This is a genomic window from Mucilaginibacter terrae, assembly GCF_031951985.1.
GTDB lineage: Bacteria > Bacteroidota > Bacteroidia > Sphingobacteriales > Sphingobacteriaceae > Mucilaginibacter > Mucilaginibacter terrae_A.
Map to the genome: position 1 here is coordinate 460758 of NZ_JAVLVU010000001.1, position 57671 is coordinate 518428.

General features: G+C 42.4%; 30 protein-coding genes (1 of these 30 only partly in view). 24 read left to right on the forward strand and 6 right to left on the reverse strand.

Annotated elements, in window-relative coordinates:
- Positions 1–891: 891 nt before the first annotated feature.
- Positions 892–1215 (reverse strand): nuclear transport factor 2 family protein, encoded by a 324-nt coding sequence (locus tag QE417_RS02070; protein ID WP_311947214.1) that lies wholly within the window; start codon positions 1213–1215, stop codon positions 892–894.
- A 20-nt stretch (positions 1216–1235) separates the two neighbouring features.
- Entirely contained in the window at positions 1236–2030 is a 795-nt protein-coding gene (locus tag QE417_RS02075) for an SDR family oxidoreductase (RefSeq protein ID WP_311947215.1), read from the reverse strand.
- A 123-nt stretch (positions 2031–2153) separates the two neighbouring features.
- Between QE417_RS02075 and QE417_RS02080 the strand changes: the two genes are divergently transcribed.
- The 15 genes from QE417_RS02080 (at position 2154) to QE417_RS02150 (ending at position 35217) form a co-directional block, all read left to right on the forward strand.
- On the forward strand, positions 2154–2567 hold the full coding sequence (locus QE417_RS02080; RefSeq protein ID WP_311947216.1) for a winged helix-turn-helix transcriptional regulator: 414 nt from the start codon (positions 2154–2156) through the stop codon (positions 2565–2567).
- A 382-nt stretch (positions 2568–2949) separates the two neighbouring features.
- Positions 2950–4251: a DEAD/DEAH box helicase gene (locus QE417_RS02085; protein WP_311947218.1), complete on the forward strand. Its 1302-nt coding sequence runs from the start codon at positions 2950–2952 to the stop codon at positions 4249–4251.
- A gap of 10 nt (positions 4252–4261) precedes the next feature.
- The gene (locus tag QE417_RS02090) at positions 4262–4501 is read left to right on the forward strand and encodes a DUF1456 family protein (protein ID WP_311947219.1); all 240 of its coding nucleotides are present in this window, start codon (positions 4262–4264) and stop codon (positions 4499–4501) included.
- Positions 4502–5197: 696 nt separating this feature from the next.
- Entirely contained in the window at positions 5198–8332 is a 3135-nt protein-coding gene (locus QE417_RS02095) for a SusC/RagA family TonB-linked outer membrane protein (protein ID WP_311947221.1), read from the forward strand.
- 28 nt (positions 8333–8360) lie between these two features.
- Positions 8361–9902: a RagB/SusD family nutrient uptake outer membrane protein gene (locus tag QE417_RS02100; protein WP_311947222.1), complete on the forward strand. Its 1542-nt coding sequence runs from the start codon at positions 8361–8363 to the stop codon at positions 9900–9902.
- 123 nt (positions 9903–10025) lie between these two features.
- Entirely contained in the window at positions 10026–13601 is a 3576-nt protein-coding gene (locus QE417_RS02105) for a VCBS repeat-containing protein (RefSeq protein WP_311947223.1), read from the forward strand.
- A gap of 8 nt (positions 13602–13609) precedes the next feature.
- On the forward strand, positions 13610–15814 hold the full coding sequence (locus tag QE417_RS02110; RefSeq protein ID WP_311947224.1) for a CRTAC1 family protein: 2205 nt from the start codon (positions 13610–13612) through the stop codon (positions 15812–15814).
- 29 nt (positions 15815–15843) lie between these two features.
- The gene (locus tag QE417_RS02115; RefSeq protein WP_311947225.1) at positions 15844–17160 is read left to right on the forward strand and encodes a vanadium-dependent haloperoxidase; all 1317 of its coding nucleotides are present in this window, start codon (positions 15844–15846) and stop codon (positions 17158–17160) included.
- Positions 17161–17341: 181 nt separating this feature from the next.
- On the forward strand, positions 17342–21517 hold the full coding sequence (locus tag QE417_RS02120; RefSeq protein ID WP_311947226.1) for a hybrid sensor histidine kinase/response regulator transcription factor: 4176 nt from the start codon (positions 17342–17344) through the stop codon (positions 21515–21517).
- Between the two features lie 167 nt (positions 21518–21684).
- The gene (locus QE417_RS02125) at positions 21685–23862 is read left to right on the forward strand and encodes a glycoside hydrolase family 3 C-terminal domain-containing protein (RefSeq protein ID WP_311947227.1); all 2178 of its coding nucleotides are present in this window, start codon (positions 21685–21687) and stop codon (positions 23860–23862) included.
- A gap of 92 nt (positions 23863–23954) precedes the next feature.
- Positions 23955–26312: a glycoside hydrolase family 31 protein gene (locus tag QE417_RS02130; protein WP_311947228.1), complete on the forward strand. Its 2358-nt coding sequence runs from the start codon at positions 23955–23957 to the stop codon at positions 26310–26312.
- 867 nt (positions 26313–27179) lie between these two features.
- The gene (locus QE417_RS02135; RefSeq protein ID WP_311947229.1) at positions 27180–27557 is read left to right on the forward strand and encodes a hypothetical protein; all 378 of its coding nucleotides are present in this window, start codon (positions 27180–27182) and stop codon (positions 27555–27557) included.
- A 116-nt stretch (positions 27558–27673) separates the two neighbouring features.
- Complete coding sequence (locus tag QE417_RS02140; protein ID WP_311947231.1) at positions 27674–32038, forward strand: CusA/CzcA family heavy metal efflux RND transporter; 4365 nt, start codon at positions 27674–27676, stop codon at positions 32036–32038.
- 9 nt (positions 32039–32047) lie between these two features.
- Entirely contained in the window at positions 32048–33181 is a 1134-nt protein-coding gene (locus QE417_RS02145; RefSeq protein WP_311947232.1) for an efflux RND transporter periplasmic adaptor subunit, read from the forward strand.
- A gap of 200 nt (positions 33182–33381) precedes the next feature.
- Complete coding sequence (locus QE417_RS02150) at positions 33382–35217, forward strand: sensor histidine kinase (protein ID WP_311947233.1); 1836 nt, start codon at positions 33382–33384, stop codon at positions 35215–35217.
- 1 nt (position 35218) lies between these two features.
- Here the strand turns inward: QE417_RS02150 and QE417_RS02155 are convergent, their stop codons facing one another.
- From QE417_RS02155 to QE417_RS02170, 4 genes are all read right to left on the reverse strand, one after another.
- Positions 35219–35746: a DUF892 family protein gene (locus QE417_RS02155; protein WP_311947235.1), complete on the reverse strand. Its 528-nt coding sequence runs from the start codon at positions 35744–35746 to the stop codon at positions 35219–35221.
- 74 nt (positions 35747–35820) lie between these two features.
- A complete protein-coding gene (locus QE417_RS02160; protein WP_311947236.1) occupies positions 35821–36180 on the reverse strand; it encodes a response regulator in 360 nt (119 codons plus the stop codon).
- 171 nt (positions 36181–36351) lie between these two features.
- The gene (locus QE417_RS02165) at positions 36352–36729 is read right to left on the reverse strand and encodes a response regulator (RefSeq protein ID WP_311947237.1); all 378 of its coding nucleotides are present in this window, start codon (positions 36727–36729) and stop codon (positions 36352–36354) included.
- Complete coding sequence (locus QE417_RS02170; protein ID WP_311947238.1) at positions 36729–38261, reverse strand: sensor histidine kinase; 1533 nt, start codon at positions 38259–38261, stop codon at positions 36729–36731. Before QE417_RS02170 ends, QE417_RS02165 begins: the two co-directional genes overlap by 1 nt.
- Before the next feature lie 343 nt (positions 38262–38604).
- Here QE417_RS02170 and QE417_RS02175 point away from each other — a divergent pair, with 343 nt between their 5' ends.
- The 9 genes from QE417_RS02175 to pelA all read left to right on the forward strand — a co-directional run.
- Positions 38605–40119 carry a GAF domain-containing protein gene (locus tag QE417_RS02175; protein WP_311947239.1) on the forward strand — a complete coding sequence of 505 codons (1515 nt, stop codon included), beginning with the start codon at positions 38605–38607 and terminating at the stop codon, positions 40117–40119.
- Positions 40116–44945 carry a chemotaxis protein CheB gene (locus QE417_RS02180; protein WP_311947240.1) on the forward strand — a complete coding sequence of 1610 codons (4830 nt, stop codon included), beginning with the start codon at positions 40116–40118 and terminating at the stop codon, positions 44943–44945. The genes QE417_RS02175 and QE417_RS02180 overlap by 4 nt, the downstream gene beginning before the upstream one ends.
- Before the next feature lie 241 nt (positions 44946–45186).
- Positions 45187–49572: a hybrid sensor histidine kinase/response regulator transcription factor gene (locus QE417_RS02185; protein ID WP_311947241.1), complete on the forward strand. Its 4386-nt coding sequence runs from the start codon at positions 45187–45189 to the stop codon at positions 49570–49572.
- Positions 49573–49767: 195 nt separating this feature from the next.
- Entirely contained in the window at positions 49768–53025 is a 3258-nt protein-coding gene (locus QE417_RS02190) for a SusC/RagA family TonB-linked outer membrane protein (protein WP_311947242.1), read from the forward strand.
- Positions 53026–53038: 13 nt separating this feature from the next.
- Positions 53039–54919 (forward strand): RagB/SusD family nutrient uptake outer membrane protein, encoded by a 1881-nt coding sequence (locus QE417_RS02195; protein WP_311947244.1) that lies wholly within the window; start codon positions 53039–53041, stop codon positions 54917–54919.
- Positions 54920–54983: 64 nt separating this feature from the next.
- A complete protein-coding gene (locus QE417_RS02200; RefSeq protein ID WP_311947245.1) occupies positions 54984–55757 on the forward strand; it encodes a rhamnogalacturonan acetylesterase in 774 nt (257 codons plus the stop codon).
- Positions 55758–55760: 3 nt separating this feature from the next.
- Positions 55761–56540 (forward strand): rhamnogalacturonan acetylesterase, encoded by a 780-nt coding sequence (locus QE417_RS02205; protein WP_311947246.1) that lies wholly within the window; start codon positions 55761–55763, stop codon positions 56538–56540.
- Between the two features lie 4 nt (positions 56541–56544).
- Positions 56545–57507, forward strand: a complete 963-nt coding sequence (locus QE417_RS02210) for a pectinesterase family protein (protein WP_311947248.1) — start codon at positions 56545–56547, stop codon at positions 57505–57507.
- A gap of 11 nt (positions 57508–57518) precedes the next feature.
- A protein-coding gene (gene pelA, locus QE417_RS02215) for a pectate lyase (RefSeq protein WP_311947249.1) crosses the window boundary here: on the forward strand, positions 57519–57671 show its beginning. 1005 nt of this gene lie beyond the right edge of the window; only the first 153 of its 1158 coding nucleotides appear in the window; it begins with the start codon at positions 57519–57521; its stop codon lies off the right edge, out of view.

Here is a 57671-nt window from a genome sequence, read left to right on the forward strand (position 1 = left end):
TTATAACACGCGATGTGCGGGTTTTACACTTAGAGGACGGAACGATGACATGAACCTCAAAATTCAGCTTGATAAGTTGACCTTTTAAGTTTGCGGCTGTTAATGAATTGTTGCGTTTTAATGTTCTCCCACATGATCAGTTTATCATCGAGCCGGTAAAATGCACGGATATCACCATCCTGCGAAATAACAAGCCCGAGGCTACCGGAGTTTTTCTAGCAATAGGCGATCATTGACCGGTGTCTTGTCCCGAATTGCGTGGGGTCTGTCGCGACAAGCGCCTTTGGCAATGCGGTGGCTGTCCGGGAAACGTAAATACAATTGGGCATGTTAAGTGAGGGTATGAAAGAGATATAACAGTAGTTGCTTTGGAGTGATGGTGTAGAGCGTTTAAGACGCATTAAATATGTTTCAGTGAATGTCAACCAGTAAGACGTAATATTTTTTCATTTTGAACCAGTTATTCAGCTTCTTGAATAGCGAATTCAAGTTACAATTCTTCACAAATACTTCACAGAGGATTCTTGACCAAATCGAAAAATAGTCTTAAATTAGCCTTTGTAAGTCAGAAATGTACTATTTGCCTCATAGTAAATTGGTTAGCCCAAAAGACTCATAATCTTTTGGTCCCTGGTTCGAGCCCAGGTGGGCGCACGAAACGGCTTTTACACTATTGTAAAGGCCGTTTTTTTAATTTTAATTAATTTTTGAAACTGGGTTTAAAGGAATTGAAGGTGGTTTTGGGTTCTATCCCGTTCGGGCAGACCCAAATGGTTAAAAATCGGAATATGTATTTAAGTGTTTGATATTTTGATTTTTAGTAATCAATCCTTGGTTCGATACTTTGGTAAAAAATATTTAAAGTCGATTGTAGCCAAGCAAGACTGGTATTTATCCCGTTACTTTTAACGAATCGATAAGGCCGCCCTTCAGCCCTAAATGAAACTTAAGTACTATTGGGCTTCCGGGAAAGGTGCCTGATACTTCGGCTGTCAATACGCCATTTAATCCCGATTCTTCATATTGAAGCGGCTTAATAACAGATCGGTATTTTTCATTTGCTTCTTCGATCCATTCCCGTATTTCTTCTTTGCCGGTGTGGGTTCTGCCTTCGTCATGAACAATGGCGCTTTCGGTGAAGCAGGTTACGTAAGTTTCGCTGTCGTAAGTATTTTGCGTTTCTACAAATTGCGCTACTAATTGTGGTAATTCCATAATCTTTGTTTAATTGGTTTTTAAATGGTTGGTACAGTTCCGCCGTCAATAACGTAATTTGTTCCTGTTAAGTAACTGGCTCTTGGTGATACTAAAAAGCCAACCAGTTCAGCTACTTCTTCAGGTTTGGCTGGCCTGCCATAAGGTATTCCGCCCAATGCATCCATTACGCTTTGCTGAGCTTCTTCTACGCTACTATTTGCATTTCTTGCGATCTCTCCCAAAAAGGCTATCGATGCTGATGTATTTATCCATCCAGGCGAAACAGCTAACACGCGGACACCTTTGGGTGTAACTTCATTCGATAAACTTTTACTGTAATTGATCAATGCCGCTTTTGAAGCTGCATACGGCAAGGTAGAATCGTACAACGGCAATATGCCCTGTATGGATGCGATGTGGATGATAACCCCACTTTTCCGTTCAATCATTTGGGGTAAAAAGCCCCTGTCAAGCCTAACAGGGGCCAGTAAATTAGCTTGTAGGGTTGATATCCAATCCTCATCATTCAATGCTGCAAAACCACCGGCGGGTGTTGATGAAGCACCAAGGTTGTTTACCAAAATATCAAGCCTTCCATAGGTTGACAGCACTTCACTGATCATTTTTTTGGCATCTTCCGCTTGGCTTAAATCGGCAGATATAAAATGCAGCTCAGGGTCTGGCTGATCAGGTTTGTTTCTTGCCGTGATGATCACCGTAGCGCCTGCCGCTTTTATGCGGTCGGCAATAGCTTTTCCGGCACCTTTTGTACCACCCGTTACCAGGGCTATCTTATTGGCTAATTCGTTACTGTAATTGATCTGATGTTCCATAAATATTTGTTTTGTACAAATCTCGGCAGTACTCAGATACTACACAATTACGGGCTTACGAATCAGATAGGGATAAATTTATCCGTATTGCTCAGGTAGGGAGGCTAATGTATATTTGTATATATGTACGTAAAAAAGATTATTCCCACACTAAACTGCGGCCTTGATCTGGTTGGTGAAGTCCTGTATGGCAAATGGAAGATCCGTATCCTTTGGTTTATTCACCAGGGCCATCTACGTCCAAGTGAATTGCAGAGGAAGATCCCGGACGTTACGAGGAGGGTGTTGAATGTTCAACTGAAAGAATTAGAAGACCATGAAATGGTGACCAAGACGATATATCCGGTGATGCCTCCGAAAGTAGAATATGAATTGACTGACTTTGGAAAAACGCTTATTCCATTGATACGTTCTATCGGCCTTTGGGGCGACAAACATCAGGGGCAGTTGCGCAGGGTGATTTTGAAGCATAATACATTAGCATCAGATGATAAAGATGGGGTTTATGAACAAACGGCGTCAATGCATGCGTCTTAGGCAAGCATCTCTCGAAACAAATCCTGAGAACTTTACCGTATCGTTCACGATTTGCCAATGACCAAAAAGGTTTCGTAATTTGGAACATTATGTTGGGAGTGGAGCGATATTAAACTTGCTGACTTCCTCAAATCAGCCATAAAATGGTTCGAGAAACACCCATTTTCGAGCACAAACGATAAAAGCCCCTTAGTTTAACTGAGAGACTTTTTTATACTTCATACCGCCCATGCAATTTTAAAATGCCGTTTATTGTTTTGTAATGTGTATAAGCTATTGGTATAGCTATCAAGTGATACTGGTGGAGTTTCAGCAATCAGCCAAAACTCATATCCGTCTCCCTGCATAATAACCGTATATTTGCCCTCAATCCAATTTGGTAATGATCAAAGAATCCCTGCTCAATCTTAAAATAACTGCATTGAACGCCATGCAGGAAGCCGCTATAAGCGCCGCTAAAAAAGGCGACGTTATTGTGTTGTCGCCAACAGGATCGGGCAAAACGCTGGGGTTTTTACTGCCATTGCTTGAGAGCCTCAAAACAGGTGTAACCAATGTACAGGCTTTAATACTGGTGCCATCGCGCGAGCTGGCTTTACAAATTGAGCAGGTTTTTCGTGCTATGGGCACGGGTTTTAAGGTAAATTGCTGCTACGGAGGGCATGATGTTAAAACGGAGTTGAACAACTTGTCGCACCCGCCGGCGGTGCTTATAGGTACACCGGGGCGTATAGCCCACCACCTGCGTCGCGAGAGTTTTAGCACCCGGGAGGTGCATACGCTTATACTCGATGAATTTGATAAGGCGCTTGAGTTTGGTTTTCAGGAAGATATGGCCTTTATTATTAAGCAGCTGCCTGCCATTAAAAAACGAATGTTAACCTCGGCCACTAAAATGGACGATATTCCCGCGTTTACTGGCATAGTAAAACCTGTTATACTCGATTACCTTACCAATAAGGCATCGGCTCCTGATATTAAACATATGGCCGTAATTGCCGGGAGCGAAGATAAACTGGAAGCTGTTTTTGCCCTGCTGTGTAAAATAGCTAACGAACCCACGTTGGTATTTTGCAATCATCGCGATGCCGTTGACCGCATTAGCGACCTGCTTTGGGACATGGGCTTGCCACACGGTATTTTTCATGGTGGTATGGAGCAAGACGACCGGGAGCGGGCATTGCTTAAGTTCAGGAATGGTAGCCACCGCTTGCTCATCACTACCGATTTAGCCTCTCGCGGTTTAGATATACCAGAGATAGCGCATATTGTACATTACCAGTTACCGCATAACGAAGAGGCCTTTACGCACCGCAACGGTCGAACGGCACGTATGCACGCCACCGGAACATCTTATTTAATGCTTTTGCCCGATGAAAAGCCACCGTACCTGAAAGATATACCCGAAACTGTAGACCTTAGTGCAGAGATAAGTTTACCTGAGCTATCACCATGGGCTACCGTTTACATTGCCGCCGGTAAAAAGGATAAGATAAACAAGGTGGATATTGTAGGGTTACTATTACAAAAAGGCGGACTGGCCAAAGAGGAACTCGGGTTGATAGAAGTGCTCGATAATTCATCGTATGCGGCTGTTAAACGTAGTAAAATAGAACGTACTGTTGAACTGGTGCGTGGTGAAAAAATAAAGAACAAGAAAATTAAGATAGAAATATCACGATAAAATATCTACCATGAGCAATAACGATATCATGAAGAAACTGCGGGTAGCCATGAAGTTTACCGATGATGACATTATAAAGGTTTTAGACCTGGTTAATTTTCGCATTACCAAAACCGAGATCACAGCTATTTTTCGGGCTGATGACCATCCTAATTTTAAAGCCTGCGGCGATCAGATACTGCGTAACTTTTTAAATGGTTTAATTATTTACAAACGCGGCCCAAGGCCAAAAGCCGAACCTAAAATATAAAGCAGATTAGCTTGCGATTATGATATTGTAAAACGCTGTATAACCAAGTGCCGAAATATTAAATCGCGTATCTACCTACAAATGTTTTACATTTTACTTACCCAAGGTGTTTTGCATAGAAATTTCAAGCAGGAAGTATGCTTGATTTGATGTAAAGCAATTAATGGGTACGCCTGCCCAATTCCGGCCATCTGCCAACAGGTAACCCAGGTATGTAATTCATATTACATACCATACAATAATCTCGTTGCGTTTATCCTCAAATATTTTTGCTAAAGGGTAACCTTTTATTGTCTTTTGAAGGCAGTACTCAAGAAGAAAAATTTCCGGTTCATAAAAATAACCCATGCTTAATATTATTTTAGGCTAAGGTTAAATATTGTCTTTTGAAGCTGCAAATAGTGCTATTTAACATTTGGATACCCAATTAGTAACATTTGTGATACTTATTCTAAGGCATATAAACATACTTTAGACCACAGTATTAGCGCTCATCTTACAAAGAATTAGCGCCTGAGTAAACCCCAATTATAACCACTTATTTAACCACTTAATTTATGAGCGTAATTCCTCATTAGTATGTCGTATTGTATAGTCAATACATATCTATCTAATCAACTTATTATTCAAACCAATTAATTAAAAAATTATATACCTAACCAATTTCTTATGCAGTATTATTTACTTGTAAAAAAAATGAAATTATACCTCCCGATCATCGGGTTAATTTCGCTTACAACTGCGGATGCATCAACTGCTGCTGCGGCAATACCTTTAACTTTAGAGAATCAGAAACTGGCAGTCCCAATTACGGGTGTGGTTACAGATGAAACAGGTAAGGTGCTTGTAGGGGTAACCGTAAAAGTTAAAGGCACAGGAGTAGGTCAAACTACTGATGAAAACGGTCGTTTTCGTATCAATGTACCATCGGCCAATAGTACTTTAGTTATAAGCTACGTAGGTTACGCCAGTCAGGAAGTAGCTCTTGGAGGCCGTACAGATATTAGTGTTCAATTAAAACAGGCTACATCAGGTTCATTAGGCGAGGTTGTAGTTGTGGGTTACGGGTCACAACGCAGGGCTACCGTAACAGGTGCTATATCATCGGTTAATGCCACAACCGTTACGGCATTACCTGTTGCTGGTATCGACCAGGCTTTGCAAGGCAGGGTTGCCGGTCTAAATGTTACCAACAATGGTTCGCCGGGTAGCGCTCCGTTGGTTACCATTCGAGGTATCAGTTCGGTAAGTTTTGCATCCGATCCGCTGTATGTAGTTGACGGATTTCCGTTAACCACAGGTTTGCAACAGTATGATGCTAAAGACATTGAACGCGTTGACGTTTTAAAGGATGCAAGTACCGCAGCTATTTACGGATCAAGGGCCACCAATGGTGTTATTATGGTAACTACCAAAAAAGGTGCGCGCACCGGAAAAGTTAGTGTTACGTTTGACTCTTACGCCGGCGTGCAAAGCCCTATAAAAAAATTAGATCTGTTAAATACCGACCAATACATTCAATACGCCAAAAATTTAGGCGTTTATGGAAGCATTGATCGTTTTAAACCAGCCAACTTTAATGCACCTATATATGCAGGTTCCAGCCAAACTTATGCACAAACCAATACCGACTGGCAAGATGAGTATTTTATTAAAAATGCTTTGTTAACAGGTAGTAACGTGGGCGTAAGCGGTGGTAATGATGTTTCAAGGTTTCACAGTTCTGCAGGTTACTTCAAACAAAATGGTATAGCACAGGCATTAAATTTCGAACGTTTAAATTACCGCATCAATTCAGATCATATCATCAGTAAGGTATTTACCTTTGGTCAAAACCTATATACTTCGGTAAGTCACCAACGGTATGATCCTACACTTAACGCCAACCGCACGGCCATCATTAACTTAATTAGGATGCAGCCCTATATACCGGTTTACGATCCTACCAAAGTAGGAGGCTTTCAAGGACCTATAAGCAGCTTTGACGGTTCTGACCCTGTAAATCCCATCGAAACAGCGTTGATTGGCAATAATCGTATCAATTCATTCAACTTATTAGGTTCAGCTTTTTTAGATGTTAATATACTTTCATCGTTAAAGTTCAGGTCAACATTTGGTGTTAATTATTTAAATAACTCCACCTATAACTATACCCCAATATTTTTTGATGGTGGTACCGGTGTATCAACCAGTGCATCTGTAGGTTACCGCAGGCAATCAACTGTAGTTAAGTTGTTTACCCAGCAATTAAACTACGATAAAACCTTTGATAAACATCACCTTAGTGCAACCGCTGTTTTCGAAACACAGTCGTTAAACTATAATAACCAGGTTGAAACCGGTAACCAGTCCTCCAACTTAATTAAAACCTTAACCGGTGCTACCAATATTGGAGCCGATAACAGTGTAGAAACAAACTTTATAACCTCATATGTAGGTCGTGTAAACTACGATTATGCAGGTAAATACCTTTTCCAGGCATCTATACGCCGCGATGGGTTATCAATATGGGCTCCCGGAAAAAAATATGCCAATTTCCCTGCAGCGTCTATAGGTTGGAAAATAGATCAGGAAGATTTCTTAAAAGGCAGTACAACAGTATCTGAATTAAAGCTCAGAGCGAGCTACGGTGAGACAGGTATTAACCCGAACTCGTTAGGTAACTATCCTTACCTTGCACCGGTTCAGGCAAATGCGGCGGTATATCCGTTTGGTAATGCTTTAACACCAAATTCATCATATATTGATGGTATAACCAATCCTAACCTGCAATGGGAAAAAACCAAACAGTTAAACGTGGGTGTTGATTTTGGTATCTTAAATAATAAATTCACTTTAACCGCAGAGTTTTTCAGACGCCAGACAGATAATTTAATGATCGTTGTGCCAACTCCAAGCAGTATAGGCTTTTTGGGAGCAGGGATTTTAGATAATGCGGGCGGTATGCGCAATACCGGTGTTGAGTTGCAGTTGGGTTACCACAAAAATACCGGCGATTTTAAATATGATATTACCGGTTTGGTAAGTGCCATCCGTAATAAAGTACTGTTCCTAAACACTGCAAGTGCATCTATCCCTTCTGGCAACGACCCTGACTTGGGTGGTGGTGATGCCTTTACAAATACAAGGGCGGGCGAAAGCGTGCAATATTTTTACGGTTGGGTAACTGATGGAATATTCCAGAATGCTGCGCAAATAGCTTCAAGCCCAACCCAAGCCAATGCGGCTCCCGGCGATATCAAATTTAAAGATTTGAGCGGCCCTAACGGTGTTCCGGATGGTGTAATTGATAATTATGACCGTACCAGGCTGGGTAGTTTCTTGCCTAAATTTACGTATTCGCTTAACTATTCGGCCTCATATAAAAACTTTGATGCTTCAGTTTTCTTCCAGGGCGTAGAGGGCAATAAGATACTTAACACCCCGAGGATCATAATGGAGGGTATGTCGAGGTTGTTTAACGCGGGTACCACTGTTTTAAATGCGTGGACACCGAGCAATACCAACACTGATATGCCACGCGCCATTAACGGTGACCCTAACCGTAACGGACGTATATCATCACGTTGGATCGAAAACGGTTCGTACCTGCGCCTGAAAAACGTAATATTAGGTTACACGCTGCCTACCAGTGCTTTAACATCGGTAAGTGGCTCAACCATTAAGCGTTTAAGGATATTCGTTTCATCAACCAACCTGCTCACTTTTACCGGTTACAAAGGTTACGACCCAGAAATTGGTTCAAAAAATGGCACCCTCACCAATGGTGTTGATTTTGGACAATACCCTTCTGCACGTTCGTTCCAATTTGGTATACAAGCCGGATTTTAATTGTGAGGTAAGTTAAAACTATAAGATAATGAAAAGAAAACATATATATGTGGGGATACTGGCAGCCGGAATTGCCACAACAGTAATAACTGTTTCTTGTAATAAGGATCTCGATACAGCAAATCAAAATAAACCAACTACAAATACTTACTTTGGTACTGCAAGTGAAATTGAAGCAAGTACAAACGCAATTTATTCTGCCTGGAAAGGCTTTAACTTAGTTGCCCGCGAGTGGTTCTTTCTTCACGACTTGCGCAGCGATGATGTAGCCAGCGGCGGTCCGCAACTTGAAGCCCCCCGCAGACAAATATTACTTGGTGTAACCGATCCATCCAACCCGGTAATGAATTCGGTATGGAATTCGCTTTATGTGGTTATTAACCGATCCAACACCGTATTAAGTTACTCACCAAGAGCAACCGATAATGCCGCCACTGTAAGCAGATGTATGGCCGAAGCCAAATTTTTACGTGGCTGGGCTTACTATGAGTTGGCCAGCCAGTGGGGTAGTGTGCCTGTTTACACAAAAGTTGTTACAGTGGCTACAGATGCGCAGCCAAAATCGCCCCAGGCTGCGGTATTTGCACAGGCCGTTAAAGATTTGCAGGAGGCTGCAGCAGTGTTGCCGGGCAAATCTGCTACAACATTAGGACGTGCCACAAAAGGGGCTGCATATGCCATGTTAGGCAGAACATTATTGCAAACCGGAGATTATGCCGGTGCAAAAGCTGCACTTTTAAATATCCCAACCACCGGTGCTGATGGTTATGGGCTTACCGACAGGTATTTAGATAATTTTGAAGAAGAAACAGAATTTAACAAAGAATCTCTCCTCGAAATAATATTTCTTGACAAGGGTAACAACAACTTTAACTGGGGCAGTGGCACAGGCGATGGTGCTACGGCAGAATTAACCACCATCCGTAATCAGGAATATAATCCTGTGGCCTGGCGTAACCTTATCCCGTCAGACAGGGTATTGAACGAGTACGAAAACACGCTAACCGGCGCCGCTAAAAATGATCCACGTTATGGCTACAGTATTTATCAATCAGGAGATACTTACAATAAAGGCCAGTCGGTATTGGCAGATGGCGACCAGGGAGGCGAGAGTTCAAAACTGCGTGGCAACACGGTGAAGGCAAGCTGGCGTAAATTTATGATCCTGTACAAGGAAAGTAAAGATGCTGCCGGTTTTCACCCGGGTGGTAACAACCAACGCATCATTCGTTATGCCGAGGTGTTGTTGATGCTGGCCGAGTGCGAAATAGAGTTAGGCAACTTGTCTAATGCTGTTGGTTATTTAAACCAGATCAGGAGTAGGCCCAGCGTAGCCATGCCGATCTATCCAACCACTCAATTCCCGGTTACTACCAAAGCCGATCTGATCAAGGCTTTATTGCACGAAAAAACTGCAGAATTAGCCGGCGAAGAGATCCGCAATATTGACATATTGCGTTGGAGAAAGAAAGGTTACTTTACAACCGAGCCTCTTTCATGGTATACTGCCGCTAAAGAGTTTTTGCCTATTCCGCAATCGGAAATTGATAACAACCCGAAGTTACAATAAGCATACCGGGACATATTTATAATTTTACATTAAACGGGTGAAGTGCTGAACCACAGTGCTTTGCCCGTTGTAATTATAAAATTTAGTTTAAATTGCATAACCAGTTATCTAAACCAAATTCGCATGCAAAAACTTTACTTTACCTTATTAGCCGTAGCTTTTTTAGCAGCATGTAAACAACAGCACAAGCCCACATTGTTCGAGCAAATACCTGCTTCTCACTCAGGTATTCATTTTAATAACCTTATAACCGAAAACGATTCAATAAACCCGCTGGATAACGCCTACGTATATAACGGCGGTGGTGTTGGTATAGGCGATTTTAATAACGATGGCCTGCCCGATATTTATTTTACCGGCAACATGGTGGCCAATAAACTCTATATTAATAAAGGGGATTTTAAATTTGAAGATGTTACCGCCCAGGCCGGTGTGAATGGAAAAGGGAGATGGGGAAGAGGTGCGGCGGTTATAGATATTAATAATGATGGGTTGCTTGACCTGTATGTATGTAATTCGTTGGTGAACGATTCGCTTAAGAGGCAAAACCTGTTGTATATAAACCAGGGCATTGGTAAAAACGGTGTTCCGCAATTTAAGGAGCAAGCCAAAGAGTACGGCCTGAATATACGGGCACACTCCACCATGGCCAGCTTTTTTGATTATGATAACGACGGCAGGTTAGATATATACATTACCGTGAACGAACCCGATGCATCATATTATGCCAACAACTTCAGGCCGGTAGTAAAAAACGGCAGCAGCCCCAGTACCGGTAGGCTGTACAAAAACGTATGGAATGCGCAGCTCAAGCACCCCGTTTATGAAAATGTATCGGCCAAAGCAGGCATAATCATAGAAGGGTATGGTCATGCGGCAACCGTGGTTGATATTAACCGCGACGGCTGGAAAGACATTTATGTAACCAACGATTTTTTATCGTCGAACATTCTGTACATCAATAATCACGATGGCACCTTCACCGATAAAGTGAAGGAATACTTCAAGCATACATCGTTCAATGCCATGGGGCAGGACATTCAGGACATTAACAACGATGGCCTGGCCGATGTATTTGAACTGGATATGAGTCCTGAAGATAATTACCGCAAAAAAATGATGCTGATGCCCAACAGCTATCAAACATTCCAGTTAATGGATCATTACGGTTATCAGTATCAATACGTGCGCAACACGCTTCAACTAAACCAGGGGCCGAGGGTAAACAGCAACGACTCGATAGGCAGTCCGGCTTTTAGCGAGGTAGGTTTTATGAGCGGCGTAGCCGAAACCGATTGGAGTTGGGCACCACTGGTTACCGACTTTGATAATGATGGTTACCGCGATATTATGGTAACCAACGGTTATCCCAAAGATGTGACCGACCATGACTTTATTACTTTCAGGCAGAACCCTTATTCTACGGCTACCAAAAAACAATTAATAGAACAAATACCTTCTGTAAAAATTCACAACTACGCTTTTAAAAACAAGGGCGATCTTACTTTTACCAACGTTTCGGATGCTTGGGGAATGAATTTACCTTCATTCTCAAACGGAGCAGCCTATGCCGATCTGGATAACGACGGCGCTTTAGATATGATAGTGAATAACATTAATGATGAAGCACTTATCTATAGAAATACTTCAAGCATTGTAAATAAAAATGAATCACATTATCTGCAAGTAAAGTTTGAGGGCGATGGTGGCAACATTAACGGGGTAGGCGCATGGGCCGATATTTACTATAACAACGGCAAGCACCAGGTTTACGAAAATAATCCTTACCGGGGTTACCTGTCTTCCATACAAAATGTGGCGCACTTTGGCCTGGGTAAAGCCAACATACTGGATTCGGTTATAATATGCTGGCCAAACAATAAAAAGCAGGTGCTGCGCAATGTAAAGGCCAATCAGGTACTTAAAGTAAGCATCCGGAATGCTACTCAGCCGTATAACATGCAATTACCCCTCAAAGCATCGTCGGCATTGTTTACCGATGTAACTCGAAGTGCAGGCATTACCTACAAGCATCAAGAGGAAGACTTTGTAGACTTCAACATTCAAAAACTGTTACCGCACAAGTTTTCTGAATACAGCCCCGGCCTTGCCGTTGGTGATGTAGACGGCAACGGTTTAGATGATATAATTATAGGTGGCAATACACAAGCACCGGCACAAATGCTGTTACAGCAGGCCAGCGGCAAATTTGTACAAAAGAACTTATCATCAGATAATAAGCCCAGTGGTAAACCAGGAAAAGACGCCGGTTTACTGGTGTTTGACGCCAATGCCGATGGTATGCCCGACGTTTACATAGCCAGCGGAGGCTATGAGGCAGAAGCAGGTAGCTCATCTTACCAGGACAGGCTGTTTATCAATAACGGAAAAGGCGGCTTTACCTTAGCAACTAATGCCTTGCCGGTTAATTACACCAGTAAGCTTTGTGTTCGTTCGGTTGATTTTAATAAAGATGGCAAGCTGGACTTATTCGTGTCGGGCAGGGTAGAGCCCTGGGCTTACCCCAAGCCGGTTTCAAGCATACTTCTGAGAAATGATAGCCAAAACGGGAAAGCTAAATTTACCGATGTTACTTCAACTTTGGCACCCGCCTTAGCTAACATAGGCCTGGTTTGCGATGCCCTGTTTACCGATTATGATAACGATAACTGGCCCGACCTGATTTTGGCCGGAGAGTGGATGCCGGTAACATTTTTAAAAAACAATAAAGGCAAGTTTGAAAATACAACAGCCTCTACAGGCATAAATAAACAGGTAGGTTGGTGGAATACCATTGCCGCTGGCGATTTCAGGCACACCGGCCGTACCGATTACATTGTGGGCAACGCCGGTTTAAATTCTTTCTTTAAAGCCAGCAACCAATACCCGGTAGGCATTATTGCTAAAGATATGGATAAGCGCGGCCGACTGGATGCTTTTACATCCTTATACCTGCCCGCGCCTGATGGTAGCAAAAAAGAATATCCGGCCAACGTACGCGAAGATGCCGTAAAGCAGCTCATTAGCTTGCGTAAGCGCTTCACCAACTACAAATCATACGCACTGGCAACTATGGATGAGTTGCTTACGCCCGAGCAAAGTAAAGATGCACTGCGATTGAAAGCTAACACGCTGCAATCGGCTTTTTTACGAAACGACGGTAATGGCAAATTTACCATCATACCGCTGCCCAAACAGGCACAGGTATCGGTATTGAACGGTATAACGGTTGATGATTATGATGGCGATGGCAACCTTGACGTGGTAATAAACGGTAACGATTATGGCACCGATGTAGCCGTTGGGCGCTACGATGCACTTAATGGTTTAATGCTGAAAGGTGATGGTAAGGGTAATTTCAAGCCGGTATCTATCCTGCAAAGCGGTATCTACATTCCGGGTAATGGCAAAGCACTGGCAAAATTGCAGGGTAACAATGGCAAGTACCTGCTGGCCGCCAGTCAAAATAAAGATGCTTTGAAGCTATTTGCACTCAGAGAAAGTGTGCAGTTAATAAAACCACAGCCTTTAGAGTTAAGCGCACTTATAACCTATAAAAACGGCTCAACTGCAAAGCAGGAATTATATTACGGTTCTTCGTTTCTGTCGCAGTCGGCCAGGTTTGTAAGTGCGGGTAGTAACGTAGCCAGTATTACGTTTACCAAAGGCAACGGTACATCAAGGGTTGTTAAATTATAATGAACCGTATGATGAAAATTATAGTTTATTTATGCTTGTTAGGCCTGCTATATTCATGTAAGCCCAAACTCAATTCTAATGAGCAAATGGTTCAGCGCCTAAAGGAGCAAATGGCCTTTGCAAATACGCCCGAAAACGAATATGCACCAGCTGCGGTTTTAAAACACCTCGACTCGGTAATTAGCGCACCCCGTTTAGGCACCGATGTAGTGAGTTTGAACATAAAAAAAGCCATTACTTTACTGCAATTAGGCAAAGAACAGCAAGCCGTTAATTTAATGGATAGCCTGCTGAATAAAACCTTCATTGCCGATTACCTGGTGAAACAAGCAGCCATCAAAACGTTGGCATTGAGTTACCTGCGTTTAGGTGAGCGTACCAACTGCATCCATAACCATAGTGCCGAATCTTGTATATTTCCTATTGCTGGTAACGGTATACATACCGATAAAACAGGATCTGAAAAGGCAATAGAGCTTTATCAAAAACTGCTGAAGACCGATCCGTACGATTATGAATCGCGCTGGCTGCTTAATATTGCTTACATGACCACAGGTGGCTATCCGGGTAAGGTGCCGCAGCAGCTAATATTAAACATTGGCGCCGATACAGCACAAGCACAGCCTTTTAAAGAAGTTGCTATGGGCCTGGGCCTGGCTATTAAAAAAATAAGCGGGGGCAGTATTGTAGATGATTTTGATAACGACGGATACGATGACATCATTACCAGCAGTGCCTCTTTAGCCGAGCCAATGCACTACTTTCATAACAATAAGAACGGAAGTTTTACTGATTTAGGAAAACCATCGGGCTTAAGTGCCTTTACCGGCGGACTAAACATGATGCAAACCGATTATAATAACGATGGCTTTAAAGACATTTTTGTAGTTCGTGGTGGCTGGAAGGGCAAATTTGGTAAAGAACCCAATTCGCTGCTCAAAAATAACGGCAACGGTACCTTTACCGATGTTACCGAAGAAAGTGGCCTGTTATCCTTTCATCCAACTCAAACAGCCACCTGGGCCGATTTTAATAACGACGGCTGGCTGGATGTGTTTATAGGTAATGAGAGCGCCCCGGGTAGTGAAAACATAAGCGAACTCTACATCAACAATAAAAACGGAACCTTTACCGAGCAAGCCGCCGCTGCCGGCTGCGCCGTGAGTTTGTTTGTGAAGGGAGTTACATCGGGCGATTACGACAACGATGGCCTACCTGACCTGTACATCTCTACCATGAACGGAACCAATAAACTTTTTAAAAACCAAACCACTAAAAACGGGCAGGTTAAGTTTATTGATGCAACGGCACAAGCAGGCTTGCCGGACGTTGGACAAGCAACATTTGCCACCTGGTTTTTTGATTACGATAATGACGGTAACCTCGATCTGCTGGCTTGTGGTTACGGGAATGATACACCCATAGCCTCCATTGTCGGCGAAGAAGCGCTCGATCATTATCGTGGCAATAACGGTAAGGTGGTGCTATACCATAACAAAGGGAAGGGTAAGTTTGAAAACGTATCGGTACAAGCCGGGCTAACCAAAATTGCCTTTGCCATGGGTGCTAATTTTGGCGATATTGATAATGATGGTTTCCCTGATTTTTACCTGGGTACCGGCAACCCGCAATTTTCATCGTTGGTGCCAAATAAGCTATACCGCAATAATAAAGGACATAATTTTACAGATATAACCGCACCAGCCCGCGTTGGCAGTTTGCAAAAAGGCCATGGCGTATCATTTGCCGATTTAGACAACGATGGTTACCAGGATATTCATGTGAGCTTAGGCGGCGCATTTATTGGAGATGCCTACCAAAATGCCTTGTTCATCAATCCGGCATCGGCCCAAAATCAATGGATCGACATAGCTTTGGTAGGGGCAGAGAGTAACCGGGCGGCTGTAGGAGCAAAGCTCAAAGTTACTTTCACCACAAACGGACAACAGCGCAGCGTTTACCGCGAAGTTAATTCGGGCGGCAGCTTTGGTTCAAACCCGTTAGAGCAGCATATTGGTGTGGGTAAAGCTGCACAAATAGATGCCATAGAGGTGTTTTGGCCGGTAACCGGCAAAACGCAAAGCTTTAAAAATGTGAAGCCCGGCAGCCACATTGAAATTACCGAAGGTAAGGTCAGTTATGATACCTTCAATTTAAAGCGTTTTCATTTTACCGAAGTTAAGCCCCACAGCATGGCAGGCATGGATATGTAACCTTATCATTCAACTATTTATTTTACGTTATGCATAACCTTAAAACATCCATCTCAATACTGCTCACCTGCATTACAATTACAGCATGTAAGCAAAAAGAGCAATCAACCATTAACGAAACCGAGGTGCTACACCAGAATGAAGACCAACTTACGCAGTTAATTATATTTGATGTGTTTTCGCCGCCGGTGGCCAGCCGTATATACGCCTATGCATCATTAGCCTCATATGAGGCCATGCGTTTTAAAAATGATAAGTATGAATCAATTGCAGCCAAACTTCATGGTTTTAGTACATTGCCCCAGCCCGAGAAAAATAAATCGTATAATTATACACTTGCAGCAACAAAAGCCTTTTTTACCGTAACCCGTAAGGTCACATTCTCGGTAGATTCATTAAAAGGTTATGAAGATAAATTGTATGCCAGGTTTAAAGGCATGCTTGACGATTCGACATTTGCCCGTTCTGTTGCGTTTGGTGATACCGTAGGCAAAGCAATTTTGAAACGCGCCGCTAAGGATAATTATATGCAAACCAGGGCCAAGCCCAAGTTTATAGGTAGTAACGCCCCGGGCAAATGGCACCCCACACCACCCGATTATCTTGATGCTGTTGAATATTGCTGGGGAACCATGAAGACTTTTGCTTTAGATTCATCGGGGCAGTTTGCACCACCACCGCCGCCGGCCTATAGTAAAAGCAAGGAGAGTGAGTACTTTAAGCAAAATATGCAATTGTATGATCAAAGTAAAAAGCTTACCAAAGAGCAAAAGGATATAGCCCGTTATTGGGATGATAATCCGTTTGTTATGCAGCATACCGGGCACATGATGTTTGCTAATAAAAAAATCACCCCCGGCGGCCATTGGATAGGCATTACCGCAATTGCCTGTAAGCAAGCCAAAGCTGATGCTGTTAAAACAGCTCAGGCTTATGCATTAACTTCTGTAGCCATGTTTGATGCCTTTATTTGTTGCTGGCAGGAGAAATTTAAGTCGGCCACTATACGCCCGGTATCGGTTATTAATGATGAGATAGACCCGCAATGGTTGCCTATGCTGCAAACGCCGCCATTTCCCGAGTACCCGAGCGGGCATAGTACCATTACCCGTTCGGCAGCGGTAATGTTAACCAAGCTGTTTGGCGATAAGTTTGCGTTTCAAGATACCAGTGATTTGCGTTACATAGGTATGCAAAGGCACTTTGACTCGTTCGTACAGGCAGCTAACGAAGCATCTATAAGCCGTTATTACGGCGGTATTCATTATGTAAACAGTGTAAATGCGGGTGCCGATCAGGGTAAAAAAGTAAGTGATTTTATTATCCAAAAGTTAAAACTGGAATAAGCATTTTATACATACTCAGGTGTTGATCAGATTATTGTTATTGGGTTTATTATTGTATTTTTACTTCGCCAATAACAATAATCTATTATAAATCTGTTTATCTCCCGTTAAAACAAACTGCTGAAAATCCAGGCTGAGCCCGGTATTTTAATCTATAGTTAGTTTTTAGGGGCTAATGTATATGAAGAAATATCTGCTTTTGCTTATATCAGCGGTATTCATGTTCTCTGTAGGTGCTTTTGCGCAGGGAGATCAATACCAGTTTTCGCGTCTTAATGTAAATAATGGTTTATCGCACAACCGTGTAACCTGTATTTATAAGGATAGTAAAGGCTTTATGTGGTTTGGTACCAAATCGGGCTTAAATCGTTATGATGGCTATCGTTTTAAAGTTTTTAAGCATAACATCAACGATGCATCATCTATAAGCGACGATTATATTATCAGCATAACCACAGGCCCAGAAAATAAATTATGGGTTAAAACGCGCAATGGTTTCAATATTTATAATCCGCTTACCGACCGCTTTGAGCATCGCATCACAGCAACGCTAAAACAATATAACATACCTGATTCGCTTATTGTGAGCGTGAAGAACGATGGCCAGGGCAACTTTTGGTTTCTGCATGCTAATAACGGGGTTTATAAATATTTTACGGCTACCCGTAAACTGGTACACCTGCCGCATGAGATTAAAAGCTCTGTGAAAGCCCCTACCGCCCCCGGTCTCGATCTTTCTGTAGACAGCAAAGGCAATGCCTGGGCAATTTATCAAGACGGCACACTCGAACAGGTAAACCCAGCCAACAACAAAGTGTTAAAGCGGGTGACCGATATATGCAAGGCTTATCCTAACGAACTAATTGATTACCAGTTATCAATTGATAATGATGATGATTTGTGGGTATATGCACCTTTGCGCTCTAATGGGGTGTTTTATGTAAACCCTGCTAAAAATATATTTAAGCAACTGGGTAAAGATGTTGGCACTCCTATACTAAGCTCTAACATTGTTTTTAACGTAATTCAGGACGATGAGGGCCTGGTATGGGTAGCTACAGACCATGGCGGTGTAAACCTGGTTAACAAGAACAACTTTAAAGTAAAGGTGGTAACCAACCGCCCCGATGATAACCGTAGCCTGAGCCAGGATTGCATTACTTCGCTCTATCGGGATAATGCCAACATTATATGGCTTGGCACGTTCAAAAAAGGCATTAATTATTACCATAAAGACATTATAAAATTTCCGCTCTATTGCCGTAATGCTTTTGGAAAAAGTGGCTTAACATACGATGATATTAATAAGTTTATCGAGGATGATAAAGGAAATATTTGGATAGGCAGTAATGGAGGAGGGCTTATTTACTTCAACCGTGCAACCGGTAAGTTTACCACTTATTTACACAGTGACAGCGACCCTCAAAGCTTGAGTAATAATGTAATTGCAAGCTTATGTTTAGATCATGAGCAAAAATTATGGATAGGAACTTACTTTGGTGGGCTCGACTGGTTTGACGGCAAAAAATTCACCCACTACAAACACTCATTAACCGATACCAACAGCATTTCCGATAATAGTGTGTGGGAAATTATGGAAGATTCTAAAAACAGGTTGTGGGTAGGTACACTGGCGGGCGGTTTGAATCTTTTTGACAAGGAACGCAATCGATTTCATAGGTATTTGCCGGGTATGCCCAACTCTGTGCCGCACCAATATGTATCGGGGCTGCTGGAAGATGATAAAGGAAATATACTGGTTGGAACTTACCAGGGCTTAGCTGTGTTAAATAACCGTACCGGTCGTTTTACCTACTATAAACACAGCGAGGGCGACAAAAGCAGCCTGAGCAACGACAATATTTCCAACATAATGATGGATAGCCGGAAAATGATCTGGATAGCCACTAATGAAGGATTGAGCTTGTTTAACAGCAAGACAGGTAAATTCAAGAATTTTCGTAAAACCGATGGCCTGCCTGATAATTCGGTACTTACCGTTGTTGAAGACAATGCCCACAATTTATGGATGAGTACGCCAAACGGCATCTCTAATATGGTTTTTAAATCAAACAAAGGCCATTACACGTACGATTTTATTAATTACGATCAAACCGATGGCTTGCAGGGCAAAGAGTTTAATGAAGATGCCGGCCTTAAAACCCGCAATGGCGACATTATATTTGGAGGCGCCAACGGCTTCAACTTGTTTAATCCCCGCAATATTAAATCCACACGCGAAAAGCCGGTACTGGTTTTAACCAATCTACAGGTTTTTAATAAAAGTATTACCACGGGTGAGAAAGTAAATGGAGAGGCCATACTGCAAAATTCCATTACCGAAACCAAGGCCATTACCTTAAAGCATAATCAAAACGTAGTTTCGATCGAATTTGCTGCCATTAGCTTTTTCAACCCGGCAAAAATGAAGCATGCCTACATGTTGGAAGGGTTTGATAGGGGTTGGACCATTGCCGACAACCAAATTAGAAAAGCCAGCTACACTAACTTAGACCCTGGTTCGTACACCTTCAGGCTCAAAGTAGCCGGCGAAGATGGTATTTGGAGAAATGAACAGCTTGAGCTCCGCATCACAGTTTTACCACCAATATGGCGTACCACCTGGGCTTATTTATTGTACGCGCTATTGGTTTGCGGAGGGCTGTTGTATTTAAGATACAGGGGTATTAAAAAGCTGAAAGCTAATTTTGCCGTTCAACAGGAAAGGCAGGAATCGCAGCGCATGCGCGAACTCGACTTAATGAAAATTAAATTCTTCACCAATGTAAGTCACGAGTTCAGAACACCATTGTCGTTAATTTTAGCCCCGGTAAGTAAACTGATAGGTCAAACCAGCCAAGCTGATATACGTAAGCAACTCCTGATGATCGATAGGAATGCCAAGCGCCTGCTTAACCTGGTAAATCAGTTGCTCGATTTCAGGAAGATGGAAGAGCACGAACTAAAGCTCAATGCGCATCAGGCAAACATTATTAAATTTATTGAAGAAGCCGCCTACTCGTTTTCAGATATAGCCGAAAATAAGAACATCACATTAAGCTTTGTTACACGGGTGGAATTGCTCGTTACCTCGTTCGACCAGGACAAGGTAGAGCGCATCTTGTTCAACCTGTTATCTAACGCATTTAAGTTTACACCCGAGGGCGGCAAAGTGGAGGTGTATTTAGGCTTTAGCGAAAGCGCTATGCCTGGCAAGCAGTATCTGGAAATTAAGGTAATTGATAACGGCATAGGTATACCGCCCGAAAAGCTGGAAAGAATATTTGACAGGTTTTTTCAAAACGACACACCGGGCTCAATTGTGAACCAGGGCAGTGGGATAGGGCTGGCCCTAACGCGCGAATTTGTTAGCCTGCACAACGGTACCATTAAGGCCGAAAGTTCGGTAAATGGAGGTAGCTCGTTTACCGTATTGCTGCCCGTAAGTGCTGAGCATGTTCTGCATACCACAGATGTAAATATCCAAATACAGCAAACCGCAGAGCAGCAAACCAAAGATAGTTTACCAGTAAAAGCATCTGCAAAGGTTATTAATGCCAACGCCAAGAAACAAACCATATTACTTGTTGAGGATAATGATGATTTCAGGTTCTATTTAAAAGACAACCTAAAAGAACACTTCAACATACTGGAAGCGGTGAATGGTAAGGATGGCTGGCAAAAAGCACTATCGTTACATCCTAACCTTATTGTTACTGATATAAGCATGCCCGAAATGACCGGTACTGCTCTTTGCCATAAAATTAAGCAAGATAGCCGTGTGCAGCACATCCCGGTTATTTTATTAACGGCTTTAACCGGAAAAGATGATGAGATCAAAGGTTTGGAAACCGGTGCGAATGATTATTTGACCAAGCCGTTCGACTTTGAGATACTTTTGTATAAGATCAAGAACCTGCTTAACCAACAGGTAACACTTAAAAAAACCTATCAAAAGCAGGTAGATTTGAATACGGTGGCCAGCAATAACGAAGTGCAGGACGAAAAATTCATGAAAGACCTGCTCCGGATTATTGACGAGCACATTGCCGATACCGAATTTTCTGTAGAAGAATTGAGCTCACACATGGCTATGAGCCGGGTAACCCTGTACCGTAAGGTATTGCTCATTACCGAAAAAACGCCTGTTGAATTTATCAAATTTATCCGCATTAAACATAGTGCCCATTTGCTGCAAACCACGCATTTAAATATAGCGGAGATAGCCTACCGGGTTGGCTTTAATAATCCTAAATATTATGCAAAAACTTTCAAGCTGGAGTATAATTTGCTGCCAACCGAATACCGGTTAGTAATGCAACAAAAGAAACTGGAAGACCAGTTGATAAACCAGTAATTATTTTGTTAAAAGTGCCTTTAAAATGAGTTGCGAACAGGTGATTACCCGTTTTGTTTAACATATGAAACCCCAATACGAAACAATTGGGTGCCTTTTAGAGCATTTGCACGGCTTAATTTAGGGCAAAGTTTAGTGTTACTAACACGCCAATTAAACCTAACAAAATGATTTACCAAAATACTACCAAATGCCTGGTGGCTTGTGCCGTTCTGTTATTTACTTTTAACCAGGGCCGGGCTCAAACCAATGCAGCAAAGGCCCTCGATCAAAAAATTTCAGGCATTATAAAAAAAATGACCCTGGAGGAGAAAATTGAAATGTTGCATGGCAACGCGCTATTTTCTTCGGCAGGTGTTAAACGGTTAGGCATCCCTGAGCTTACTTGTGATGATGGTCCTTTAGGTGTCCGCGAGGAGGTATTGCGCTTTGATTGGAAATCGGCCAACTGGACAACCGACTCGGCCACTTTCCTGCCCAATGGATCGGCAATTGCAGCCACCTGGAACCCGGCTATGGCTCGCCACTACGGTGTAATATTAGGAGAAGAGGCCAATGCCCGTAAAAAGATAGTGATGTTGGCACCAGCTTTTAACATATGCCGCGTGCCGCTAAACGGACGTACCTACGAATACTATTCTGAAGACCCGTTTCTGAATGCACAATTAGCTATACAGGCAGTAAAAGGCATACAAAGCCAGCATGTGGCAGCTTGTATAAAGCATTATGCCGTAAACAACCAGGAAGTGAACCGTAATACCGTTAACGCCATAGTTGACGAGCGCACCTTGCACGAAATTTACTTGCCGGCCTTCAAAGCGGGCATACAACAGGGAAATGCTTATACCATTATGTCGGCTTATAATAAGGTGAACGGCAAATGGTGCTCTGAAAATGATTACCTACTTAATCAGGTGTTGAAAAAGGAGTGGGGCTTTAAAGGTGCTGTTATATCAGACTGGGCCGGTACACACAATACCGTTGCTGCCGCTAATGCCGGGCTTGATATTGAAATGGGTTCGAGCGGTCCGTACGACCAGTGGTATTTTGCCAAGCCGCTGCTGGCTGCAGTTAAGGCAGGTAAAGTTTCGCAAAAAACCATAGATGAAAAGGTACGCCGCATTTTGTGGGTAATGTACCATACCTCAATGAGCGCTAATCATCAGGCAGGCAGCATTAGTACGCCGGCCCATCACCGTGGAGCCTACAACATTGCTTCAGAATCTATCGTGCTTTTAAAGAACGACAAGACCTTACTTCCACTGAATATAAAAAGCATTAAAAGTATTGCCGTTATTGGCGATAATGCAACCCGTACCTTTGCCTTAGGTGGTTTTGGAGCAGGTGTAAAGGCCAAGTATGAAATAACCACTTTAGCCGGATTGAAAAATAGGTTAGGTAAAACCGCCGATATACGCTTTGCACAGGGCTATAAAGCCAACTGGCTGGCCAGTAAAACCCTTGAACAGAATGCCGGATACGATAAACCCGACCACGCTTTAATTGAAGAGGCTGTTGCATTGGCTAAAACCACTGATATTGCCATTGTTTGCATTGGCTCAAACCGCGAATATGAAAGCGAAGGCAACGACCGCAAAGACCTGACGTTACCGTTTGCCGAGCAGGAACTGGTAGATGCGGTAACTAAGGCAAACCCCAATACCATTATTGTAGTAACAGCAGGTGCTCCTTATGATTTAAACAAGATCAAAAAAAACAACCATACCATTGTGTGGTCGTGGTTCAACGGTTCGGAAGGGGGTAATGCGTTGGCCGATGTATTGGTGGGCAAAGTAAATCCATCAGGTAAGCTACCTTTTACTTTCCCTGCGGAGTTAAATGACTCGCCTGCATTTGCTTTGGATACTTACCCGGGTAAAGATGAAACCGCACCTTATAAAGAAGGCATTTTGGTAGGATACCGTTGGTTCGATACCAAGAAGATAGCCCCGTTGTATTGCTTTGGTTACGGCTTGTCTTACACCAAATTCGATTACCTGAATATTAAAACAGATAAAAAATCGTACAACCGGGGGCAAAACATAGCAGTAACCGTTAATATTAAAAATACAGGAAAATATGCCGGTATGGAAACGGTTCAGCTTTACATCAGCAAAAACAAGTCGGCGGTACAAAGAGCCGAAAAGGAGCTGAAAGCTTTCAAAAAGATCATGATCAAACCGGGGCAAACCTTAAACACCGTGCTCAACATACCGGTGAGCGACTTGGCCTATTATGATGTAAAATCTAAAAAATGGATTGCCGAAGCTGGTACTTACACGGTGAATGCAGGTTCATCTTCAAGAGATATAAGAAAAGTTGCTTCAGTGCAAATTATAAACTAATATTAAGGCAGCCAATTTCTACCTTTTCGTTATCCAATCATATTATGCATTTTAAACACCATCTCAAAGCAAAAATCGTTAGGTACTTATCTATGCTGACTTTCGTGCTTTTAAGTCATCATATTTCTGCTTCGGTACGCACTTATAAAAAGGAGGCAGATGGCGTTACATTCATGTTGGATAAAGGCATCATGAAGGTCAAAATTTGTCGCGCCGATATCATCCAGGTAAGCTACAGTACATTAAATGTTTTGCCGGTGTTTAATTCGCTGGTGGTTAACGCACAGTTTAATGTACCGGTAAATTTTACCCTTAATCAAACCGCTCAGGATGTTGTGATTAACACGGGTAAGATCATTTTAAAAGTAGATCGTACCAGCAATGCTATTGCATATTATACTTTGGCCGGCCAGCTAATTACCAGCGAGGACAAGGAGCAAAATAAACAAATGACTGCGCAAACCGTGGCTGGTATTGAAACTTACAGTTGCTCAACGCAATTTACATCGCCGGCTAACGAGGGTTTGTATGGCATGGGCTGCCACCCTTTAGATACACTTTCGATAAATTACAAGGGGCGTAACCAGGATATGGCCATTAAGTATTTAACAGGTGCTATTCCGGTATTGCTGTCAACAAAAGGGTATGGTATCTTTTGGGACAATTATTCGGCATCACAATTTTATGGAGCCGAAGCCGGTAATACGAAGTTTAAGTATGTGTCCGAAAGTGGTAAGCAAGTAAACTATTATTTCTTTTACGGGCCCGATTTCGATCAGATCATCAATTCATACCGCATAGCTACAGGTAAGGCTCCCATGTTTCCTAAATGGTCTTTCGGGCTGTTTCAGTCGCAAGACCGTTATATGAGCCAAACCGAAATTATTTCAGTTAAAAACAAGTACCGCAACGCCAATATCCCGGTTGATGCCATAGTGCAGGATTGGTATTACTGGGATCCGCTGCCTATTGGCTCACATGTAATGAAGCCCGAACGTTACCCAAACCCCAAATCCTTGGTTGATGAGTTGCATAAAGCCAACATACACGCCATGATATCTATATGGCCTGTGTTTGGCAAAGGCACACCCAATTATGATGCCCTTAAAAAAACGGGCGGTTTAACCAATATTACGTGGGATAATGTGGTGACCCATACTTTTGATACTTATTATGATGCACATAGTCCGCAAGCCCGCAACCTGTATTGGCAACAGGCACGCGATAGCTTAGTAAAACGTTACGGCTGGGATGCCTGGTGGGTTGACCAATGTGAGCCCGACAATGGCGCTTTGCTTGATGAACGCCGTAAAGATACTTTTTGGACAGGGCGGGGGATAGATTATTTTAACACCTACTCTTTAGAGCATACTAAAGGCTTGTACAAAGGCTGGCGCAATGATATTGCCAACAAGCGGGCATTTTTCCTGGTAAGGCAGGCGTTTGCCGGGCAGCAGCGCAATGCCACTACTTTATGGTCGTCAGATATTACTTGCACGTTCGATGCTTTTAAGAGCCAGGTGCCACAGGGTATTAATGCTTGTGCTTCGGGCATGCCATACTGGACGTCGGATATTGGCGGTTACCATTTGGGCTGGAAAGCCGCCGACTGGTCTCTGCCCGAAAACCAGGAGCTGTTTACACGCTGGTTTCAATTTGGCGTGTTCAGTCCAATATTTCGTATACACGGCAAAGGAGAGCGTGCCCTGTTTTCAAATAACTGGAGCGACGAAACCAAAGCCAATTTGCTTTTTTACGATAAACTCCGGTATCGGCTACTGCCTTATATTTACTCGCTGGCCGGGCAGGTAACTCAAAATAATTACACCATAATGCGGGCGCTTACCTTTGATTTCCGGAAAGACGAAAAGGTATATAGCATACCCGACGAATATATGTTTGGTCCGGCATTTTTGGTTAACCCCGTTACCGAACAATTGTATACAGGAACAAATTCCGCTAAAGGCAAACATACCCGCACAGTATATCTGCCTGTAGCTGCCGGCTGGTATGATTTCTGGACTGGTAAACGCTATAACGGTGGTCAGCAGTTTGAGGTTGATGTGCCCTTGACTACTATTCCCTTATATGTTCGCGCAGGTTCAATAGTGCCTATGGGGCCAGTAATGCAATATGCTACCGAAAAACCTTCTACAGAATTAGAGTTACGTATTTATCCCGGAGCTAACGGTAAGTTTGAATTTTACGAAGATGAGAACGATAATTACAATTATGAAAAAGGCCATTACGCAACCTTCACTTTAAATTGGAACGACCAAAAACATCAGCTTACCATATCAGCTACCAAAGGCAACTTTAAGGGGATGCTTAAAATTCGAAAATTCAATATTGTGTTGATGAAAGAAGGCTATGGTGCAAATATTGAAGCGGATAAGTTTAATAAAATGATTACTTATAAAGGTAAACCTTTAATGGTAACTGTAAATTGATCGATTAAATTAACATCGGGGGCACTTAGTCTAAACTAAGGCTCGGAGCACTTCCCAGTGATGGTAATATGCTTATAACGTTATCGTTTCTATAATCCAATATATTTTGAAGTTCTTGGTTTAGTTAACGGATCTATCAGTTAGTGATACTACATGTTTAATCGTCCCTTTACATCATCATGAGCTCGTTCATTGTGGGCAGTTGTTTTCGATTCAAATTTATAGGATAAGCTTAATGTAACTGTACGGCTGTAACCAGTCATACGTAAAACGCCGGCATTGGTATTCGGGCTATACCTGCTACCGTTAAAAATATTGTTAGCCCCCAGTTTTATAGTTCAGCATATTATTGATTAAAGTTTTGGATACCTCTGCATTCACCATAGAATTGTGGCCAACCTGATATAACCTATACCATAAAAGCGATGCAAGAGTTGCTGCCTTAAAGCAACTTTTTCAGGGTGCATAAATCATACATTGTAAACATGACGCTGTAACAGCTGTTTTTGGAAATATCATTGAAATAGGTAAAACCGAAATTGCTATTGGTAGTAATTATAAGGCAGACTTAATGCAAAGGATATAAGGAAAATATTTACCTCATTAAAACATGCCTTTGACAGTGAGTTGCGAAAAATATTACCGTAATTCACCTCAGAATTACTTGACATTCTGAATCAAATATTTATTGCTCGTTTATTTCTTAACGGGATCTATCGCTAATTTTAGTAAATTATAAGTCTAATAGTTTTACCATCGGTATAAAGAAATATCAGTACTTCACGGTTAAAAGACCATAATGAATGCAAATTTCTATAAAATAAGAGCAGGCTTGACCTTTCGGGTTAATTACCTATTTTTACAGCAGTGAAAAAGGTATGCATATACTTATTGTTGATATTGCTTTCGGCATATACAACCGAACTGCACGAGCTTATAAAGCTCCCCGTGCTTTTCGAGCATTTTGCCGAGCACAAAGAGCGCGACAATAAGGTAAGTTTTACCGATTTCCTTTCGATGCATTACTGGGGTAATGATTTGAACGATGAGGATAACGAGCGCGATATGCAGCTGCCCTTCAAAAAGTTGGATGCACACCCTACGCATATTATGTTTATGCCCACCGCACGCATATTAAGCGTACGCACGCCCGAACAGCGCATTATTACCAGTTACCCGGTTTACCAGCATCAGTATTTTCCTAACCCTGCATTAGCATCACCTTTTAGGCCTCCCTGCGCTTAAAAATTGCCATCATTTATTTTTCTTAATTAAAGCTGTGCATGCTTGTGGGCTTGTATCATTATTAGTCCTGTTTACAGCTGTGCAGATGTTTGTTGCAATTTTTCAGGAGCAAAAACATGCTAAATAAAATAATTCAGTTTTCAGTTAAAAATAAACTGGTGATCGGCTTATTCATGGGGCTGTGGGTAATCTACGGTATTTATGAAGTAACCCGCTTACCTATTGATGCCGTGCCCGACATCACCAACAATCAGGTACAAATTATAACCACAGCGCCATCATTAGGTGCACAGGATGTAGAACGTTTGATCACTTTCCCTATTGAGCAGGCCATCAGCAACATACCCGGCATTAAAGAAAGCCGTAGCCTCTCGCGCTTTGGCTTGAGTTTAATAAGCGTGGTAATTGACGATGATGCCGATATATACTGGGCCCGCCAGCAGGTTACCGAGCGGCTTGCGCAGGTTGAAATTGACGAGAATGCCAACAAGCCCGAATTAGCCCCCGTTACCACGGGCCTTGGCGAAATATACCAGTACGTGCTTCGGCCCAAACCGGATTACGAAAACAAATATAGCCTGGCCGACCTGCGTACCATTCAGGATTGGATGGTACGAAGGCAGCTGTTAGGTACCAGGGGCGTGGCCGATGTATCAACCTTTGGCGGCGAGCTTAAACAGTACGAGGTTGCCGTAAACCCGGCACAACTAAAATCGGTAAACCTCAGCATTGCCGATGTTTTTAATGCCCTGCATAATAATAACCAAAATACAGGCGGTGCATACATTGAAAAAGGACCTACCGTATTGTACATCCGTAGCGAAGGTTTGGCCGGCAGCATTGCCGATATTGAGAACATCGTTGTAAAAAACACAGCCGAAGGTACTCCTGTGCTGGTAAAGCACGTGGCCGAAGTAAAATTGGGAGCCGCAACCCGCTACGGTGCACTTAACTATAATACAGTAGGAGAGGTAACCGGAGCCATTGTGATGATGCTGAAAGGTGAAAATTCATCAGAGGTGATCAAAAACGTAAAAGAGCGCATTGCCGAAATTCAGAAAACACTGCCCGAGGGCATTCTTATCGATCCGTTTCTTGACCGTACCAAAATGGTGAATAATGCCATTGGAACGGTAGAGCATAACCTGTTAGAGGGTGCACTGATCGTGATCTTCGTGCTGGTGATTTTTTTGGGTAATTTAAGAGCCGGGCTCATTGTGGCTTCTGTTATACCGCTGGCTATGCTGTTTGCCATTATTATGATGAATACCTTTGGCGTAAGCGGCAACCTCATGAGTTTAGGTGCGCTCGACTTTGGTTTGATAGTAGATGGTGCCGTAATTATTGTGGAGGCCATTTTGCATCACTTGCATTTTTCTAAAAAATATGCGCATGTAAATCAACTGTCGCAAGAGGAAATGAACGAGGAGGTATCGGGTTCGGCCTCACGCATGATGAACGCTGCTGTTTTTGGGCAAATTATTATCCTCATTGTTTATCTGCCTATACTTTCATTATCGGGCATTGAGGGTAAAATGTTTAAGCCTATGGCACAAACCGTGGCCTTTGCTATTTTAGGTGCCTTTATTTTGTCGCTTACTTATGTGCCCATGATCAGCTCTCTGTTCATAAGTAAAAAGTTGTCGCACAAACCCAATCTGTCTGACAGGGTGATGGATAAGATTGAGACATTTTATCAACGCTGGCTGGCAAAAGCTATGCAAATACGCAAAACGTTGGTAGTTATAGCTTTCGGCATGTTCGCCATTGCGGTTTTTATGTTCACACGTATGGGCGGCGAGTTTATTCCGCAGTTAGAGGAAGGCGATTTTGCCGTGGAAACGCGGTTACTGGTAGGAACCAATTTGAGTACTACTATTGGCACCATGCAGCAAATATCTAAACTGCTGCAAAGCAAGTTCCCCGAGGTTGAAAAAGTGGTATCGCGCATTGGCAGTGCCGAAATACCTACCGACCCAATGCCTATTGAAGGGGGCGATATGATCATTGTGATGAAACCCAAGGACGAGTGGACGAGTGCTAAAAGCTTCCCCGAAATGGCCTCCAAAATGTCGGCCGTGGTGCAGGAGGCTGTACCGGGTGTTACTCAGGGCTACCAGTTTCCGGTGCAAATGCGCTTTAACGAGCTAATGACCGGCGCCAAGCAAGACGTGGTTTGTAAAGTATTTGGCGAAGACCTAAATTCCCTTGCCCGTTACGCCGAGCAAATAGGCAGCATCAGCAAAACGGTTGATGGTACTGCTGATCATTATGTTGAAAAGGTGACAGGCATGCCGCAGGTAGTGATCAAGTATAAACGTGCCGAAATTGCTAAATACGGCCTTAATATAGCCGATATTAACCGCACTGTAAATGCCGCCTTTGCAGGTGCCGCTGCCGGTAAAGTTTACGAAGGCGAAAAACGTTTTGACCTGGTGGTACGTGTGGGCATCGAGGGCCGCCGCAGTTTAGAAGATGTGCAAAATCTGCTCATCTCCACACCAAAAGGCTTGCAAATACCGCTGTACCAGGTAGCCTCGGTTGACGAGGTTGAAGGGCCGAACCAAATTCAGCGTGAAAATGCCCGCCGCCGCATTACAGTTGGCTTTAACGTAAGAGGGCGCGATGTACAGTCGATAGTGGAAGAACTACAAGGAAAGATAGATAAGCAGGTTAAGCTGGCGCCGGGGTATAGCATTACTTATGGTGGTGCTTTTGAAAACCTGCAGCAAGCAAAAAAACGTTTGAGTATTGCGGTTCCGGTGGCATTACTGCTCATTTTTGTAATGCTGTATTTTGCATTCTCGTCACTTAAAGAGGGGGCGCTAATTTTCACAGCAATTCCGCTTTCGGCCATTGGTGGTGTATTTGCGCTGGCTATGCGGGGCATGCCGTTCAGTATATCGGCAGGTATAGGTTTTATTGCCCTGTTTGGCGTGGCGGTGCTTAATGGTATCGTGCTCATCTCCGAGTTTAACCGCATTAAAGCCGAAGGTATAGTAACCGATAGCCTGCAACTGGTAATGCAAGGCACCCGTAACCGCTTGCGCCCGGTATTAATGACCGCCGCTGTTGCCTCATTGGGCTTTTTGCCAATGGCGCTAAGCAATGGTGCTGGTGCCGAGGTGCAGCGCCCGTTAGCTACGGTAGTAATAGGCGGCTTAATTATGGCTACTTTTCTTACCTTGTTTGTGCTGCCTGCCTTATACCTGCTTTTCGAGGGTAAATCGAAACTGAAGGTGAATAAAACGGCTATGCTTGTTGTTTTAATGTTGCTAAGTACATACAGTGTTAATGCGCAGCAAAAGCCCGCGCCAATACGTTTAAACCAGGCCATTGAGGTTGCCCTTAAACGCAACCTGCACATGCAGGGTACCCGCTTAAATGAAGAGGCTGAACGCATCAGGCAAAAAACATCTTTTGATGTAGCTAAAGCGCAATTGAGTGCCGATTATGGTCAGGTCAACAGCATACAAAACGATACCCGCATAGGCCTTACACAGGCCATCAGTTTTCCAACGGTTTATAGTAACCAAAAACGAGCCTTGCAAGAAAACTTTTTGGCAGCGCAAGTGCAAACACACCTTACCCAACAGGATATAAAAGCTGATGTGCGGCGATTATATTATCAATTGGTATGGCTTAATGAAAAGAAGAGGCTACTGCGTTACGCCGATAGTATTTACACCCTCTTTGAAAGCAAAACCAATTTGCGATTTAAGGTAGGGGAGGCCAATATTTTAGAGAAGACCACCGCGCAAACGCGTCATCAGCAAATTAATAACCAGCTTAATATGGTTTTGAGCGATGAGCAAATTGCCATGAAACAGTTCAACGTACTGCTCAATGATTCGGTTACCTATGTGCCGTTTACAGATACCTTGAAACTTACCCCCGGGGCTTATGCATTAAACGCAGGGCCGGCTGGCGGGTTGCCGCAGGTGCAGTTGTTTGCTCACCAGGCCGAGGCTGCCCGCTGGCGCTGGCATACCGAAAAATCGAAACTATTGCCTGATTTTTTTGCAGGTTACAACAACCAGAGTATTGCAGGTTCGCAGTTGGTTAATGGTACCGAGACCTACTTTGGCACCGGCAAGCGGTTTAACTATGTAAGTGCAGGTATCAATATTCCCATATTTGCAGGGGCGCAATCGGCCCGTATATCGGCGGCTAAGGTTGAATGGCAACTGGCGCAAAAACGTACTGATTATGCCGCATTACAACTGCAAACCGAACAGCAAAACGCCGCGCAGCAAATTCAAAAATATGCTGTAAGCTTAAACTACTTTGAAGGGCAGGGACTTAAAAATGTCGATCTGATCATCAGCACTGCCAACAAGCAATTTGCCGGGGGAGACATTAACTACCTGCAATGGGTAATCCTGGTCGATCAGGCCATCAACATCCGTAACGAGTATCTCGAGTCATTGTATAATTATAACCTGGCCGTAATTCAGGCCCAAAAACTTAATAACTTATAAAGCCATCGTATGAAAAAATATATAGCGCTCTGTTTACTGGTTATCTTATTTGCAGCCTGTGGAGAGCAAAAAGTAAAAGAAGAAACAGAGGAAAAGGAACAGGATACCACATTGGTAAAACTAACCTCAATGCAAATTAAAAACGCGGGTATCGAAGTCGGTTTGCCGGTAATGGGCAAGGTTAATGCTTTACTTAAATTACAAGGAGCTATTGATGTGCCGCCCCAAAGTACGGTAAGCGTGAGTTTTCCGCTGGGAGGATATTTGAAAAGTACCGATCTGTTGCCCGGTGTACATGTACGCAAGGGACAGGTATTGGGTATTTTGGAAGATATGCAGTTTATACAAATGCAGCAAGATTACCTATCAGCCAAAGAAAGATTTCAATTTGCCGAAATCGAATACCGCCGCCAGCAGGAACTGAACGCCAGTAAAGCTACCAGTGATAAAGTATTTCAACAAGCCAAGGCCGAAATGGAAACGCAGCGCATTTTAATGCGTTCGCTGGCGCAAAAGCTGGAGTTGATAGATATTAATCCTAAAAGATTAACCTCGGCCAATATTTCAAAAAGTGTGCATATCCTGTCGCCCATCGATGGTTTTGTGTCGAAGGTTAATGTGAACATAGGTAAGTACACCTCGCCAACCGATGTGCTTTTTGAGCTGGTGAACCCCAAGGATATTCACCTGGCACTTGATGTTTTTGAGCGCGATGTAAACCAACTGGCCATCGGTCAAAAGGTAATCACTTACACCACCAATAATGCCGATAAAAAGTATGAAGCCGAGATCATCCTCATCAGCAAAAATTTAAATGAAGACCGCATGGCCAGCGTGCATTGCCACTTTGAAAAGTTTGATGCCACCCTGCTGCCCGGGATGTTTATGAACGCCGAGGTTGAAGTGGCCAACCGCACCGCGCTAACTGTGCCCGAGGATGCAATAGTGAGGTGGCAGAATAAGTTTTATGTATTTACGGCCATCGGGGCTGATAACTTTCGTATAATACCAGTTACACCAGGCTATCAAAATAATGGCCTGCAACAAATAGAAGGTGGCGGCATAAACGCTAATACCAAGCTGGTTACTAAAAATGCTTATGCGTTGCTCATGAAAATGAAAAACAGTGCAGAGGATGAGTAAGCAATTAAGTTAACCAAATTGGGAATTCTCGTTATCGGTTTGCCAATATTTTGAGGCAAATGTGCTATTAGTATGATTGCTATTCATTGGACTTTACCAAAATAATCAATAAAAATAGTTGAGCTTTTTATTTCAAAATTAATCTCTTAATTTAAAATCAATACCTTTACACAACATATATACATCCCACAATTTTTTACTTGAACAATACGCTGATTAAAGAACCGGAAGCCATGTTGGCCGTGATCAAAAGTCTTCCCGGAAATTTCCTGGTGCTACTGCCTGATGCGCCAGTGTTTACTATTGTTGAAGTAAGTGATGAGTATAATAAAGCCACCCTTACCAACCGCAGCAACATTATTGGAGCCGGAATTTTTGAGATATTTCCCGATGATCCGCAAGATATGAATGCCGATGGTGTTAAAAATTTGTCACGATCATTTGAAACGGTATTAAGTACGGGTGAAAGTCATGAAATGCCGGTACAGCGTTACCCCATACTGGAACCAGGGTCGGGAGCATTTGTTGAAAAATTTTGGGCACCGGTAAATAAACCGGTTATAGTTGATGGCCGTATAGTTTACATCATCCACTCCGTAATAGATGTGACCGAAAGCAGGGTATTACGCTCGCGCGAACAGTACTTTAGGGCAATTGCCGGAGAATCGCCATTTATGATTTGGCGAAGCGCCGGTGGTTCGTGCATCTATGTAAACAACGTATGGACAGAAACCACAGGACTATCTTTATATAACAGCTTAGGCACAGGGCAACTGAAAGCATACCATCCGGATGATTTGGATGAACAAAAAAAGTTATTTGCAACCGCTTTGGTTGAAAACCGCTCTTATGAAACCAAGTTCAGAATTATAGACCGTAACGGTGAATTGCGATGGGTTTTTATGAAAGTTGCGCCGTTTCATGCAGACGGCGCATCGGTTGAATATGTAGGGAGCTTAATTGATATTACCGAACAGGAAATTGCATCGCAGCTGATCAAGGACAGTGAAAGGCAGTTACGCCAACTGGCTGATTCAATTATACAGATGATTTGGGTAACCGATGCAGAAGGGATGCACGAGTATTACAACCAACGCTGGTATGATTTTACCGGAACTACTTATGAGCAAACCGAAGGTGAGGGATGGAACCATGTTTTTCATCCCGACGACCGTGAACGTGCCTGGGAGGTTTGGCGTCATTCGCTAAACACGGGCGAACCTTATGAGATTGAATATCGCCTACGCAAATTTACAGGAGAATACGTGTGGGTATTAGGCAGGGCTGCGCCTTATCATGATAAGGACGGTAAAATTGTTAAGTGGTTTGGTACATGTACCGATATTAATGAGCAAAAGTTATTACAACAACAAAAGGATGACTTTATAAATATTGCCAGCCACGAGTTAAAAACGCCTTTAACCAGTTTAAGTGCAAATATTCAATTTCTTGAAAAAATGGTTAATGGTGTTACCGACCTTAACCCTGTTTTTGCAAAACTGGTAACTTCCTCTTTTATTAATGTAAAGAAACTGAACCGGCTTGTTGACGAATTGCTGAACGCCAATAGCATTGGTTTAGGCCAGCTGTCCATCAGGAAAGAAGAGTTTGATTTGGTTCCGCTCATCAGGGAGGCCATAGCTCATTTATCTACAGATAACCAGCAGGTAATCTTAACAGGCGATGACGTTGCCTGTATTTCTGCGGATGCCGGTAAAATTGAGCAGGTAGTGCTAAACCTGATAAACAATGCCCAAAAGTATGCAAGGGAATCGGCTACGGTAGAGGTAAATATATCCGCAACATCTACTGCTTGCACGGTAAGAGTTATTGACGAAGGCCCAGGTATTGCCCAAGATCAGCTTAAATATTTATTTAACCGTTACTACCGAACCGAATACAGGGATGGCAAATATTCAGGAATGGGTTTAGGCCTCTTTATTTGCGCCAGTATAGTTAAGGCACACGGCGGAGATATAGGGGTAGACAGTGAAATTGCAAAAGGCAGTACATTTTGGTTTACACTGCCTAAATAAACTATTTTGCAGTTACATACTTAGCCGTAATAAGCAACAATAAAGTTCTGTCATCTTTGGCTTCATCGTAGTTTTCTTTGATGAGTTGCTTTATTTGTTTGTTTTTGAACTTAACTGCAGCCATTTCCAACACCTGGAACGATGCCATTTCTATACTTTCAATGTTTTGAAGATAGAAGGCGATGGATAGGTCACGTAATTCAGGGTCGTTACCATGGAGTTTAATGTCTTCAAAAGCATCATCAACCAAACCGGCCAGTCCGCTAAAATTACCTTCCGATCGCTCAGCATCTAACATCGAATAAATGATTTCCATGCGGGCTATTTGTTTTTCTACGTCTTCCAGTGTTTCTAAAATAGCCGATCTGAGATCAGAAAAATGTGCTTCTTCAGCAATTTCCGGGAGGTGTTTAACCAAATGGGTTTTGGCCGCATAGATTTTATCCAGATTATTAATGAAATAAGTTCTTAATTTTTCGGGGCCAACGGCCATTTTACGGGATTTTGATTGATTCGATCTTTTATCCATGAGGTTGAGCAAAGATCAAATATAACTGATTAACCGTAGAAATGACGGTACAGTCACTCTTTTATTCAAGGCACTTATTCAAGGCACTCTTTTACTTTTAGTAATAGATCATAAATATCAAACGGCTTTTGAATATAAAGATCGGCCCCGCACTCATTTGCAAGCATGGCAAGGTCAGTTTCGGCAGACACTAATACGATAGGTAATTTTTTAGGATAGTTGGCCTTTATTTCCGCACAAATCTGGTCGCCTCTTTTAGGGTATCCATCAATGCGGACATCCAATAAAATCAGATCAGGATTAACCATATGGATGTTTTCTGCGGCCTCACCTGTATTGGAGATTACCACATTAAAGCCTGCATCCCTGAATATGATGTGCAGAATATCCAGAATGTCTTCATCATCATCTATGATAAGTACCCGCTTGTTCATATAAGCGGAATTGCAAGTTTCATACCTAATAGTTAAAATTTACAACTCAAATGTTAAATTAAACATACAGTGTTTGTAATTAACCGCCGGTGCACTTAAAAATCCGGAATGTAAGCGTTTACAATTATTATAAGTTTGTTCACAAATAAATACTTCGTGTCCTAAAATCTATCAGGATGCAACATCTACCTGCATTGGTAAATATTTGTTCACTTTATTCACCAAATCATCAATATCGTATGGTTTTTCAATAAAGTCATTTGCTCCCGCGGTAAGGGCTATTTCACGACCATCTGTACTTGCCGAAATTACAATAACAGGTAGATTAACAAACGCAGGATTTTGCCTCATTTGTTTTACGATCTGGTCGCCCGATATTCCCGGCATCCATAAATCAATTAATACAAGGTCAGGTTTTTCAAGCGCTATGGTGGATATAGCTGTCAAGCTGTTTAACACCGTAATTACATTAAATCCTTCGGTTTCAAGTATTGTTGCGGTAATATCAAGTATATCCTGCTCGTCGTCGCAAATAATTATTTTAGGCATTACAAGGGCTTGTTAATAGGTATGGTAAAATTGAACACTGAACCTTTTCCTTCATCACTCTCTACCCACAATGTGCCCTTATGCTCTTTAACTATTTGGTTGCTTACATACAGGCCAACGCCCACGCCCGGAAACTTTTCGGTAGTGTGCTCTGCACGGTAAAACCTTTCAAAAATTTTCTTCTGATCATCGGCATTAATACCAATGCCTTTATCAGTTATGGAAACCTTAATATATTCGCCGGTTTTGCCTACATAAATCATTACCTCGTTAGCAGCAGGGGAGTATTTAACGGCATTACTTAATAAATTAATCAGTACCTGCTCTAACCGGCCAAAATCGGCATTAACAAAGGTGTGGCATTTACTTGCAATATTTAATTGGTGAGTTTTGGTAGTTACCTGAACGCCTTTTACAGCATCTTCTACCAATTCATCAAAATTAAATGAGGTATAATGAAATTCTACTTTCCCTGATTGTATTTTGGAAACGTCAAGCAGGTCATTAATCAATCTTTCGAGTCTTCCTATTGATTTGGTAGCTGTTGCAAAGCCATTAAAATAATCAGTATCGTTTTTCTTCTGGGCCATACGTTCAAGCAGTTGAATGTTGCCTTTGATACTGGTAAGGGGAGTTTTCATTTCATGGCTTGCAATGCTTATAAAGTCTTCCTTGCGTTGTTCAACCTCACGTCTTTCGGTAATATCTTCAATGGCCAGTAATATGCGGCTTTGATACTTTCCCTTTAATACGATCTGCCTGGCGTTAAGTACCAGCAGCTTCCTGCCAATGTTCGGGAACTCGATTTCTAATTCAAAGTCTTCAAAAGGATTGTTATGTGGTAATACGTTAATGAGCAGGTTTTTTAACTCCGGAATATCCCACTGGCCGTTGCCGAAGCTCAATAAATCCTTGTCAATAATGTCGCGGTTGCTTACCTGAAAAAATTTACAGAAATGCTCATTTACGCCTAATACTTTGAGGTTATCGTCTAAAACAACCAAACTTTCCCTTATTGTTTCGATAATGCTGGCCAGGTACGCTTCACTTTCCTGAAGATCCAGGGTGCGTTCAGATACGCGCTCTTCTAAATTTGCTTTTTCATCCGCAAGGGCCGATTCGGCATCTTTACGCGCGGTAATGTCATTTTGTATACCAATAAAATGAGTAATGTTTCCTTCCTTATCTCTTACGGGAGAAATCATCAATTCATTCCATATCATTTGCCCGTTCTTTTTATAATTCCGAAGCTCAACCTTGCTATGTTCGCCTTTTATAATGGCTTGCCTTAAAGTTTCGCGGCCTTCCTGGGTGCGATCACGGCCTTGCAAAAAACGGCAGTTTCGCCCTATAATTTCATCTTTGGTGTAACCTGTTATTTTTTGAAAAGCATCATTGCAATAAATAATAGGTTGATCGGGCTGTAAATTATCAGTAATAACTACACCATTGCTCGATGCACTAACAGCTGCTGCAAATATTCTAAAGTCGGCATGTTCAATATTCGGGAACTGGTCAAGAAAGGCATCCATTAAAATAGTATCGGGCTAAATTTATGTTACAACATCAAACACTTTTAAAAGTTTTGCTTATTTACTTATAATCAACCATTCTATTGGTAGTAATGCGCGGAGTTGGATATATGATTGTCAAAAAGGCCATGGCTTTGGAATTATAGAATACCTGTATGCTTGATCGGGTGTTTAACAGAAAAGTTTAATGCCCCGCTGGTAGCTAATTCATAGTTTTCTTGTTTAAATGCTCCATAATTATTGTTTTCAACTATCTTAGCACCACATCTGCTGCTGATCGCTATTTGCCGATATTCTGATACTTATAACTTTTTAGGTCACAGCTTTATTTTTTTTAATTTATATGGCTGAGAAAAAGAACTATGATTCGGATTTCTGCGGTAGCTTACCCCTAAATCAAATCAATGTTGTACAAGATCATGGGTATTTACTGGCAATAAAAAACGAAACCCTAAACGTAATTCAGTTCAGTGAAAATCTGGCCGGCATTATATTGCTTGAGCTTAATGACTTGCTGAATAAGCAATTAAGCGACCTGTTTAAACCCGATGATTTACATAAAATAACCGATAGGTTGCAGTTTGGGCTTCAGCTCAAGGCGCCATTGGTTATCGAGTTGATGGGGCATCAAATGGAGGCGCTCATTCATCAAAAAGAAGGTTTCTTCATTTTAGAGATGGAGCGGAAGCAATATACCGACCGATTTTTTACCGAGGCATTTGAAGGTGTAAAATTAGCAATAGCGCGCCTGGAAGCTTGCCGTACTGTTGAAGAGGTAAGTGCGGTTGGTATTGCCGAAATTCAAAAAATTACAGGTTTTAATGGTGTAATGATGTACCGGTTTGATGAAGACTGGAACGGTACTGTTATTGCTGAGGAAAAATCGGGCGAGTTGGAACGTTATTTGGGGCATACCTTTCCTGCTTCTGATATACCCAGGCAGGCACGCCAGCTGTATTTAAAAAACCCATACAGGCTTATATCTAACCGTGAGTATAAACCAGTACGCCTTTACCCTGTATTAAACCCTCTTACCAAATCATTTACCGACCTTTCAGATCTCAATATAAGAGGAGTTGCAGCCGTGCATCTCGAGTATTTAAAAAATATGAATGTTACGGCTTCCATGTCAATAAGGGTAATATATCATGGTGAGCTTTGGGGGCTTATAGCCTGTCATCATACCACAACCAAATATTTAAGTTTAGAAGTTTGTTCGGTTTGCGAATTGCTGTCCACCATCATTTCTGCCCGTATCGAGTCGTTATCACACAGGCAGATGGCCGATGCCGAAACTTATTTGCAAAAAGAGCAAACTAAGCTCATGGCACAGGTTTATGCTACAAACGATTTGTTTGAAGGTTTACTTAACGAGGGCGGTATAAATTTAGCCGGTGTTTTAAATGCTGATGGCGTTGTGGCGGTAATTAATGGAGAAACAGCAGGTTTAAAAAACATTCCTCCGCCAGAATTTGTTGAAGACCTGATTTTATGGCTGCAAACCCGCAATATTGAACGGGTTTACGCAACAGACCGTTTACCCGATGCTTTTGAAGATGCAGGCGAGGTTAGCGGGCTTGCCAGCGGCATACTTGCATTACCCATTAATTTGGAGCGCGGCGATGTTATTATTTGCTTCAAAGGTGAGGTAAAACGCGAAATAAAATGGGGAGGCAACCCCAATGAGGCCATAAATTTTGAATTGGATGGGAAAAATTACCATCCCCGAAACTCCTTTAAGCTATGGCAGCAAACTGTGCACCATACCTCACTGCCCTGGACCGACCAGGAAGTGGCTGCTGCCGAGGTGCTAAGGAGTTTCATTTATGAGTTTTATACAAAGAACAACAGGTTTTGAGTGTTTTAGTAAAAAATAGTAATACAAGCAACGCGATAAACGATCGCTATATTATTACCATCGGTGCATCAGCCGGGGGGTTAGAGGCTATTCATGAGTTTTTTGACCACATGCCGCCCAACTCGGGCTTTACCTTTGTAGTAATACAGCATTTATCGCCCGATTATAAAAGCCTCCTGGTTGAACTGGTGAGCAAGCACACCCATATGAAGGTGCGTGAGGCCGGTAATGACATGTTACTGGAACAAAACTGTGTTTATATAATTCCCAGCAAAAAAACTATGACCATTAGGCACCGTAAATTACGGCTTGCCGACAAGGTGAAAGATAGAACACCCAATAATGCCATTGATACCTTTTTGCTGACACTTGCCAATGATGTAAAAGAAAAGGCAATTGCCATCATTTTATCGGGCACAGGAACGGATGGCAGTAAGGGAATTGATGCCATAAAAGAATGCGGCGGAATGGTGATTGCGCAAGACCCCACCACCGCTAAATTTGATGGCATGCCCAACAGTGCCATAGCAACCGGTAATACCGATTTTGTTTTGCCGCCAGCTAAAATGCATACCGAGATATATAATTATGTAAACCATAGTTATGTACCCGATTTAGAAAAAGAACTGCGCGACGATGAGCATTTAACGGAGATATTTGATATAGTTTCGCAGCAAACCGGCCAGGATTTTAACTTATACAAAACGCCCACTATACTGCGGCGTATTGCCCGCCGGCTTGCAGCAGCCGATGTGCATAATCTGAATGATTATCTGCAATATATACAGGATAAACCGGCCGAGGCCAAAATTTTAGCAAAAGAGTTTCTAATCGGTGTTACCAAGTTTTTTAGGGATAAAGCCGCTTTTGAAAAACTGCAACAGCATGTTATTCCCGAAATTGTTGCCTCAAAAACTGAGGGTCAAACCATAAAGGTATGGATATGTGCCTGCAGTACAGGCGAGGAGGCTTATTCCATAGCCATACTTTTCCACGAGGTGCTAAAAAATAATGACCTCGACCTGGAACTTAAAATATTTGCTACCGACCTTGATGAGGAAAGCATACGTATAGCTTCAAAAAATTGCTACCCTGCTTCGAGTGTAAAAGAGGTGGAGAGCGGTATCTTGAAAAAATACTTTACTAAAAACTCCGATGGTACATTTTCTATAATTCCTGAGGTGCGTAAAAGGGTGGTGTTTGCCGCTCACAATGTAATTAAATCGCCGCCGTTCATCAAAAACGACTTGATCTCATGCCGTAACATGCTGATTTACATGAACAGCATTTTGCAGCAAAAAATATTAACCACCTTTCATTATTCACTTGTGCCCAACGGTTATTTGTTCCTTGGGTCGAGCGAAAATGCAACCAGCATTATGGAAGGTTTGAGAGAGGTAAGCGGTAAGCTAAAAATATACCAACGCACCGGCAATATCAAATTTAACCTGCACCATACTTATACAACCGCTGCGCTGCCTGTTCCGGCTGCACCTAAAAAATTACCCGTTAAAGATGCCGATCCTAAGCGTACAACCGCTGAGGAGTTCCAGGCGCTAATGACAGGGCAGATGGGCTACGTTGGCGTGTTTATTGACAAGGGCTTTGTAATTAAAGAAACGCTGGGAGAATTCAGTAAATATCTTGCCTTGCCTAAAAAGAAATTGGAATTAAACTTGCTCAATATGGTGAACAAGGACATTTCTATTTTATTAAGTACATCTATTCGTAGGGCATGGAAAGATAACGAGGTAATGGCCGTTACCGGGACATTGGATGGTAATCGCATTTTGCAAATGACTATAAAACCACCCGACGACCTTTCTCCAAATGATTATACACTGGTTTTACTGAATGAGTTGCTGGTAGATGCGCCGGTTAAAAGTGTTGAAGCCGCCGATATTGACCATTTGAGTTCGCAAGACGAGTACCTTATGGAAATGGAAAACGCCTTGACCGAAACGCGTTCCAATTTGCAATTGGCGGTTGAGGAAATGGAGACCACCAACGAAGAGTTACAGTCTTCAAACGAAGAGCTGATGTCGGCCAATGAAGAATTGCAATCAGGTAACGAAGAGTTACAATCGCTAAACGAAGAGTTGCATACCCTGAATACAGAGCATCAGCAAAAAATACGCGAACTAACCGAGTTGAATGAGGACCTGGACAATTATTTCAGGAGCACCTCTATCGGGCAAATTTTTATCGACTCGAACCTGTTAATCAGGAAGTTTAACCCGGCTGCCATAAATATGGTAAATATGATAGAGAGCGATATTGGCCGTCCTATCAACCATCTGTCAAACAACATAAAATATAATAACCTCGATCATGATATTCATACGGTATTAGCTAATGATACTGTTATAGAAAAAGAAGTAACCCTTAATAACGGCACCAATAACCTGATGCGGATCATGCCTTACTTAAAAAAGGGAGGTAAGATAGATGGCGTAGTTATAACCTTTATTGATATAACCGATATTACGCGGTTAAACAATATGATTGCCGGGGTGTACAACGCCAGTTCGGCAGCTATACTGGCTTTTGGGGCAGTAACAGATAAGAATGGAACGGTAATAAGTTATAGTTGTATAAGCCATAACCATGCGGCCCAGGAGCTGTTTCAAAAAACTGCCGAGTATTTTTTAAAGCAGCCCGGCCTCGATGAATTTGGCCAGCTATCAAAAGTGATTAACTCGGGTAATATTCAAAGAATTTTAGATGCCGATCAGCCGTATCAAACTGAACTGCAGGTTACAGAAGGCCAATGGCATCAGTTAGTTGTTGGTAAAATGATTGATGGCTTTGTGTTGAGCTTTAATGATATTACCAAGCGTAAAATTGCCGAGCAAAAATTAAAAAATAATTATGGCGAACTGGTAAAAGCCCGCGAGAGTTTAAGGTTATTAAATACTGGCCTCGAAGAAAAGGTAAGGGAGCGTACCAAAGAACTAAGCCAAAGTGAGGAGAGATTTAAATTTATATCTCAAGCCACAAACGATACCATATGGGATTGGAACCTGTTTACCAATACGATGTGGCGTAGCGACAATTTTAAAAATATGTTTGGCTATGAAATTTCTGACGACATCACCTCAATAGATCACTGGTTTAATAGCATTCATCCTGATGACCGTCAGCGGGTTGAAAACGGCATATTTGAAGCTATAAATGGTCACCAGCCAAACTGGTCGGCAGAGTACCGTTTTCGCCGGGCAGATGGTAGCTATGCCATAGTGCTCGATCGTGGCAGCATATTGCAGGATGAGCTTGAAACGCCTTACCGTTTGGTGGGTTCTATAATTGATATTAGCAAGCTTGTTGAAACAGAAAAACGCTTGAACAGCAGTGAGCGTAAGTTTCAGAAAGTGTTTGAATCGAACATGATCGGTATGATCTTCGCCGGTTTAGACGGTCATATCATTGAGGCTAATGATGCTTTCCTTAATATGTTAGGCTACAGCCGCCAGGAGTTGGAATTGGGTGAACTTGATTGGAAAAAGCTTACCCCTGAAAAGTATTTTGAGGTTAGTGACAAAGCTGTACAACAGCTTAAACAGGAAAAAGTATGCCCACCTTTTGAAAAACAATATATAAAAAGGGATGGAACCCTGGTTTCGGTATTGATGGGTTCAATTTTGCTCGAAGAGGAAGATCAGTCGACAGCTGTGAGCTATATAATTGACATTACCAATCAAAAAGAGGCAGAGCAAAAACGCGCCGAACTGCAAACCCGTCTTAACAGGCAACAGGAGGAGTTTACCAATATATTCAGTAATGCCCCGGCGCTTATAGCTATTAAACGTGGCCCTAACCTGGCGTATGATTTTGTTAACGAAGCCTATTCATCGTTTTTTGGCCCTGAGCATCATATTGGTAATACAACATCGTTAGCTCTTACAACCTCAAAAATGCCGTTTGGTAACCTGGAGCGTGAAGTGTTTAGCACAGGCAAAATATACCAGGGCAAGCAAATAGAAGTAAGCCGCGACAAGAACGCGGGCCATAACCCGGGCAAATGTTGGATTGATATAACCATTACGCCTGTATACAGTTATGATGGCGAGCATATTGATGGCGTAGCATTTTTTGGATATGAAGTAACCGATATAGTTTTAGGTAAATTGGCAACCGAAGAATTAATGAATCGTAAGGACGAGTTTATGAGCATTGCCAGCCATGAGCTTAAAACGCCAATTACCAGTATGAAAGGCTCATTGCAAATTGTACAGCGCATGATTGCCAAAATGGAAACCAACGAAACATTAAGCCGTTTTATTGATAAGGCTACACATCAAACCCAAAAGCTAACCACACTAATTGATGACCTGTTAAATGTAACCCGAATACAAGAAGGTAAGGTGGTACTTAATTACCAGGAATTTAATGCAGTGGAAATGCTGAAAGATTGCATTGATGATGTAAAAGCGCCTGGCATCAACCATAAATTAATTTTACATGCCAAGGATGACGTTATAATCAATGCCGACAGGCCGCGGATAGAGCAGGTAGTACATAACTTTTTAACCAATGCCATCAAATATTCGCCCGGTGCCGATACGGTTGTGGTTTATTGCAGCGTGGATGAAAATATGTTCAAAGTTGAGGTTAAAGATTTCGGCATTGGTATTCCTGAAGAAAAACTACCATACATATTCGATCGCTTTTACCGCGTACAGGAGTCATCGGCCCAGTTTTCGGGATTGGGGTTGGGGTTGTATATATCTTCAGAAATTGTTAAAAGACACCATGGCGAGGTAGGAGTTGACAGCGTTGCTGGCGAAGGCAGTACTTTTTGGTTTAAACTACCACTGAAAAAGTAACCTGTCGGTTTAAATACCCTATATTGAAAACCACTCGTAGTATAATCCCATAACATATACCATGTTATGGGATTATCTATATTACAGCACTCCTTATATCATTTCTTATGCAGCAGCATAATAACGGCTGTGGAGTTCTCCCCAAATTTCTTTTCTATTAATTCATATTGCGTAGGTGAGTTTTAATATATTTGAAATTATAAACCCAATTTCCTGCTAACGCTTAATTTATTGTTGCTGCATGCCCAAATGCATTATTACATGTATCGTAGTTCTGATGTCGTTGGGTATATATGCCAGTGATGTTAAGGCGCAGCCTAACTGTAAAATTGAGCATTACTCTACCGAAGACGGCTTGTCGCACAACCGTATCATGTGCATGATGAAAGACCGTGATGGTTTTATGTGGTTTGGTACATGGGATGGTTTGAACAGGTTTGACGGGCATAACTTTCTCGCTTATAAATCCCGCCCTGGCGATACCTCAAGTTTGAAAAACAGCCGTATCCAGGATATTGTAGAAGACCAGTCGGGCAACCTTTGGCTAAAGGCTTATGATGACCGTATTTACCGGTTCAATAAAAAAAACGAACAATTTTTCCTGATACAAATACGCGGGGTTAAGGCTAAAAGCAATACGCCTGCGTACGATAAAATTAAGTTATCCCGTTCGGGCGAAATATGGCTAACTACGGTTAATAACGGTATTCATTGTTTTACAAACCCTGGCGCTAAAAAGCCAGCTTACGTTTCCTTTGGTACCGATTATGATAACAACCATAAACTACCATCATGTAAAATAAATTTCTTAAATGAAGATAATTCCGGTAAATTTTGGGTTGGCACATCAAACGGTGTGGTGGTAATCAGTAAAATTTCAAAAACAAAGCAGTACAAAGCTGTGCGTGTAATTTTACCTAAAACAGCAAGTGCCAATTTTACTGCAATTGCCGAAAATAATACCCGGGTTTGGTTAGGTACATCATCAGGTGAGATTATTGGCTATGAAAAATCCTCCGGCAAATGCAAATTGATAAGGCCATCAAAAGAGGCGGTTACTACTATAATTATATCGCGTAATAGTAACTATATATATGCTACTACTGCTAAAGGGCAGCTTATAAAAATAGCTGCCGATGATGCCCAAAACAAAATTTACGAAATGCCTTCTGCCGGAAAATTTTTTGCCGCCTCGGAGGATAGCCAGGGCCTGATATGGTTGTGCCCTGAGTATCATGGAGCCATAAAGTTTGATCCTAATACAGGCCTGTTCAAAGTTTTTGATCAAAAGGCTGATACCTATCATGACCCGCAATTGAGGTATTTTAAAGTGTTTGAAGACAAAAGCGGTTTGGTATGGGTAAGTATGCGCAACGGCGGTTTTGGTTATTATAACAGGCAAAAAGATGCCATTGAGTATTTTTATGATAAACCCGGCAGCCCCGATTATCACTTTTCAAACGTTATTGTTTCTTCTTATATCGACCCTTCGGGAATACTGTGGTTAAACGCCGAAGACAAAGGCCTGAGCAAAATAGTGTTTTTGCATAACGACTTTACTCGTAAGCTGCTTGTCGAAAATTCAACACTGCGGTCGGATAATGAAATACGTGGCATTGGATATGATAACCGCAAACGGTTATGGCTGGCTAATAAATCATGGCAAATATATGTAAACCAGGATGGTATACTGTCTAAAATTAAGTTTACCAATTCGCCGCCCGAAGGTATTGGTGCTGTTTATTCCATTATACAGGATGCAACAGGATCAATGTGGCTGGGAACTAAAAATAATGGTTTGTTTAAAGCCGAAGCTGTTGACGAAGCGGCTACTACTTTTAAACTTACACATTACAAGCATGATGCCGCCGATAAGTTCAGCATAAGCGGCAATTCGGTTTATTCGTTACTTAAAGACAGTAAGGGCCGTATTTGGGCTGGCACATATGATAACGGCCTTAACCTTGTACAAACCGAAGGCAACAAGATTAAATTTTTAAATGCCAGGAATGTATTTGCAGATTTGCCCGAGGAGAGTTTTCGGCGGGTTAGGTATGTGCAACAGGATGCTGCAGGCCGCATTTGGGTTGCCACAACCGATGGCTTATTAGTGGTAAAGATGCTGGGTAAAGGATATAATCATCAGCTGATAACTTACAGTAAAATACCGGGCGATATTACAAGCTTGGGTAAAAATGATATTCAATTCATCTATCGCGATTCTAAAAACAATATGTGGCTGGCTACCTCGGGTGGTGGCCTTAACAAGGTTATTGGGAATGATCCTTTTAAAAAGCTAACGTTCAGATCATACACCACCGAAGATGGCTTGAACAGTGATTACATATTAAGTTGTGTTGAAGATAATGAGCATAAACTTTGGCTGGCCACCGAAAACGGTTTATCAAGATTTGATCCTAAAACCGGGCAGGTACAAAATTATGATTCATCAGATGGTTTACCCAAGGCAGGATTTTCTGAAGCCGCGAGCCTTAAGCTTAGTTCGGGGCATCTAATTTTTGGAGGATTGAATGGATATGTATCATTTAACCCGGCCGAAATTGTTGAACACAAGGTTAAAGCCAATATGGTTTTAACCAACCTCCAGGTAAACAATGCCGATATTGTTACGAATGATAAAAGTAGGATATTAAAGCAAAATATAAACCAGGTTCCGGAGTTAAAACTCAAATGGAACCAAAACACCATCAGCATCGATTATTCGGTGCTTGATTTCCGGCTTAACAAAAAACAATCATACGCCTATCGTTTAGTAGGTTTTGATAATGAATGGCGGTCAAACAAATCGCAGCGCCGTGCAACATACACTGATCTGCGTCCTGGAACCTATAAGTTCGAAGTTACCAGTTCAAACTTGGGGGCATATTCCAATAGACCCTACAAAAGCTTAATTATCAAAATTGCTCAACCGCCATGGCTAAGCTGGTGGGCATTTATTATATATATCATTTTGGCTGCGGTGATTATTGAAACGGTACGGCGTACGTTGGTAACCCTTATTAAACTAAGACATCGTATTGCATTAGAAAAGCATCTGGCCGAGTTAAAAACTAATTTCTTTACTAATGTTTCGCATGAATTGCGGACACCGTTAACCCTCATATTAAACCCAATTGAAGAATTAAAAAGTGATGAAAGCCTAAGCCATAGGGGTAGGGCTCATGTGGAGATGGTGAGCCGCAATGCCCAGCGTATGGAGCGGTTTATAAACCAGTTGCTTGATTTACGTAAAGCCGAAAGTGGTAAAGCCGTATTAAACATAGCCAATGTTGAACTGGTAAAACTGTTAACCGATATTGCCGGTTATTTTACAGAGGCTGCGCGCGATAAAAATATCCAGCTGCTATTTAATTTACCCAAACATCCAGCTATGGTGTGGCTCGATGTAGAGAAGTTCGACATTATTATATATAATATTCTTGCAAATGCTATAAAGTTTACGCCCTTAAACAAAGTAATCAGCCTATCACTTCAAATCAATGAAGCGCAGTCAACTTATCAAATTGAAATTGCAGATCAGGGTGTAGGAGTACTGGAAAAGGATCTGGAGAATATTTTTAAACTTTATTATACCACCGCAAACAGTGTAGGTGGTACTGGCATAGGATTGGCCTTTGCTAAAGAGCTGGTAGAATTACATAGCGGAAAAATTTCGGCCTGCAATAATACCGAAGGCGGTTTAACCGTATCCTTAACCATACCGTTGGGAAGCAGCTATTTAACCGGACGTAAGATTACCTATGCTGATAATCCTGAAATACCTAAAAACTTTGAAGAAGGTATAAATGAGCTTCTTTTACATCACAATGTACAACAGGCTAATACCTCTGCAAATTTACCGTTGCTTTTAATTGTTGAAGATAATCCTGACCTGCGTAGCTTCCTGCAGTTACAGCTAAGTGATATATACCGTATCCTACTGGCTGATAACGGCGTACAGGGCTTTAATAAAGCCACAGAACTACTGCCCGATATAATTTTAAGTGATGTAATGATGCCTGAAATGAACGGCATACAAATGTTGGATAAATTAAAGAACAACGCTGTTACCAGCCACATACCGGTAATACTTTTGACCGCCAGGTTTGCCGTTGAACATCAGATCGAGGGCTTACAATACGGTGCCGATTATTACATCACCAAGCCCTTCCATAAAAACCTACTGCTATCAGCCATTCAAAACGTGCTTGAGCAGCGTAAGCGCATCTTCGAGAAACTCAGTTTGGGGAAAAATGTAGTACTGGAGCCGGCCCAAATTCAGATTACATCGGGCGATGAGATTTTTTTGAAGAAAGTAATTGATGTGGTAGATGAGCAAATGGCCAACATTGATTTTAATATTGATGATATGGCCGGATTATTAAACCTCGGTCGTTCTACATTTAACAAAAAAATAAAGGCTCTTACCAATTTAACACCTGTTGAGCTTGTTCGCGAAATGAGATTGAAAAGAGGGAAACAGTATCTTAATGGAGGAGAGCACACCATATCTGAAATTGCCTATCTCATAGGCTTCGGAAGCTCAAAATATTTTAGCACCTGCTTTAAAGAACAATTTGGTTTAAGCCCGTCCGATTATCAACGAAATAATATCAAAAGCCGTTAATTAACTTTAAAACAAGCTTTATTACGAATTTCTGAACCCTTTTTACAGGTTTTTGAACCCTCTTGCCACAACTTTCATCATAAGTTTGCTGCTATGATCGCCGTCTCGAACCGATCATTTTAACCAATTATTAATTGACCGGTCTTGTTTGCAACTAAACCAAATTGCATCAGGATAACCAAGCAAACTTAATTTATGAAGAAAGTTTTACTTCTTTCGTTCATGCTGTTTTTCCTCTGTTCGGCATGGGCACAAACCAAAACAGTAAATGGTAAGGTAACCGATGAACATGGCGACCCGCTTCCTAACTCTACTGTAAAAGTACAGGGAACATCAACAACAACAGTTACATCTGTAGATGGTGTATTTAAGATCACCATACCCGGGCCGCAATCGGTGCTTGTGATCACTTATTTGGGTTATAAGAACAAGGAAATAAGGATTGGCAATCAAACACAAATTACTGTTTCTTTAGAGCCCGATTTTAAAGCATTGAACGAGGTTGTGGCTATTGGCTACCAAACAGTAAGAAGACGCGACCTGGTTGGAGCTGTTTCATCATTAACTGATAAAGATCTGCGCGATAACCCCACGCTATCGGCAGCCGAGGCTATACAGGGTAAACTGGCCGGTGTACAGGTAACTATTGCCGATGGCCAACCCGGTGCTTCTGCAGATATTTATGTACGCGGACGAAACTCTATTACGCAAAGTGGAAGTCCTCTTTATATAGTAGATGGCGTGCAGATCGACAATGCCCTTAATGTCCTATCTCCGCAGGATATAGCAAGTATAGATGTGTTAAAAGATGCGGCATCAACCTCTATATATGGTGCACGGGGTGCAAACGGGGTAATAATTATTACTACCAAGGGCGGTAAAAACACCAACGGAAAAACCTCGGTTAATTACAACAACAGCATGGCCATTCAAAAGATGCCTAAAGAGTTGGATGTAATGAAGCCTTTTGATTATGTGCAATTTCAGTACGAGAGAGCTAAAATAACCGGCGATACGACATTTGTAACCCGTTTCGTACGTAACAGCGACCCTTATAGCAAGGTATTAGGCTATCAAAACTCAGATTTTCTTAACTGGCAGGATATTATGTTTGGGCGCAGTGCCTTGCAGCAAACACATAATTTAACAATTAACGGCGGCACCAAACAAACCCAGTACAACCTAAGCGCAACTTACAACGATCAGCAGGGCATACTGCTTTTTACACGCTATAAGCGCGGGTTGATCAATTTTAGGTTCGACCATCAGGCCAGCCAGAAATTAAAAGTAGGCTTTAACGTTAGGTATAATAACAATGTTCTTTTAGGCCAGGGCACTACCGATCCGGGTAGTGCGAGCAATAGCAATTTAAGGCAAATTGTACGTTATATTCCGCTGCAAATTGCTAACCAGCCTATTGATTATTATGATGCTGCCGAGGCAACCGCAACAAGTGGCAACGGACTATCGCTCATTAACCCCTTACAGGAGTTTCAGCAGGAATACCGCAAGCGCTCAAACAATGCCATGAACCTGAACGCGTACCTTAATTTCAACGTGGTAAAAAATGTAACCGCCCGTACCGTTGCGGCTATTGATTACAACAACACCAATAGCCGGTCTTTCGACGACACGGTTACCTATAACTCGCGTACCACAGGCGCTAAGCAACCCCTAATTTTGGTGGGTAACAATAACATTCGTACCATTAATCATTCCACAACGCTCAATTACAATAATCAATCGCTGTTTAAAAGCAAACACGCTATTGATATATTGTTGGGAGAGGAGTTGTACCAAACTTTCACCTGGATCAACGGTTTAGACCTGCGTAATTTCCCGATAGGTACCTCGCCCGACCAGGCATTTGCAAACTACAGCCTTGCGCAAACGGTACAGCCGCCAACGGTTTCCGAAGTTCCTGTGCGTAACTTTTCGGTGTTTAGCCGTTTGAGCTACAATTATGCAGGCAAGTACTTTGCAACCTTTAACCTCAGGGCAGACGGAAGTTCGGTTTTCGGCCCGCTAAACAAATGGGGGTACTTTCCATCAGGTTCTGTTGCCTGGCGGGTATCTGATGAAGAGTTCATGAAGTCGCAGAATATAGTTTCTGACTTAAAGTTTAGGGCCAGCTACGGTACGGTAGGTAATAACCGTATTACGCCGTATTCGTTCGGCAACTTTTTTGCCCCGGGCCGTTCCTATTTCTTAAACGATCAGTTTAACTTCGGGGCAGCCACGGCGGCACTTGGTAACCCTAATTTAAAATGGGAATCGCAAATATCGCGTAACATAGGTTTGGATATAGCCTTTTTTAAAGGACGTTTCCAGTTAACCGTAGATGCTTACCGTAACACCACCAGTAACCTGCTGCTTAACAATGTTATCCCGGTTAACTCGGGTTACGGCAGCCAGTTTCAAAACGTTGGTGCCACCCAAAATAAAGGCCTCGAAATACAGTTCAATGGTACCATTATTCAAAATAAAGATTTTAGATGGGGAGCAAGCTTTAACATCTCGTGGAATAAAAATATTATTAAAAGCCTGGGTGATCAGCAATTTTTTACGGTTAACTCCGGGTTCTTTAACACCGCCCAGCAACCAGCCGATTACCTGGTTAAAGTGGGCGAGGAAGTTGGAACCTTTTATGGCTTAGTAAATGATGGATATTACCAAATATCTGATTTCAATACTGCACCATACAGCAACACGGCTTATCCGTTTGCTACAACCCGTTACACGCTTAAACCCGGCATACCGGTATCGGGCATTACCTCAACAACCCTTCAACCAGGTACACAAAAGTTTAAAGACATCAATAACGATGGCCGCGTTACCACTGCCGATTTTACCGTGCTTGGCCATGCATTGCCAAGGGGTATAGGCGGTTTTGGTCAAAACTTTGCATGGAAAGGTTTTGATGCCAGCATCTTTTTAAACTTTTCGTACGGTGGTAAAATTGCCAATTACAATAAACTGGAGTTTACCAGCACCTATTCAAACGGTGCTAACTTGCTAAGTGATTTTAACGACCGTTACCGTACCGTTGACCCCGCTACCGGCGCACAGGTGCAGTATGCAAGTGCCGCCACAGGGGCCATTGGTGCATCGCCCGAGGTTTTGCAGGCGCTTAACGCCAATGCCAGGTACTGGATACCGGTTCAAAGTGTGGAGTGGAATAATAACCAAAGCTACGCTCTTGAGAATGCGTCGTTTATTCGTGTAAACACTGTAACTATAGGATATACCTTACCGGCCAAATTAACTCAAAAGTATTCAATAACTAATTTGAGGGTATTTATTACCGGCAACAATCTCGGGACAATTACCGGTTACAGTGGCTACGACCCTGATGTGAGCACACGGCGTTCATCACCTGTAACGGCAGGCGCCGATTATTCAGCCTTCCCAAGGGCACGTGTATTTGTAGCTGGTTTAAATCTTACATTCTAAAAATAATTACGATATGAAGTTTCATATATATCATAAGTTAGCTGCGGTTTGCATACTCGCAATGGGCATGGCAGCTTCCTCATCCTGTAAAAAATATCTGTCACCCGAGCCTTTATCATCATTTAGCCAGGACTATGTATTCAGCAATCTTCCTTATGCCAAGGCAACGGTAATCGGTATCTACAACAACCTTTCGGGGCAAAACTCTTACGGCTTGTATTTCAGCGGTTATTATCCGTATGATACCGATGAAATGATGGGAGCCAGTGGTACTGCCGATGGCGAGCGCCGCGATTTGGCACATTATAACTTGTTAAGCACCAACGGGGGGATTGCTTCAGCTTTTTCCAATCAGTATTCCGGCATCGAGCGGGCTAATATTTGCATAGCCCAAATTCCTAAAATGGCGCTTTACAACAATGGTACAGCTAACGAACAAGCGCAGCTTAAACGGCTGTATGGCGAAGCTTTAACGCTAAGGGCGCAATTTTACTTTGACCTTGTTAAAATTTGGGGCGATGTGCCGGCACAATGGGAGCCATCGGCCGAGCAATCGAACCTGTTTTTGCCTAAAACGGATCGTGATACGATCTACAATCATATCCTGAACGATCTTAAAACCGCAACCGACCTTGTGCCCTGGCGTACCGAATTGAGCCGCATAGGGGATGCTGCCGATGAGCGTATTACAAAGGGGGCTGTAAAGGCGCTCAGGGCAAGAATTGCATTGTTTAGAGGAGGATACTCGTTAAGACGCGCCAGCAAGCAAATGGAACGTCGTCCCGACTATTTAACTTATTACAAAATTGCCCGCGATGAATGTGCCGACATTATGGCCCGCCGTGACCAGCATACCTTAAATGCAAGCTATAAAGCACTTTGGCAAACTTATGTGTGTGGCCGCAATGCAAATGAACCCAACGGCGAGTTCTTATTTCAAATTGCCGAAGGAGGTAATACCGGTACAACAGATGGCCGTATAGGTGTTTACAACGGTACCCGTTTTGCCGGTGTGGGAGGCGGCTCGCTTAGTATTTTGCCAAACTACTATTACTATTTTGATTCAACAGATGTAAGGCGCGATGTAACCGTTGCCCCATATGAGATCAGGAACGATGGCAGGAGTGTTCAGGCTCACAATATTAATGTGGTGTACGATGGTAAGTTTCGCCGCGATTGGTGGTCTAACCCTGTTAACCCAACTCTGGCCACGCTTAATTCGAGTATTAATTGGGTATTGATTCGTTTTTCGGATGTGTTACTCATGTTTGCCGAGGCAGAAAACGAGTTGAACAATGGTCCAACCCCCGCTGCTATTGCTGCAATTACCGAAGTATCAAGACGTGGGCATGGCAATAACGCCAGCCTGGTACCCGCAATACCTGCTGATTACGACGGCTTTTTTAAATTCTTGGTAAAAGAGCGCTATTTGGAGTTTGGTAACGAAGGCATACGTAAGTACGACCTCATCAGGTGGAATTTGCTTGCCAAAGCAATTAACGAAACCAAGGTAAATTTAGCTAACCTGGGTGCCACAACTCAGCTACCCATTGTTGCGCCTACCTACATGGCTCCGCCACCGGCGTATTGTATGACGGGAACCTTACCAAAATCAATGTATTACTGGACAACCTTGCCAACTGTATTCAATGGAAGTAATATTAACACCTATGATGATTCGCGCATGTTTGCAAACTCGCTTTACAAACCTTCGCCGGCAACTACTCCTGCCAATACATCAATGGTAAACTGGGTTGGTTTTAATGGTATTAATACCACATTTACAACGGTATTTGCAAGTTCGTTTAAACCTAATCAAAATGAGCTTTATCCTATTTATATTAACCAAATTACTGCAAGTAAAGGGGTACTAACACAAGATTACGGATATTAGACCTAAACCTTAAACGGCCGGATTATTTCCGGTCGTTTAAATCACAAGGTATTTAAAAGCATATATGAAAATTATTCAGTTAACCGGCTATAAGCTTACCCTGATTGGGGTTGTGGTTTTAGCTTCAGCATTTTGGCTGCCTCCGAGCAAAGTGACGGTTTATTTGGCCGGCGATTCAACCATGGCCAATAAGGAGGCCAAAGCGCACCCCGAAACCGGCTGGGGAATGCCTTTCATCGCGTTTTTTGATTCAACAGTTCGTGTTGATAACAAGGCAAAAAATGGCCGCAGCACAAGCTCGTTCATTTCCGAAGGCTTATGGAAATCAATAACAGATAGTTTGCAAGCCGGTGATTATGTTTTGATACAGTTTGGCCATAACGATGAAGTGGCCTCAAAATCAACATTCACCTCACAGCCCGATTTTGAGAAAAACCTGTTACGTATGGTTAACGAAACCCGCGCTAAAGGGGCTATTCCGGTATTAATTACGCCGGTGGCCAGGCGCAAGTTTGATGCATCTGGCATAGTAAAGGAAACTCATGAGGATTACGCGCCAATAGTAAGAGCTGTTGCCGCAAGCCAAAACGTACCATTGATCGATCTGGATAAAGAAAGCATTGAGCTACTACAAAACTTTGGTGTTGAAGATTCTAAAATGTTGTTCAATTATTTATCGCCCGGCCAAAATCCTAATTATCCTCAAGGACGTACAGATGATACTCATTTTAGCGAGTTGGGTGCGCGCAAAGTTGCCGAAATAGTTTTGAAAGACATCCGCAGTTTGCGGCTAAGCCTGGCCGATCGTATTGTGATATCAAACTTAGGTATAAAATAAAAGATGAAATACAGATACTATTGTTTGTCCTTCGCCCTGATGCTTTTTGCGCTGCTTGCCTTTAAAAAGCCCGATAAAGTTAAGGTTTACCTCATTGGCGATTCTACTGTGTGCCTTTACCCGGTAAGGCAGTTCCCGGTGTGCGGGTGGGGGATGCCTTTTGCCGATTACTTTGATTCGCGTGTGGCAATTGACAACCGCGCTAAAGGCGGAAGAAGCACCCGTACATTTATTGCCGAAAACAGGTGGCAACCCATTGCCGATAGTTTAAAAGCAGGTGATTATGTGATAATACAGTTTGGGCATAATGATGAAGCTAAAGAACCACAATATGCAAATCGGTACACCCCTGTACCCGATTATAAGTTAAACTTGTTTAAGTTTATCACCGAAACCCGAGCCAAAGGTGCTTCTCCAATATTGGTAACCCCTGTAAGTCGCCATAATTTTGACCAGGCTGGCAATGCCCGCGAAACGCACACCGAATACACAAAAGCTGTTTTTGAAGTAGGTACTCAAACACAAACCCCGGTTATAGATCTGGATAAGCAGAGTCGTGAGTGTTACCAAAAGCTCGGACCATTAAGCTCGAAATTACTGTTTATGGAGCTGGATTCGGCCGAGCACCCTAACTACCCGCATGGCAGGCATGATAACACGCACTTTAATGAATATGGAGCCAGGCTGATGGCCGAGATAGTATTGAATGATATAAAAGCCAAGCGCCTCAACCTGTCAAATTATATAGTTAAAGCTAAAGAAGAGGGCGCGGCCACACATTAAACATATGACAAAACTGAAATACATACTATTTGCAATGCTGCTTTTAGGCGGTGTAAAAGTTGCCGAAGCCAAAAAGAGATGGGTAGTTGCCCAAGATGGCAGCGGCGATTTTAAAACCGTGCAAGAGGCCATAAACGCATCTCCGGAAAACAGCGCCGAAACTACAGAAGTATTCATAAAAAAAGGCAAATACAAAGAGCGGATTGAAGTTAAGGAAACTAAGATCAACCTTACATTAATAGGGGAAGATGTGATGAACACCATAATCACCTATGATAATTATGCCAGTAAACTTGATAGCGCCGGCAAGCCGCTGGGTACCCGAAGAACGGCGAGTTTTTATGTGTATGCTAAAGGGTTAACCGCAAAAAATATCTCTTTCGAAAACTCATCGGGGCCGGTAGGGCAGGCTGTTGCCGTTTTTGTTACGGGTGATCATGCCGCGTTTTTTAATTGCCGGTTTTTAGGTTTTCAGGATACGTTATACACACATGGTCCTGGTAGTACCCAATACTATTATAAATGCTACATAGAGGGAACTACCGATTTTATTTTTGGTGCGGCTACGGCACTTTTCGAAGACTGCAAACTATTTGGAAAAAAAGGAGGCTTTTACTTTACCGCCGCTTCAACCGAAGAAACTGCTAAATACGGCTATATATTTCTCAATTGTGATATATCGGGCGATGCTCCGGCTAACTCTTATGCGCTTGGCCGTCCGTGGCGACCTCATGCTAAAGTGGTTTTTAAAGAGTGCAACCTGAGCAATATCATCTCGCCCTCGGGATGGGATAACTGGCGTAATCCTGAAAATGAAAAGACAGCTTACTATGCAGAGTACAAAAACACAGGACCGGGTTTTCAACCGGAGAGTAGAGTCTCTTGGTCACATCAGTTAACTGATGAAGAAGCTAAGCTATACACTAAAAAGCTGGTTTTGGCAGGTTGGGAGCCACAGCAACCTTAAAACATTTGCATATGAAGTACTTTAAATATCTTTTGCTTTTTGTATTAAGCATATCACCAGCCGCCGCTTTAATAGCGCAGTCAATGGAGCTTAGCATCGATCCAAAACCTTTTGCCGAGAGTGCAAATCATTGGTATGGCATTGCCGATAAACACAATGTTATA

Excerpts from the sequence above, each read along its gene's own strand:
- QE417_RS02070 (WP_311947214.1), bottom strand. The coding sequence starts at position 1,215 with ATGGAATTACCACAATTAGTAGCGCAATTTGTAGAAACGCAAAATACT.
- QE417_RS02075 (WP_311947215.1), bottom strand. The coding sequence starts at position 2,030 with ATGGAACATCAGATCAATTACAGTAACGAATTAGCCAATAAGATAGCC.
- QE417_RS02080 (WP_311947216.1), top strand. The coding sequence starts at position 2,154 with ATGTACGTAAAAAAGATTATTCCCACACTAAACTGCGGCCTTGATCTG.
- QE417_RS02085 (WP_311947218.1), top strand. The coding sequence starts at position 2,950 with ATGATCAAAGAATCCCTGCTCAATCTTAAAATAACTGCATTGAACGCC.
- QE417_RS02090 (WP_311947219.1), top strand. The coding sequence starts at position 4,262 with ATGAGCAATAACGATATCATGAAGAAACTGCGGGTAGCCATGAAGTTT.
- QE417_RS02095 (WP_311947221.1), top strand. The coding sequence starts at position 5,198 with ATGAAATTATACCTCCCGATCATCGGGTTAATTTCGCTTACAACTGCG.
- QE417_RS02100 (WP_311947222.1), top strand. The coding sequence starts at position 8,361 with ATGAAAAGAAAACATATATATGTGGGGATACTGGCAGCCGGAATTGCC.
- QE417_RS02105 (WP_311947223.1), top strand. The coding sequence starts at position 10,026 with ATGCAAAAACTTTACTTTACCTTATTAGCCGTAGCTTTTTTAGCAGCA.
- QE417_RS02110 (WP_311947224.1), top strand. The coding sequence starts at position 13,610 with ATGATGAAAATTATAGTTTATTTATGCTTGTTAGGCCTGCTATATTCA.
- QE417_RS02115 (WP_311947225.1), top strand. The coding sequence starts at position 15,844 with ATGCATAACCTTAAAACATCCATCTCAATACTGCTCACCTGCATTACA.
- QE417_RS02120 (WP_311947226.1), top strand. The coding sequence starts at position 17,342 with ATGAAGAAATATCTGCTTTTGCTTATATCAGCGGTATTCATGTTCTCT.
- QE417_RS02125 (WP_311947227.1), top strand. The coding sequence starts at position 21,685 with ATGATTTACCAAAATACTACCAAATGCCTGGTGGCTTGTGCCGTTCTG.
- QE417_RS02130 (WP_311947228.1), top strand. The coding sequence starts at position 23,955 with ATGCTGACTTTCGTGCTTTTAAGTCATCATATTTCTGCTTCGGTACGC.
- QE417_RS02140 (WP_311947231.1), top strand. The coding sequence starts at position 27,674 with ATGCTAAATAAAATAATTCAGTTTTCAGTTAAAAATAAACTGGTGATC.
- QE417_RS02145 (WP_311947232.1), top strand. The coding sequence starts at position 32,048 with ATGAAAAAATATATAGCGCTCTGTTTACTGGTTATCTTATTTGCAGCC.
- QE417_RS02155 (WP_311947235.1), bottom strand. The coding sequence starts at position 35,746 with ATGGATAAAAGATCGAATCAATCAAAATCCCGTAAAATGGCCGTTGGC.
- QE417_RS02160 (WP_311947236.1), bottom strand. The coding sequence starts at position 36,180 with ATGAACAAGCGGGTACTTATCATAGATGATGATGAAGACATTCTGGAT.
- QE417_RS02165 (WP_311947237.1), bottom strand. The coding sequence starts at position 36,729 with ATGCCTAAAATAATTATTTGCGACGACGAGCAGGATATACTTGATATT.
- QE417_RS02170 (WP_311947238.1), bottom strand. The coding sequence starts at position 38,261 with ATGGATGCCTTTCTTGACCAGTTCCCGAATATTGAACATGCCGACTTT.
- QE417_RS02175 (WP_311947239.1), top strand. The coding sequence starts at position 38,605 with ATGGCTGAGAAAAAGAACTATGATTCGGATTTCTGCGGTAGCTTACCC.
- QE417_RS02185 (WP_311947241.1), top strand. The coding sequence starts at position 45,187 with ATGCCCAAATGCATTATTACATGTATCGTAGTTCTGATGTCGTTGGGT.
- QE417_RS02190 (WP_311947242.1), top strand. The coding sequence starts at position 49,768 with ATGAAGAAAGTTTTACTTCTTTCGTTCATGCTGTTTTTCCTCTGTTCG.
- QE417_RS02195 (WP_311947244.1), top strand. The coding sequence starts at position 53,039 with ATGAAGTTTCATATATATCATAAGTTAGCTGCGGTTTGCATACTCGCA.
- QE417_RS02200 (WP_311947245.1), top strand. The coding sequence starts at position 54,984 with ATGAAAATTATTCAGTTAACCGGCTATAAGCTTACCCTGATTGGGGTT.
- QE417_RS02205 (WP_311947246.1), top strand. The coding sequence starts at position 55,761 with ATGAAATACAGATACTATTGTTTGTCCTTCGCCCTGATGCTTTTTGCG.
- QE417_RS02210 (WP_311947248.1), top strand. The coding sequence starts at position 56,545 with ATGACAAAACTGAAATACATACTATTTGCAATGCTGCTTTTAGGCGGT.